This is a genomic window from Okeania sp. SIO2C9 (assembly GCF_010672455.1).
Classification (GTDB): domain Bacteria; phylum Cyanobacteriota; class Cyanobacteriia; order Cyanobacteriales; family Microcoleaceae; genus Okeania.
In genome coordinates this window covers 1-57,671 of the sequence record NZ_JAAHGO010000030.1, presented here as the reverse complement: position 1 = coordinate 57,671, position 57,671 = coordinate 1, and the positions used below count along the sequence as shown (strand labels likewise).

Here is a 57,671-nt window from a genome sequence, read left to right as displayed (position 1 = left end):
GTTACGCTCCACTTCGTTCCACTAAGGCACCCTACTGGACTGACATTGACTTGATTAAGTTCAGTCAGGAATTACTTCTAAATTCTCAATTGCGCTTAGTACAATATTAGCTCAAATATTCATCCAAAACCTGATGAAAGTGACGGATGCGAGATTCTTGATAGTTACCCAGAGTAATACCAGGTTTGGCGGATGCCTTCAAACCTTTTTGCAGCAGGAGTAAGTTGGAAGCATCTTGATCTAGTACTGGCCCTGATTGTCTCAATTCTGGTGCATCACTCCAGTTTTCCTCAGATGTCAGCCAATGAATTTTAGCTGCTGGTGGCTTAATTTCCGATGTACAAGGTTGCAAGATTAGCACTTCCATAATACAACAATCAGGGTCGTTACCATAAGGTCTAAACCGAAACTCGAACGGTTGAGTGACACTAGTAAAGGTTATAAAGTTAGGGAAAATTAAGTAAGAAATTAGATCCAGCATCTCTGTATCAGAAACAGCAGAGCAGTCTAGCTCTAAATTCTGGTTGAAGTATTGCCGAGTTGCTTCTGCTGCATAAGCACGGGGCTTCATTTCCTTAGATATCTGTAATTTTTCTGGATCAATTCCGATAAATTCTATTAGACCTATAGCAGCAGCTTGTGGGTCTTGTAGCTTACCTAGATGGGGACTTGGCACCCCAAACGGTATAATTGCCCGATTATGACTACCATAAATGTCAGTTTGGGCGTTAATATCTCCAGTAAATTTGATAATTTGTGGATGTGTTGCATTTAGATGATAAACTTCTAAAAAAGCCTCTAGTGCCACTTTCCAGTTAGCAGGCATCACTTTGGCAACGTGAGCTGCTGTAAACCTTTCTTGTAAAGCAAACTGTTGAAAATGTTCGGGTAGATTTTCTAAGTAACTCTCCAGAGACTCACAGTCTGGGTCAAAATTAATAAAGACAAAACCCTGCCATGTTGCCACCTTAATTTCAGGCAACCGGAAAGCTTCATTTTCTACTTGTTCAAAATCCCAACGACAAGGAATATGAGCTAGAGTACCATCCAATTTCCATGTCCAACCATGAAAGGGACATTGTAGAGCTAAAGTATTTCCCTCGTTAACACATAATTGGGTTCCACGGTGCAAACAAGAGTTGTAGAATGCTTGAATTTTATCAGTCTTACTCCTAACAACAATTACCGACAGGTCAGCTACATCATACACCACATAATCGCCCACATTGGGGATATTTTCTTCTCGACAAGCCCACTGCCAGACTTTTTTCCACAATTTTTCTACCTCTAAGTTATGATATTCAGGAGAAAAAAATATTTCTCTGGGAATATCGGCAGTTCCCAGATTTTTGATTGATTCTTGTTTGAGTACAGGCGGCACAGGTCGGGTATCAGTTTGCAATATTTCCTGCACTGTTTCCATCTCGTCTCTACTGAAATTTTTCCTCATCTTTTGCACCTTTTTATTGACTAGGTAAATTGCAGATATATCTTATATCATGTCCGGTTAAACTGAAATTATCTTTACTTTCCTCCAATATTTCCTTCTGACTCCTGAGTTCCCCTCCTGGGAGGGGGAGGGGCGAGGGGCAGGGCTAATTCATTGTCGTAGCGAGAATATTTACAACCCTATATTTTTGGTTAACTAATTCTAGTTAAGATGTACGAAATTTCAAAATTTCAAAGGATACAATTTTTCTCTGTTGACGATGAATTGACTTTACTCCCCTACTCCCCCACTCCCCCACTCCCCTACTTATTTTTTCTCTCGTGACAATGAATTAGCCCTGGGGGTTAGGGGTGGGTTGAATCCTGACTCCTCACAACAGTTATTTATAAGTATTCAACCGAAAATGATATAACTTAAGTAGTCTCTGGAATTGGAAATTTTTCCCCTCTTAAATAAGCATCAAAATACTTCTTAAAATACAAAATACTTGTCACATTTGGTTCATCACTTTCATCAGGAGCAAACTCATAAATTGGCAATGTTTCTCTCACCAACTTCACTAAATTAGGATGAAGTTCTTCAAAAGATTCTACCCTAGAAATAGTAGTTTCAAATCTTAATCGAGCTGGATGACCATAACCTAATTTCATCCAAGGCATCCACGGACAATCTCTCGCCCACTCAGAAGGAGGTATTTCTGTTACCCCTGGTCGAGCCACACTAGAGGTAAAATATTCTACTCCTTTAAATTTTTCTCCAGGGCAATAATCTCGATATTTACTTTCTTTTGCCAAAGGATGAGGATATTCTAAAGGAATTTCTATAACTTTTTTCACATATCCAGAATTCTGAGGAATTACAATTTTTTTTGGTGAGACAAAACCCTGTACCATCCGGTTAGCAATATGTATGACAGGAACTTCTTTTACTCCTTCTCTAGGTCGCCAATAGTGTAATACTTCTTGAGTAGATGAGTCGCAAAATAAACATATTTCCCGATTAATTCTATGTCCGGCTTCCCCATATTCTGGATGTGGTTTAAGAAATACTTTTGTGGCATTCATCCCAATAATAGAAAACAACTTTTCTTGAGGTTTTCCAGGTGATTCTATCCACCAAACTTCTCCACCCCAATTATAGTAAAGTTGTTTACCATGATTCTCTCTATAAAAATTTAAATTATCAAATTCATAGTCATGAAAATATTCACCCATTATTAACTCCAGCTTTCTATAATTTATTTTTGTATTAATTGATAATTACGTAAGCATTTCCTACGGAATGCTCGGCAAACAGCTGTCAGCTATCAGCTATCAGCTATGAGTTATGAACTTACTATTATACCGAAGGAGGAATTAGTCTCCAAAGAGAATTAAAATTTATGTTTGCGTAGCATTCCGCAGGAAATAAAAAGGTCATTAGCTAACTTGAGTAAGTTATTAGGTTCAAAAGCTGTTTGCGTAGCATTCCGCAGGAATAGCTGAATGCTTACATAATTGCTGATTGACTATTTAGTAATTAAAATTAGCTCTGAATTATAATTTTCTCTTTCACATATAAAGTATGTCTAAAAAGTTAGACAAAAAAACAAAAAAATCAAGCTGATAACTGATAACTGACTGCTAATTGCTATATTATTATAGACAAAAAATTATATCAGCAAACGAATGGTCAATCTCACCAAAAAACTCCTTGAAGCAAAAGACTGGGTGAAAGTGCGTGCTAGTACCGACGCTCAACAATCTTTTCTGACTTGGCAGGGTTCGGTTTATGCCTTTATTCCTGGGGAACCAAAACAGCATTTGTTCCAAATAGTAGGGATGAGTGTGGCCAGATGCATTCCGAGGCCGGAGGGAGGTTGGGATTTTACTTCTAGGGAACTAACATTTTATCTTGACCCCGAAACAGGGGAAAAGTTGGATACTTGGAAAAATCCCTGGACGGATGAAGTTTTGCCTGTAGTTCATGTGGCCAATAATCCAGTGCAGGGGTTATTTAAAAGACCAATGCCTGCATTAGTTGATGAGGAGTTGACTACTTATAAGTTTGACCTATTTTCTAGTTATCCCAACCCCCTCGCCGACGATCCAAAGTTTGCTGAATATAGTCCTCAACCTCTTTATCAAGCTAGCGAATTGTTTAAGTTGACAGTACCCACGGCAGATTTACAAAATCCTGACACAACTTCTGTATCTAAGGTAATGTTGGCATGGGATAGAATAGGTCCTTGGGTGCCATGGATGAAAATGGGCGATCGCTCTGGTAATCTAATTTATAGTGCTTGGGGTGGGAAGGTGGCTGGTGTTGCAGAATTACCCCAGTTAATTCAGGATGAAATGAATACTCGCGTTCCGTTGTTTAAAAATGCAGCTAAATCTCTTTTAGATAAGGATGACGTGACTTCTTGGATTTATTTTAGGCAAAATTTTGATGCTTATTTGAAAGGAGAAAAATTTCCCATTCCGGTAGAAGAAGTTGAGTAGAATTATTTATTTGTATAATTAATAGATATCTTCAGAGAAGAGGGAGTAGGTCGTAGGGACGTTGCATGCAACGTCCGTACAGAGTAGGGAGTAATAATTGATAATTTCTGTGCGATAATTGATTTTATTTTTTATTATTGGAGAAGTCTAATAATTACAGGAAATTTCATCAGGACAAGATGCACCTATGGCGGGCAAGATGCCCGCACTACAAATATTTCCTTGTTAGGACTTGTGTTTGAATAAGAGGATTGAATAAAAAAAAATTTCTTTTTTTCTTTGATGCGTAGAGTTTTTAAACCTTAATTATTTGGTAAATTCTTCTTTCTTAACTATCTAAAATAATAGTATAGCAAGGAAGGAGTTGCTGAGGACTTATGTTGATAATGAACCCTAAGACAGGGAAATGTTTTTCTGACTGTTGCCTGTTGCCTTTTGCCTGTTGCCTATTCCCCATTCCCCATTCCCTGTTACCTATTCCCTGCTATAGAATAAATAGAAGTGTTTAGATAAAAAAACAAATGTCATCTAACATTCTGGTAGTTGAAGATGAGGCAAAACTAGCTCAATTTATCGAGCTAGAACTTAAATATGAAGGTTATCAAGTAACGGTGGCTAATGATGGGTTCGCTGGCATAACAATGGCACGAGAAATTAAGCCTGATTTGATAATTCTTGACTGGATGTTACCTGGTTTATCGGGGTTAGAATTATGTCGTCGTTTGCGAACTACTGGCGATAAAGTACCAATTATTCTATTAACAGCTAAGGATGATGTGAGCGATCGCGTAGCTGGTTTAGATGCAGGGGCGGATGATTATGTATTAAAGCCTTTTAGTGTGGAAGAATTATTAGCTAGAGTTAGGGCACATCTCAGACGTACTCAAGAACCTAATCCCGATTTATTAATGTTTGAAGACCTGAGTTTAAATAGAAGTACGAGGGAAGTTTATCGGGATAATAGAGCAATTGAATTAACAGCAAAAGAATTTGATTTATTGGAATATTTAATGGCTCATCCTCGACAAGTTTTGACAAGAGATAGAATATTAGAAACTGTTTGGGGTTACGATTTTATGGGCGATTCAAATATTATTGAAGTTTATATTCGTTACTTACGTTTGAAGTTAGAATCTAATGAAGAAAAAAGGTTAATTCAAACTGTCCGAGGAGTCGGTTATGTATTGCGGGAATAATTTATAAATAAGGAAAAATATTATCTGGATAAATGTTTTTCCCACTATTAATTATTAATGGTTAAACTATTCCTTACTATATTCGTGCATTTCTTTTCTCGCCTTTTCTGTTATAGCTTCCTCTAACCACTGACTTCTATTAGGGAGCGATCGCACATACTGATCAATATCCTGTGGAACTCTTACAGATAAAGGTTTGTCAGCTTTTGGCTTTTCACCTTCACCTAATACGGTCATTATTTGGCCTTTTTTATTTCTGACTAACTTGGACATAATTTTTTGCTGATGATTTTTCCATCTATTATACTATTATACTATGTATACATCGGTCATAATTTTTTATTCTTCTATTCTGACGTATACATCAGTAATATTGATCAACAAAAGCTATATACAGACGTATACATCTGCTAATATTCAAACATGAAAAATAAAAAGTAAGCATCCCTGGAAGTTAACTAGGGACTTAGTACAAAAAAACTTGGGCTTTGAAGTCATAGCTTCAGCCCAAGTAACAAACAAAATATACACTCTAATCTTAGCAAATGTCAGAGCCGAATAATAGTGATAAAAACAACACATCTAGCCATTGGGCAGTTTCAGAAGAAGATTGTGAAAATATGGCAGAAAGAAATCAATGGAAATTATTAGAAACTAGGAAAGACGATAGTAAATCTATTCTTGATACAGAATGTATTTTTGAGGGAGAAACATCATTTGCAGACCACACAGAGAAAGACAATGACTGAAAATATTGAACAATTATTAGACGATCAAGCAACTCTAATTATTTACATGGTAAAACAAGGCGAGCAATGGGTTCGACATTCAGGAGGGTTAATTGAAAAAGATGAAACTACCCGTCTTATTCGTGCTAGTTATGATTGGCAACCAGTAGAAAAAAGACAGTATGAGCAAGAAATTGGTCGGCGACTCTATTCTACTGGTTCTGGTGCTACTCTTCGTTCTTCTAGGGCAATTCCTACAGAATGGATAGTTTCTCATGTAGAACGTTATGAACCAGACTTGCAAAATATGCCATTATTCCGTGAGGTTATTATTGCATATTGTGAGAAAAAACCAATGACTCTTGAGGAATATAAATCTTTAGTTTATGAACGAGAAGGTCAAGTTTCAGTTGAATCTTTTGGCGGTAATGAACACCGTTATCAAGAGTGGTTGAAATCAAATGGAACTTGATAAAATTTATAGACTAAATAATACAGCAGATTCCACATTATTGAGGTACACTCATAGCGGGTAATATCATGTTCCCCCTCCGGGGGAGCTACGCTAACGGTAGAATAGTTATAATTAGGCTCGTAGTAGGGCTTTAGCCCTAATAGTAAGTATTGTAAGGGCTAAAGCCCAACTACAAACAAAAATTTTATTATAAGTAATTATCCGAACATGATATAAGATGCTCTGAGAAGATTTAATTGTTAATATCTGTACTTCATATACTTGAAATCTGCTGTATTAGTTAACTATCAGAAATTTTCCTCACTTCCTCAACAGTTAAACTAAGAATTTGTGCGACTTGTTCCACACTCATTCCCGTTGCTAATAATTGAGGAATAGCATTTCTTCGTGCTTGGCGTTCCTGTTCTGCACGTTGGTCTGCTTGTTCAGCCCGTTGGCGTTCTTGTTCTGCTTGATTGGCAAAGCGATCGCTACGCGCTTTTTCTACTTCTGCTCTTTCTGCTCCTGTTAACAATAAATTACCTTCAGAGTCCCACCACCGTAACCATGATAGAGTTTGATTTTGATAGTAACCTTCCCATTTTCCCAATTCTATCCCCAGGGGTCTAATAAAGTAGTGACCCCGCTCATTCGGAGACATCTGGCGATAAGACTTATCCTCTAAATGATACATTTCTAAACTGCCAGTTTTGATGACATATATTCCGTAGTAATCTATTTTAATAATCTGCTCGTATACCCAAAATTTTCCTGGTTTTGTTGTTTCACCATCTTCGGAAACTGACAAAAGTGTTTTGTCTAATTCTTCTGTTCCGTCTCTACTGGCAAATTCTAGAGCAATTAAAGGTGCTATATATTCTAGCCACAGACAATAGAAACAACGAATTTCACCGTTTAATAGTGGTGGTACATTGGGAATTTGACATCCTCCCCGGCCTAAAGGCGCGGGGATTCCTACTGAGCCGTAGCTCTTCGGCGGGTTGACGCTTCACAGGGTGCTGCTTCCTTGGCGGTAGTCTGATGCTTCCCTCCACGTCCGTTTAGAGTTTCCGAGTGCCCCCCGGCAACTAATAACAGTTTAGCATATATCCAATTCACTTGCAAATGAAATAAAAAGTCGCCCTACAAGGGCGAGGCTTTAAACCCAATTTTTCGGTAAAACCAATCTGGTGCTTCTGCTCCTCTTTCGGGGGGTTCTGTTTCTCGCCAATAGATACCACTATCTTGCCCGATCACATAATTTCCATCTGGGTGTCGTTGTTGTAAAATTGGTGCGATGGAATCAGTTAAAAGGATGCTTTGGGGATGTTCCTGGAAATTTTTCACAAAGGTGTCGTCTTCATCTGGTAATTGAGTATGATCGGGAAAAGGTGGTGGTAGGTCTATTTTTATTTTTGTCTCTGCCATTAAAAATTCTACCTTTGGTGATTATGATTACCTGAGTTTTATCACAACTATAAACTATATTAGTTCAAGTAGAAAACAAGTCAGGTTGATGAATAACATACCATAACTTGATGGAAAAAAATAAACCAGACTTATCCCTTCAGCCTTTATTCCTGCATTTCTTTTCCAGCCTTTTCTGTTATTGCTTCCTCTAACCACTGACTTCTATAGCGATCGCAAATACTCATCAATATCCTGTGTAACTTTTACAGATAAAGGCTTTTCAGCTTTTGGCTTTTCACCTTCACCCAATACGGTCATTACTTGGCCTTTTTGATTTCTGACTAATTCTGTTTTTCGGGCTGAAGCCCTACTACGAACTATATCGTGATAATATAGAAACATGAAAAATAAAGGGTAAGCTTCAGTTCTCTGTTTTTCGGGCTGAAGCCCTACTACGAACTATATCGTGATAATATAGAAACATGAAAAATAAAGGGTAAGCTTCAGTTCTCTGTTTTTCGGGCTGAAGCCCTACTACGAACGAATAAGTGAAATGTACGAATATCGTAAACTTACAGCTCAACAGAAAGCGGAAATAGTTCGGCAAAGATTGGCTAATGGTTATCCTCCTCATTCACCTCCTCATCATTTGACCAATTATGAATTTTATTTATTAACAGCAACTTGTTTTGAACATAAGTGCCGTTTAAATTCTGAACCTCGCCGTCAACAAATTTTAAATTTACTTTGGGAAAATTTTATCGATATTGATATTACAATTTTAGCTTGGGTAGTTTTACCAAATCATTATCATTTATTAGTTAAAAATGTTGACTTTAAAAAAGTAACTAAAACTCTGAGATTAATTCATGGTAAATTAGCTCGTCAGTGGAATTTAGAAGATAACTTGACTGGCAAAGTTTGGCATTCTTATTCTGACCGAGGAATTCGTTCGGAAAATCATTATTATGCAACAATAAATTATATTCACTATAATCCTGTCAAACATGGTTATGTCAACTCTCCTTATGATTGGCAGGAAAGTAGCGTTCATTGGTATTTAAAATATGAGGGAAGAGATTGGTTAAGAAGTTGTTGGGTAGAGTATCCATTGAGAGATTATGGGAAAGGATGGGATAGTATTTAGCTCGTAGTTGAGTTCGTAGTAGGGCTTTATCCCCCTCTATTTTTCAGAGAGAAACAAAATTTAAAAAGTCGAGCATTGTGTTCGTAGTAGGGCTTTAGCCCCCTCTATTTTTCGGAGAGAAACAAAATTTAAAAAGTCGAAAATTGAGTTCGTAGTAGGGCTTTAGCCCCTCTATTTTTCGGAGAGAAACAAAATTTAAAAAGTCGAAAATTGAGTTCGTAGTAGGGCTTTAGCCCCCTCTATTTTTCGGAGTAAAACAAAATTGTAAAAGTCGAGCATTGAGTTCGTAGTAGGGCTTTAGCCCCCTCTATTTTTCGGAGAGAAACAAAATTTAAAAGTCGAGCATTGTGTTCGTAGTAGGGCTTTAGCCCCCTCTATTTTTCGGAGAGAAACAAAATTTAAAAAGTCGAAAATTGAGTTCGTAGTAGGGCTTTAGCCCCCTCTATTTTTTGGCTTGAAGCACTACTACAAGCTTAATTTTTTGGCACATTTAAAGATATAAATTGCCTTCTTTTGTTTCTGTTTTTCCTCTATTTTTGCTAGATTTTTCACTTCTTAATTACACTAGGATGAACGGGAAGATTTTCGCAAGTTCTCTCATATTTATCCAACCCACTATTCATATAGCGCTGCCACTCCTCTGCTGTTAAATTCCGACTGAGGCGGCGACAAGCTTCTGTCATTAAATCTTCTGTCATTATCTGATGGAGGCGGGCAGTTTTGTCAGCACTTGCTGAAGCAATGGTTTTGCCGTCGGAGCTAAATGCTACTGCCCATACCGTGTCCTCGTGGTTGAGAGTAGCTAATTCTTTGCCAGTAGAAGCATCCCAGAGGCGGGCGGTTTTGTCAAAACTTCCTGTAGCAATGGTTTTACCGTCGGAGCTAAATGCTACTGCTCTTACCTCACCCTCGTGGTTGAGAGTAACTAATTCTTTGCCAGTCTCAGCATTCCAGAGGCGGGCGGTTTTGTCAGCACTAGCAGTAGCAATGGTTTTACCGTCGGAGCTAAATGCTACTGCTCTTACCTCACCCTCGTGGTTGAGAGTAGCTAATTCTTTGCCAGTAGAAGCATCCCAGAGGCGGGCGGTTTTGTCAAAACTTCCTGTAGCAATGGTTTTACCGTCGGAGCTAAATGCTACTGCTCTTACCTCACCCTCGTGGTTGAGAGTAACTAATTCTTTGCCAGTCTCAGCATTCCAGAGGCGGGCGGTTTTGTCCCAACTAGCAGTAGCAATGGTTTTACCGTCGGAGCTAAATGCTACTTCCGATACCCTGCCCTCGTGGTTGAGAGTAGCTAATTCATTGCCAGTAGAAGCATCCCAGAGGCGGGCGGTTTTGTCATCACTTGCAGTAGCAATGGTTTTACCGTCGGAGCTAAATGCTACTGCATTTACCAAACCCTCGTGGTTGAGAGTAGCTAATTCATTGCCAGTATCAGCATCCCAGAGGCGGGCGGTTTTGTCCCAACTAGCAGTAGCAATGGTTTTACCGTCGGAGCTAAATGCTACTTCCGATACCCTGCCCTCGTGGTTGAGAGTAGCTAATTTATTGCCAGTATCAGCATCCCAGAGGCGGGCGGTTTTGTCAGAACTTCCTGTAGCAATGGTTTTAGCGTCGGAGCTAAATGCTACTTCCCATACCTTGCCCTCGTGGTTGAGAGTAGCTAATTTATTGCCAGTATCAGCATCCCAGAGGCGGGCGGTTTTGTCAAAACTAGCAGTAGCAATGGTTTTACCGTCGGAGCTAAAAGCTACTGCTATTACCAAACCCTCGTGGTTGAGAGTAGCTAATTCATTGCCAGTAGAAGCATCCCAGAGGCGGGAGGTTTTGTCATGACTTGCAGTAGCCATGGTTTTACCGTCGGAGCTAAAAGCTACTGCTATTACCGCACCCTCGTGGTTGAGAGTAGCTAATACATTGCCAGTAGTAGCATCCCAGAGGCGGGCGGTATAGTCACCACTTGCAGTAGCAATGGTTTTACCATCGGAGCTAAATGCTACTGCAAATACCCAGTCCTCGTGGTTGAGAGTAGCTAATTCTTTGCCAGTAGAAGCATCCCAGAGGCGGGCGGTTTTGTCAAAACTAGCAGTAGCAATGGTTTTACCGTCGGAGCTAAAAGCTACTGCTATTACCAAACCCTCGTGGTTGAGAGTAGCTAATTCTTTGCCAGTCTCAGCATCCCAGAGGCGGGCGGTATTGTCATCACTTGCAGTAGCAATGGTTTTACCGTCGGAGCTAAATGCTACTGCTATTACCGCACCCTCGTGGTTAAGAGTAGCTAATTCATTGCCAGTCTCAGCATCCCAGAGGCGGGCGGTATTGTCCCAACTAGCAGTAGCAATGATTTTACCGTCGGAGCTAAATGCTACTGCATTTACCCTGGACTTGTGGTTGAGAGTAGCTAATTCTTTGCCAGTCTCAGCATCCCAGAGGCGGGCGGTATTGTCAGAACTTCCTGTAGCAATGGTTTTACCGTCGGAGCTAAATGCTACTGCATTTACCCTGGACTTGTGGTTGAGAGTAGCTAATTCTTTGCCAGTATCGGCATCCCAGAGGCGGGCGGTATTGTCCCAACTAGCAGTAGCCATGGTTTTACCGTCGGAGCTAAATGCTACTGCATTTACCCTGGACTTGTGGTTGAGAGTATGCAGATGATCTGGTAGTTTCGTTAGTCCATTGCGGATAGCTCCATCTGCCTCATTCTGAGGAATATCTAAAAATTGACCGTCTAAAAATGTCTTGAAAACTTTCCTCCATCCGGACTCTCGCCATTGCTTAAATTTTTGAACTTTTTCCATGGACTGAAGTCCTAACAAAACACTTGTATCATAAAGGTTATTATTTCTGATAATCTCTGCTTTTCCTGCCATCTTACTCGTCAATGATACTTCACTATTATGTTTAGCTATCCTTTGTTGTATCCAACTATAGGCAAATAACCCACTCATAAACAGCAAAGAAACACCCAAAATTTGATTCCGTCTTTGAGCTAACCTCCTAGCTTTTTGCTCTTGTTCAAATTCCCTTTTTTTCCGTTCTTTCTCTTCAACTTCCCAACGCTTTCTCAACTCCTGACTTGCTCTCACAAATTCATAAGCAAATCCATTTAACAAACCCATATTCCCATATTTTGTCACATATTCTTCTGCTTTTATTAACTGTCCTTCTCGCCATAACCAATCATCTTGTTTATCGTGTTTTTTCCACTCAGCAGCATCTGCTTCTATTTTCCTCTCCAACGGCAAAGCTTCTTGATATTCTTCTACCCAATTTCTCAGCTTTTCCCAACTTCTAATTAATTCTTCGTGAATAACATCTAATAATGTTCCTTTTTCTGACTTATCTTTGGTAATTAGTCGATTATTTTGGTCTGCCAATTTATCACTTACTTCTAACAACAGCTCTAAACTATGTTGTTCATTGGGCAAATATTCTAATATTACTCGCCTCCGAGTATCTGTTATTTTTCCTGAATTTATTTGTTGTTCTCCAGGCTGTACTAATTCTAAAAATATCCTCTTAGCAACCGATTTTTCCTCTTTACTCAAACTCTCAAATACTTGATTAGCTCGTTTAGTCAAAGTTCCTTTTATTCCACCCAACTTTCTATAAGTTGTCAGAGTTAAATATTTACTTTTCTCTTCTCCTTGATTCGCAGATTTCCACAGTACATCCAGAGTATATTGCAAGAGAGGTAAACTACCTGGATTACGCAAAAAATCTTGTGTCATTTGAGCAACTAATCCTGGTTCTACTCCCATCCCTACTAATTCGGCTGGTTTTTTTATTGCCTCTTCTATTTCATCTTTTTCCAGAGGCGTTACTAATAGTTGATGTTCTTTAATTTGAGTTGCTAATCCTGGATATTTTGAACATTGGTCGAGAAAGTCTGCCCGCATTCCTAAGATTAAACAAAGTTTCTTTTGAATTGTTTCATTTGCTAAAACTGATAAGAAGCAATTAAAGAATTCTTGTCGTTTTTCGTGAGTTTCACACAGAGTAAAAGATTCTTCAAATTGGTCGATTACTATGATGACTCTTTCTGCTTCTACTGACTGAATAAATTCGATTAATTTTTCTGTTAAGTTCTCTGGTTTTTCTGCTTCTATATGATCGGGATTCTTTAATTTATGAGGTACAGTTTTAGATCCCCCCCAGCCCCCCTTTTTAAGGGGGGAGTTTTCAATTTCTCCCTTTGTCAGGGGGGACTCTTCAATTTCCCCGACCCTCTCCTGTTTCAGGGTTGAGTCTTCAAAGTCCCCGACCCTTTCCTGGTTATATCGCTGAGGTACAGTTTTAGATCCCCCCCAGCCCCCCTTTTTAAGGGGGGAGCTTTGAATTTCTCCATTTTTCAGGGGAGAGCTTTGAATTTCTCCCTTTGTTAGGGGGGAGTCTTCAATTTCCCCGACCCTCTCCTGTTTCCGGGTTGAGTCTTCAAAGTCCTCTGCTGTCGCCTTTTCTAAGGGGGAAGCCTTCAAAGTCCCCCTTTCTAAGGGGGATTTAGGGGGATCGTAAATGTTTGCTATAATTGCATTTTCCAGATTTTCTAGAGGTGTTGCAGTGGGAGTAAATGGTTTAATATATTGCCATCTATCGCTGCCCGATATTTTCTGCCCCCGCTTCAATTGATATAATAAACCTGCTCTTAATAAGGATGATTTTCCACTACCGGATGCTCCTAATACAGCGATAAAATTATTTGTTCTGACTCGGTCTATTAATTCATCTGTTAATCTAGTTCTGCCATGAAAAAATACTGCATCTTTTTCCTGTTCTGTAAAATAAGATAAAGCACGATAAGGAGGAGTATTTTTCCAACTTTCATCTAAGGGTTCAGTCTCAGTATTAGTAGTTAGAATTATTGCATCTCCTGAATTATGAAATACAGGAGCTTGAGCAGTATCAACCATATTCTTTTTGATAGAATCTGCCAATATATAGTTAGTTACCCAACCATCTACAGAATTTTCTGGATTTAAACCTTTGAGTAATCTTGCTGTAAAAACACCTTGTTCTCCATCTATTTGTTCTACACTTGTTTCAAAGGAACGAGCAGCAGTAATAAAACAGCGACTTACTTTTTTTCCTGTACCAGGGTCTGCTTCTTGAAAGTTTAAAAATTCTCCACTAAAACAACAGTCTAACCAAACTATTTGTGTTGGGACTGGACTATTTTTTAATAATTCTTTTAACCAATTTAAAGAAATACCATATTTCTCATTTTTAAGTTGAGCATCACTGGTGACTAAAAATCCTTCTTGAATTCCTCCTGTTTCTTTCAAATAACCATGTCCGGCAAAGAAGAGTAAAGCTACATCTGGAATTTCATTTTTGGATGGAGGATTAAATAAGTTAATAATCTTTTTTTCCAGGTCATTAATTTTGACAAGACCCTTGGGAAGAAATCTAGGTTTACCTTCTTGGTTGTAAGTTTTAGGTAAACGTTGTACATGAAATTTGCCGTATTTTTCTAACATTTCGGCTATGGCTTCTGCGTCTTTTACGGGTGCTTTGAGGTTTAAGTCTCCCAGTTTCTTTTTTTTGAGAAATGGATAAGAATTAATTCCTACTACTAATGCTTCTCTATTCATAATGATTGATTATTTGGTAAAGTTTTCAACAAATTAATCTGGATAATTCTGAGGATTTTCTATCAATAATCCTTCCCTTAAAACAGCTACATTTAGTTCATTATCTGCTGAAACAAAAGTAATAGCAGGTCATTTCAGTTATCAGTTATCAGTTATTATTAAGCAGGGAAACAAAATAAATCACACATTTTAGAAGGTAAAAACCTTGCTTTATAGCCATTGTTTGTATAAATTATCTTGTGTAGATGCTTAACGGGACTTAGACAAAGGAGAATTTTTTTATGCTATAATTATTATAGCCCTATCTTAAAGATTTTAATCTTCCATGAGTATTGTAATCCCCAATGAGATTATCCAAGCAACGGGAAAAAGCGAAAAAATATTGCAACTAGAAATAGCAATTATCATGTTTAGAGACTATCAAATTAGCAGTGCAAAAGCGGCTAATTTTGCTAATTTATCATTAATTGAATTTCGTCAAGAACTAGCCCAAAGAAATATTTGTGTCAATTATGATAGTTCAGATTTTCAACAAGAATTACAAACATTAAAAACCTTGGGTGAATTGTGATCATTGTTAGTAATACATCACCCATTACCAGTTTGTCAGCCATTGGCTATCTTAACCTACTCCATGATATTTATGGCACAATTATTATTCCGGTAGCTGTTTATGAAGAAATGACAGGATTAGGTTATAATGTACCAGGTACGATTGAAGTTCAAACTTTACCTTGGATAGAAAAACGTGAGTTAAAGAATCGGTTATTATTGGAAAGGTTAGAGAATGAATTACATCGAGGAGAATCAGAAACAATAGCTTTAGCAGTTTCTTTAGATGCTGAACGAGTAATCATAGATGAAAACCCAGGTCGAAAAAAAGCTATTAGTTTAGGGTTGAATGTGATTGGTGTTTTAGGTATCTTGTTAATTGCTAAACAAAGAAGACTAATTACTAATATTCAGCCATTAATGGATGATTTAATTACTGAAGCAGGTTTTCGTATTAATCAGAGATTGTATCTATATGTATTAAAGTTGGCACAAGAATCTAATCAAGACTAATAACTAAATTCATCTAAAACTACAGAAAAAATAAACGACAAATCAAGGAAGCACAAAATGAACGATTCAGCGAACAAATTCTTATTATCTATGTTATTAGCAATCAAAGAGTTAGATAGTCCCCTAAATGCAGAGGAAAACGAGAATCTTTATATTGCTGGTCAACAATTATCCCTTGACCCTACAGCTTGGGAAACAGATATTGAACCAACCCTAATGGAAATAATTAACAATAACCCATCCCTCAATACAGTCTTTCAAAATATTAACTCCAAGCTAGAAAAAATTGATGAGATTCCTCAAAATTTAATCCCTAATACCGAAGAAATAACAGCACTTATTCCTACCGAGGAAAATCAACCCCTAGAGCGTCCTATTCCTGATATTGATATGTCAGATTTTCAAAGCAATGAAATTACCAATGCAGCCATCCAAATTATCTCATCACCAGAGCCATCAGAAACAGTAAAAAAAATTAGTAAGTTTGATAAATTATTGAATTTAATTAGTCAGAAGTATTCAGACAATAAATAATTTTTGTAGTTGGGATGGGGCAGGTTTATCTAATGTCATTACGAGGCGAAAATGAAACAAATTAACCTTTCGAGGAAAGTATATTTTCAATAGACGTAATCTCCAAATTAATTTTTTTAGAAAAGATTACCAAGAGAGGTCATTTCTGTTATCAGTACCTCTGGCTGTTTGCGCAGCATGACCTAGGAAACCCAGAGGCTTGAAATACGGAAACTTACTTTTTTCATCCCCTTAAAAGGGGAGGCTTTAGACCTTGTTTTTTGGTAATAACTAAGTAAACCAAAATAATTACTTTCTCAACCCCCCTCGCAATGAAATTATAAGTAACCTAACCTACAACTATATTAATAACTAAAAATATGACCGATATTATTAATCCCACCATTGACTTATTTCTCTACGACCTGAGAAACGGTCTCGGTGATGATGAAAAAGACATAGAACAAAAACGCCAATATTTTTATCAGAAATTCCACCCAACTGTTCAGGAAAAATTAAAACAAGACGGACAAGACAACGACCAAGATATAGAAGTAGAATATGTTCCCCTGCTCAAATCTAATTATGCTCCTTTAGATCCTAATAGTTCTGGAGAAGATGGTTATTACTATCCAGTAAGATTAGGAGATAGTTATGGACTATTATTAGAAGTTGCTGCACCCGAAAAAAAAACACCAGAATATTTTGGCGAATTAAGAACAAAAGTTGAACAAAAATTAGGAGAAAATACAGCCACATTAGGTCAGACTTGGATGCTATCCACCTACCTACCCAATTCCTCAGAAACAACCCCAGAAGAAATAGAAGAAATAGCCAAAAAATGTTGCAAAGCAATTTTTCCCAACGGACAAGAAATAGAATTTAAGGGCAAAGGTGAATTTATTGGAGCAAAAATTTTTGAATATTCTGACAATAGGTTAAAACAACAAACTGTAAAATTAACAGACAAAAAAATTACTGCTATTGTTCAAAATCAACATATTATTATTGCTATCTATCCAGACCAAGAAACATTCTACAAATTAAGTAAATTTTATCGAGACTGGATAGGGTTATTTTATTATCACCATAAAATTATTTGGGCTTACGGCCAAACTCGGACTTTAAGTAATCTAATTAAAAATACATTTAGTCAAATTCAGACAAAAATTGAATCTATAGAAGCAAATATTACTGCAGGAAAGAAGCAAGTTAATAAGTTGGAAGAAATTAGTGATGTTCTGAGTCAATTCCAAGTTGCCATCTATAAATATACGCAGAATCTAAACAATTTAAAATTTCAACAAGGCACAATAGAAATAAATTTAAGTAATTACGATAAAAGATTACAAACTCTCTATAAAAAAGCCATAGAAAAAGTCACTATAAATAAAACCACAATCGACTTTTTTGAAGAATTTAGTCAATTAGTCAACGAAAAATATCTTTTGCAAATTACAAGAGATTTACAAAATTTTGACCAGGGATTGAAATTATTAGAAGGTAATATTAACCCTATCCGCAGCCAAGTAGAAATAGAAAAAGCTAAGAACGATCGGAACTTTCAAGAATTAATTACTGTGGTAGGTACAGGAGCAGCTGTTTTTAATTATATCGAGAAAGATGTCAGTGTCAAACAACAATGTGAATTAATTCTCTCTAAGAATTTCTGTGAAAATACAAATACATTGATAGTCAAATTAATCATAATTGTAGCTGCCAGTATATTTGTTTTGTTTTTCAGAAAATATATATTAAAGCGATCGTAAATTAATTTGACCAAAAAATAATAAGGTTTTAAGCCTCCTCTTTCAAGGGGATGAAAAAGCGGTCGAGAGATGGCGAGGTTTCCTCGCCATATCTAATCGACCAAGAGAAAATAAAGTTCAATATTTCAAGGCTCTGACTTTAACTAGAGGTACTGATAACTGTTAACGCAGTTCCTCCGGAGGAGGCTAACTGATAACTGAAATGACCTGAACCCATGATTACTACTACAGAAGTTCCAGTAGTATGGAAAATTTATTACTTCAACAATTTTTGATGTAAAGACGTCTACTTATTTATTCTCTTATTCTTTACTTCTTCTCAGCAAATACTCATTTAAAAGTGTTTTAAATAAAAATATATAACTAGATAAATTTTCACAAGATATAAATCATACTTTGTGAAAATTTCCTTAATGTGTGTCATCTTCAGCTTAATTATTTGGTAGATATAATGAATTGGGAAAAATTTGAACAAGATTTATCTATGACCAAAAAATAAGGTCTGAAGCCTCCCCTTTCAAGGGGATGAAAAAGCGGTCGAGAGATGGCGAGGTTTCCTCGCCATATCTAATCGACCAAGAGAAAATAAAGTTCAATATTTCAAGCCTCTGACTTTAACTAGAGGTACTGATAACTGATAACTGATAACTGAAATGACCGATACAACTACAAATGAACAATTGACTGCTAACTATAATATTGAAAATGCAGTTTTAGAACGTTATCAAGCAGGGGCTCAACAAGTACAACCAGCTCTATGTTGTCCGACTGAATATGAGGAAAATTATCTAGATATTTTACCTCAAGAAATTATTCAAAAAGATTATGGTTGTGGCGACCCTACTCTTTATATTAAATCTGGAGAAACAGTTGTAGATTTAGGTTCGGGTGCTGGAAAAAATTGCTATATTATTGCTCAAAAGGTTGGTGCCGAAGGGCAAGTAATAGGAGTAGATTTTAATGATGATATGTTAGGATTAGCTCGAAAATATCAAGATGAAATAGCTACTAAAATTGGATTCAAAAATACCAAATTTGTCAAAGGAAAAATTCAAGATTTAGCCCTTGACTTAGATATAGTTGAACAGTGGCTTACCGCAAATCCAATTACTTCTATTGATGCTCTAGCAGCTTTTGAATCAGAATGTAATGCACTCCGCAAAGAACAACCTTTAATTCCAGATAATAGTGTTGATGTAGTAATTTCTAATTGTGTGTTGAATTTAGTTCGTCCCCAAGATAAAGAAAAACTATTTAGTGAAATTTATAGAGTCTTAAAGCGAGGTGGTAGAGCAGTTATTTCTGATATTGTCTGCGATGAAGACCCAACTCCAGATATTATTAATGACCCGGAATTATGGAGTGGTTGTATTGCTGGAGCATTTCGAGAAGATGTTTTTCTAAAAATGTTTGAAAAAGCTGGTTTTTACGGAGTTGAAATTCTCAAACGTCAAGAAAAACCATGGCAAGTAATAGATGGAATTGAATTTAATTCTGTGACAGTTCGTGCTTTTAAAGGAAAAGAAGGAGAATGTTTAGAAAGGAATCAGGCTGTAATCTACAAAGGTCCTTGGAAAAAGGTAGTTGATGATGATGGTCATACTTTGTACAGAGGTCAAAGAATGGCTGTTTGTGATAAAACTTTCAAAATTTATACAGACAAAAATAGTCCTTATCATCAGGATTTTTTGCCTGTTGAGCCTTATACAGATATTCCATTAAATTTAGCAAAACAATTTAATTGCCGACGCTCTAAAGATAGGCATCCTAAGGAAACTAAAGGTTTAGATTATCGAATTACAAGTATTAATGATAATACTGACTGTTGCAGTCCTTCAGATTGTGGTTGAATTAAATCAAAAATAATCTTAAATTACAGACTGGGATAATTCTAATATCATGTCTGGTTTAATACTTATAAATCATTGAGTAGCAGAGCAGGGATAGATTTGCCGTTGAAGTGAGAAAGAAGATGATTTTTTTATCACTAATTAAAGGGATATTCTATTAATGATCTGACTTTAAATACAGTAGAAACGAGAGACTAATTTCTACTGTATTTTTTTGTATAACAGAAGGAAGAAGCAAAAATCTGGCGTTGTGTGAGTTTTCAGCTTTTAGGGGAAGTGGTAGATATGTAGCGGTCATAAAAATTGTTCAATTTTAAAATACTTAATTTTTGATTTTTTTTAAATTTTTATAGTTTAGGCATACCACCGGGTAAAAGAAATATTTATGGCGAGCGATCGCTCTCTAAAAATCATTGTTTAATTTGGCAGAATTGAGGTTCTCATAATATAAAGTCGATCGATATAGATGCCAAATTAGTTCTGTACATATTTTTGGTCAGTTTATAATCAAGTTTCTCTATCAATCAGACATAAAATAGTAGAAAAATAAATAGGTACAACAAGTTATATTGGGGTGCATCTCATATTTGCAAAAATACTTTTTTCCTATATATTCCCTGTTGCCTGTGGCCAGATGAGCTGTTGCCTAAAAGCGATAAATTTTTGGCTTTATTCAAGCACCCTTATATTGAACGCTTTAATCATACTCTTCGTCAGTGAATTTCCCATCTTGTTAGGAAGACTTTATCCTTTAAAAAAAAATTGGAAAATCATTTAATATCTATATGAAATTTAATACATTATACAAATTACCAAAAATAATGCTATAGTTTAGATGCGACTTCAGTTATTAAGTGATAATAATGCTTCAGTAATGTTTGCATGCGATTATCGGTATTAAACCAAAATATCTTATTTCTTTTTACCGAAAAATTGTGGTTTAAAGCCTCCCCTTTTAAGGGGATAATAAAAAAAAATTTTCATTATTAGTCAATCCTCTTCCTTTCAAGGAGAGGTAATTATTCATTATTCATTATTCATTATTAATTGTTGAACCTACTCCCTACTCTCAAGGATATTTAACAATAATGCGTGAAAAATGGTATTATTCTGATGCAATGGTCGCCCCAATTTTAGAATATTGCTACATATTTACCGAGAAATTGTGGGTATGCGCCTCCAAAATATTTCTTATGTCAAGCCTCCTGATTGCAGAGGTACTGATAACTGATAACTGTTAACTGATAACTGAAATTACCACGTTGGGAATAGTTCTAATCTTCTTGATATTTAACCACTTTCGGACTACCAAAACTTTTGATACATAGCAGTCGAAAGAAAGGTTAAGGCTTATCAAAAGCTTAAAATTCAGACAAAGTAATATTTTTCCTTTTTCCTTCTTCCTTATTCCCTCTTCCTTCTTACTTCTTCTAATCAGTTATGATAAGATGTCATAGCTATAATCCTAGCTCTACAAATCTGCAATTTCATAGATTTTGAGGCTGTTTGAGCTATTACCAATTACCCATTACCCAATGAATGAATAAAATGCCTAATTCAAATTTTCAACCTTTAGATAATTATTCAGTTGAGTCAGAAGAAAATAAAAATGACCAAATGGAAGTCATAGAATCTTATAATCCTGAAACTAGGGTAATGCTGGAGCGGTTTATTTTAGTATTAATAGCAATTGGATTAATTGTAGGAGCAATCTTATCGGTTGGAGTTGTTTATATTCTTGATAAAACTGGATTTACAACTCCCCCTAGTCAACAACCAATAGATTTAGGAAATTAAAAAGCGACTGCTCTATCTCAATTATTATCTATCTAGATGGCAAACATATTAGTGAGTAGATAAAAACTACCTGAGTAGTCATTTTTTTTGTACTTACCTATGTGATAAAATCTAATCACCTAATAATATTTAAGGATTTAATTATGACAGATTCTCAACAAGTCCCTGTAGATGAAAAATTTGTGCCTTTTCTTCAGAAAGTTCAAACTCAGGCAGGATTACCAGATATTTACGATGCCAGAGATATTAGTGTTATTGTCTTTCGTACAATGCGCGATTTAATGACAACAGAAGCATCTAATCAGGTAGCTTCAGATTTAAGTTCCAGTAGTGAAAAACCAGACCCAGATGAAATAGCAGAACTCTGGAAAGATAATAATCCACTTGTTGCTTTTCTGAGTAAAATTCGACCACCACTTACATTTGATGGTGATACTTTTATTTTCCGAGTTAATCAAGAATCAGGTGTTCCTAAAGGAATAGCACCGGAAACTGTAATTAAAGCTGTTTTTTCTGCGACAAAGGAAGAACTTTCTCCAGAAAGAATTCAAGAAATAGCTAATTTTATGCCAGATAAAGTTAAGGTTATGTGGAACGAAGCTTAGGAGATTAATATTTTTTCCACTCTTTAAAATCACTAGGTTTGTTAGTGCAGCATTTTTTAGGAAAGGAGGAATAAAGAAGGAATAGAAAAGATTTTTTTTGATTTTCAGCACTGCTATAGCTATCCTAGATAGAATATGAACATTAGCTATATATCAAGAGAATTAAGCCTCAGTATTTAGAGCACTAAAATTTGTTCAAAATCTATTTAGGGCAGCTATATATAATAATCTTCAGGTCGCAAAGATTTGCTGATAATTTTAATTAACTTCTTTCTAGCTTTCATCCTTATTCCTGATTTTTAATCATAGTAAATACAAGGATTAAATTTAATCTTATACTCGATCAAAACAAAATCCTGCTAATCACAACAACTATACTTTCCATAAAATAATTTTTGAGATTTTGACTCAGTTAGCCTCCTACGGAGGAACTGTGTTAACAGTTGTATAATGCGGGTCTCAGACCTGCCATAAAGGCGCACTACTAATTTCTTTAAATAAGCGTAGAGGTCTTATACCAATTTGAAAAAAGAATGCTACAAAAAAAAAGCTGAAAATCATGCTTAAAAATAACTTCTCCAATCCGATCAACTACTTATTTCAATATTTACAATATAGCGTTTCTCAAATTAGTTAGATACAGTTGTTTTTCTTTTTTTTCTATCCCCTGTTTCTCGAATTACTACTGCCTACTGCCTACTCCCTACTCCCGCGCAACAAAAGAATTTTGTACCTCACCAATATGAGAATTGCTATATCTGCGAGTGAGAAAATTTTAGACTTAAGGCCAAAAATATAGATTAAGCGGTTGTTTTGCTGGCGCACAACTCCGTTAACGCTGCGCGACATATTTGCGGAGCATGACCTAGGAAAAAGCGGAGCTTCCCCAAGGGTAGGATGGCTTTGATAGCGCACAACTACGTTAACGCGTCTGCGTCCCGTAGGGAATGGTCTCCTCGCCATATCCAATCGACCAAGAGGGACGCAACTACATTTTTTGAATTTAGTATTAAAACAAATGTTAAAAATCTGGATAGAACAATTACATTTTTATTTTTTATCTATCCCAGATTGAATATTAAAAAACTTACTCTCACTCTCCAAAAATTTGGCGGATAACATTGTATAAAATTTAGGATTATGAGGACAGTAATACAAAATTAAAAAAAGGTGCTAATATTCAAAAATAAACCATTAATAATTATCTATTTTGAAAGGAAGAAGATTTACTAAAATAATTTTTTTATTTTATATTGTAGAGCGACAGCTCATGGCAAAGTCAAAGGGAAGTTTTAAACCTTGAATTATTGACAAAATTACCTGCCAAACTATTCAATAATTTGCTTTGATGCCGACTCCTAACTCTCTAACTTCAAGCATAGATACTTATAGATACTCGCCTATTTCTTAATTATTTCTCAGGTTAGACTCAGTTTATCTAGATTTAATTATAAATGTCTGTAATTAATAATTAAATTCAAAAATCTATAAATTGAATTTTATCAAACATCACTATTTTATGACATTTGCTATTACTGTTATACTTGAGTGTAGGAATAACTAATGATTGTTTTCCTAACTCTAAACCAACTATTGAATCAAATACTAATACAAGTGGAGCGATCGCCCAAAACTCTGACCCTAGAAAAAATCTCTGTACTGTTCAACAATTAATAATGAATAATGAATAATGAATAATTACCTCTCTATGAATTGAAGAGGATTGACAAATTCATGAAAATTTTTCTTCACAGGAGTCGATTGGATATGGCTCCGAGACCTCGCCATCCCATCCTAGGTCATGCTGCGCAAACGACCGCTTATTATCCCCTATCCAAGGGGAGGCGCATACCCACAATTTTTCGGTAAAAATTCTTAAACAAACATCTACAAAAAAATAGAATAGCTATCTATGGCACTGACCTCATAACCTACTTTAGTCAAAGTTAATTAGTGCGAGGAAGCAGTAAATACAATTGTTGATGAAAAACTTTATTTAAACTATAGTAAATGAGTACAAAATTTATAAAAAAAATAGAGACGTAGCTATTTTACAAAAGTGGTAATTAATCATTAAAATTAATATCATTACATCAAAATATAATGATGAAAAAATTCAGGAAAATGTAAATATAAAATTCACTTCAATCAATACTTACCTGTTAAAAACAATATATCACAAATTTTTCAAATCCTTATTATTAAATAATAACAATGATTCAGACAGCTTTTACACCTTTCAAAACCAAACTTGATACAACCTTAACTAAGAAAAAAATTACTGTTTTACAAATTAATCTTGGCAAACGTTGTAATCTTGCCTGTACCCATTGTCATGTCGAAGCGAGTCCGAAACGAACAGAAGAACTTTCCCCAGAAATCTGTGAACAATTAATTGAACTAATTAATAGATTTCCTCAAATTCAAACAGTTGACTTGACTGGCGGTGCACCGGAAATGAATTATGGTTTTAAACAATTAGTTAAAGCTGCTAGAACAAATAAAAAAGAAGTGATTGTTCGTTCTAATCTAACAATTTATTTTGTTAAAGGATTTGCAGATATTCCAGAATATTGTGCTGAAAATCAACTGAGAATTGTGGCATCATTGCCTTGTTATTTAGAAGATAATGTCGATAAAATGCGCGGTTATGGCGTTTATAGTGAATCAATTCAGGCATTGCAATGGTTAAACAAATTAGGATATGGAACAGATCAACATCTTATCTTAGATTTAGTTTATAATCCTCCCGTTCCCAATAAAAATAAATTTACCCTTCCTCCTAATCAAAAAAATCTAGAGGAAGATTATCAAAAATATTTAAAAGAAAATTTTAACATCAACTTTAACCAACTTTTTACAATTACCAATTTACCCATAGGTAGAACTAAGCTATATCTGCAAAATAGAAAAATATATCAGCCTTATCTAGATTTTTTGGAGTCAAATTTTAATTCTGAGACTGTAGAAAATTTAATGTGTCGAAATGAATTATCAATTGATTATTTAGGTAATGTCTACGACTGTGACTTTAATCAGATGGAAAATATCCCAGCTAAAACTAACAAAATTGAAAACATTACAGTAGCTAAGTTATTAGAAACTAATAGTTTAGACATAATTGAACAAGTGCAGACAGCAAATTATTGTTACGGTTGTACAGCAGGTTGTGGCTCTAGTTGCAGTGGGTCATTAATATAATTTAGAGCAAGTAAAAAATATAGTTTAAATTAATTCCCAAGCTACTACTAAAGGATTAATTTAGAGATGTTTAATTTCCTGAATTCCCAAATCTATGATAATATCTAAATTAGCAATACTATATATTACTAACTAATATACAAAGCCAGCAAATTATCACAAAAAAATGCTCGAAACATCACTAAACTTATCCCCTACTTCTATGGCAGCAAGCTTTCAGGCACTTTCTGACCCATTACGAATTAAAATATTAGAACTTTTGCGTACACAAGAACTATGTGTGTGTGATATATGCGATCGCCTTCAAGTTTCTCAGTCCAAACTATCTTTTCATCTCAAAAATCTCAAAGAAGCTGCTTTAGTTAAAAGTCGCCAGGATGGTCGTTGGATATATTACAGTCTTAATTTATCTCAACTTGAAAGTTTAGAAAAGTACCTATCAGAATATCAAAAAATTAGCCCCTTACCAGCTCACCTTTGTCTCAATAATGATTAACTGAAATGCCTGATTATTTCAGTTATCAGTTATCAGTTAGCCTCCTATGGTCGGAACTGCGTTAACAATTAGCCTCCTCCGGAGGAGCTACGCTTTTTTCTATAGTCATGCTCCGCAAACATGTCGCGCAGCATTAACGGAGTTGTGCGCTAGCAAAACAGTACCTCTGCAATAAGGATGCTTGACATCAGAAATATTCTCTTTTTTTTTCCTGAAAATGGGATACTTTAGACCACAATTTTTGGCGTTGAGTCGTGGTAATGATTTTGAGATTAACTTTGGGCGCAAAACATAAGTTTTTCAATTTTACCTTCAGCTAATAGACATCTCCAAGAATAAAAAATCAAATCAATTATCCCAATAGATACATCAATTATTTCCCCTCCTGGGAGGGGCGTTGGGGTGGGTTCCCTACTGCCTACTGCCTACTGCCTACTCCCTACTCCCTATGGGTGGAGGAGATGTCTAATTAGGGTTTGCTGAAAAAGTCTTTTTGCTCTTTGTAGGAGACAGGAGACAGGAGTTAGGAGGAATGGGAATTATAGAGGAGGTAGTCAGAAGAATCGTCCCAAGATTGTTATGCCATAATCATTCCGAAATACTTGCTTTTTGAGCTTGAGCGACCGAAAAGCTTGCACTTTTTAAAGGCCAAAAAAAGCTGAAACCACTATCAGTCAATGCTTTGATATTTAATCAGCAAACCCTAATTTTTCAGTAAAATTTGGCAGCTAATCTGAAAATCATGGTAATACTAATATCATCTCCACTTAATTAAAAATCCAAAAAATTCTATCTTCTCCTCATTTTGTCTTCTCTTTTTTCCTTATTTCCCATGATTCATACTAAGTATCATACATGAAAAAAAAATTGATGATTTTGTTCTAATTCCTCCTTTCATCAACAATCTTAAGTAAATCAAATTTAGTATTACAAATATCTAAGCTGATATAATATGACTCCAGTTATAATAAAAATAAACATTATAGATAATACATATAAAATAATACCCTCTAAATTAATCCTCAACAAATAGGTGCTTTAACTAATCTCATAATTTAACTAACATCATATCTTATCTTAATCAGCAGTCGTAAAAATATTTAATCCACTCTATAGCACTATAGTTTATAAAATAGATATCTAGACTATATTTTATTATTCCAAATAATGACTAACCAACAAATAGAACGAAACATTAGACTGTTGCTCGAAACTCGCGAATGTCCAAACTGTTACCTAGAAGGAGCCAGACTCGGAGGTGTAAATCTAGGAGGAGCTAATCTTGGAGAAGCAAAATTACCAGTAGCTAACCTAGCAGGAGCAAAGTTAGGAGGAGCTAATCTCGGAGGAGCTAACCTTGGAGGAGCTTACTTAGGAGGAGCTTATCTTGGAGGGGCTAACTTAGGAGGAGCTTACTTGGAAGGTGCAAATTTAGAAGGAGCTTATCTAGCAGGAGCTAACTTAGGAGGAGCTTATTTGGAAGGTGCAAATTTAGCAGGGGCAAATCTAGAAGGAGCAAATTTAGGAGGAGCAAACCTCGAAGGAGCTAGTATAGAAGGGGCGCTCCTCAGCGGTGCAATTATGCCAGATGGCGGAAGACATGAGTAAGTGCAATTAGGTGAAGTTGAGTAATTCCCATGCTTTTTTCTGTTTAAGTTGACCAAGAGTGTGGAGAATACTTGCTTCATCCTAATTAGATTCAGGATGAATGGCCATTAAAATTATGCGTCCTATATATTTTGTTAAGTGGATGGATAAAAAAGTCCATTCTTACCGAATACCAATACCAGCAATTTTAGCTTCTGGTGCAGCAATTCTGAGTTTATTATTTTTCAGGTACTTAGGAGGATTGCAGCTACTAGAGCTATTTGTATTTGATGGGATGGTCCGTATGGGGCCTGATAACATCTCTGACCCCAGACTATTAATAGTAGAGCTTACTGAAGAAGATATACAGTATTTGGGACAGTGGCCAATATCTGACAAAAATTTAGCAGATGTTTTAGCTTCCCTACAAAAGCATCAACCCAAAGCAATAGGTATAGATATATACCGAGATGTCCCTAAATATCCCGGTTATGCAGAATTAGTAGAACAACTACAGAAACCAAATGTTTTTGGTATTACTTTTATTGGCAATAAAAATGTCAGTACAATATTGCCACCTCCTAGTATCCCAAAGGAAAGAATTGGCTTTAATAATATTCCTTTTGACCCAGATGGTGTAGTTCGTCGCTATTCATTCTTTATTAGTAATGATCAAGAAACAATGGTGGCGTTTGCCTTACATTTAGCTCTTGCTTATCTCCAAGAATATGAAATATTTCCTCAGATAACTGAAAATAATGAATATCAATTAGGTGACGCATTATTTAAAAAATTACAACCTAACTCGGGAGGATATCAACACATCGATGCTCAGGGATATCCAATTTTAATTAATTATCGTAATTCTCAATCTATAGCTCCAAAAATTACGATCAAAGATGTTTTATTAGGTGATTTTGACCCCGAATTAGTTAAAAATAAAATTGTTTTGATTGGTAATACGGCTGCTAGTAGCAACGACTTTTCTTTTACTCCTTACAGTTTTGCTCAGTTAAACTTGTTAAAGTCAAAGATGTCAGGGGTAGAGATTCATGCCCAAGCTACCAGTCAAATTATTAGTGCAGTTCTTAACGATCAAAAGCTATTTTGGTACTGGGATGAATCAACGGAAATACTATGGATTTTCAGTTGGTCAATAGTCAGTGGTGGTATTGCTTGGCATATCAGACGACCTTTAATTTTGCTGCTAATTATTTTTTTAGCTTTAGGAGTTTTAATAGCTATTAGTTATGGCATTTTTATCAAAATGGGATGGATACCTGTAGCAGCACCAATATTAGGAATATTTATGACAAGTGGGGTAGTAATAGTCTACAAAATTCAGGAATCATGGCAACAACAAAATATGGTGATGAAGTTATTAGGTCAACAAACTTCTCCAGAGATTGCTCAAGCTCTTTGGCAGGAACGTTCATATCTGATTAATAGTGGAATTTTACCTCCAAAAACAGTTACAGCAACAATTTTATTTACTGACCTAAAAAACTTTAGCACTATCTCCGAAAAAAAAACTTCAGAAGCTTTAATTAATTGGTTGAATGAATATCTGAGTGCCATGACAGATATTGTCATAAATCATCACGGAATAGTCAACAAATTTACTGGAGATGGAGTTATAGCAGTGTTTGGAATACCAGTACCTCGTACCAGTGTTGAAGAGATTGCTATAGATGCGCAAAATGCAGTTAATTGTGCTTTAGCAATGGGTCAACATCTATCACAATTAAATCAAAAATGGCAAGAACAAAATTCTCCAGAATTAAAAATGCGTGTAGGAATTTATACCGGAACTGTAACAGTTGGTAGTTTAGGTGGAAAAAATCGCTTAGAATATGGAGTAATTGGCGATAGTGTCAATATTGCTTCTCGCTTAGAAAGTTTTGATAAAGAACGTCATCCAGGAATTTGTCGAGTTTTGATTGCTCAGGAAACTTTGGAATATTTAGATAAAAGATTTTCAGTAGAACCCTGGGGCGATTTAAATTTAAAAGGGAAAAAAATACCAGTAAATGTATACTTAGTTACTGGGAAAAACTATTTTTAAATTCACCATAAACAACAAATAATTTGAAACTTTGACTCCTGATCAATTTTGCTATTTTTCTACAACCACAAAAAATATTAAACTATTTTTCCACACTCTAGTGCAGGATGATGGAAATAACTAATCTTTAATTATACCATTTATCAAAAACTTTTCTACATTTTCTTTAGCTGGGGAGTAAGGGAGTAGGGGCACCTGCGAAGTATGCGCAAGCTAACGGCCGTTTGCTTCGCATAACTATGGTTAACACTCGTACAGGACGTTGCATGCAACATCCTTACAGATAAGTAAACATAAGAATAATTAACATTAACTTGACTCAAATTAGTAAAAAGGTGATTCGGCCTGTGTTAATTACTTAATAACTGAACTTTACCTAAGTATAGCGAGTATAGCATTAATGCATGGGAATTCGTATAACCACTTAAAATCAGCTTAAAAAGCTGATTGTACAAGCTTTCTTACCTTCTTCTTCCTGCCTTATTCCTTCTTCCACTAACTAGTTACACAATTCATAAATGGATAACCTATAATAGTAATAAGTAATTAAAACAGTTACCCAAAAAAGGAATTTAGAATATGTATCTACAAAGTTTACGTTTTTCTATTACTCTCAAAACTATGATTTTGACATTATTTTTAGGATTGTTTACTACTTCTTTTCCCCATAGTACATCGGCAAAATCTACTAATTCTCTTAGTTCAACTAATGGTAAAGCAAATACTACTCTAGGTATTTCTCAAAATACCTTAGCAAATTCTGCTACTCCTAGAGTACAAGGTGGTTCAACAGGTACTTATGGTGGAGGATCGCGAGGTGCAAATAATTGTATAGATGAAGGTCAAAAACCTCTAACTCCTCTAATTCCCAAGATAAATCAAAAACAAGAATTAACCCTAGTAACCTTAGCCTCACATCCAACAATTTATATGTATGTGCCAGAAAATACAGCTATAGCTGGAGAATTTATATTGAAAGATTCTAGTCAAAAAATAGTTTATGAAAAGCTACTACCAGTGTCAAATAGTCAGGGCATTATACGTATTAAAATTCCCAACAATCAACCAGAATTAAAAGTAGGTGAAAATTATAACTGGACATTCTCTTTGAGCTGCGAAGGAAGTGGTCATGGAACTGTTGTCCAAAGCTCAATTAAAAGAGTTAATCCCAACCCAAATTTGACACAAGAACTACAGCAAACATCAGAGAGCGACCGCTGGTTAATTTATTCTGACACAGGTATATGGCACGAAAAACTGGATGCCTTAGCAGAAAAAATTAGTTTGAATCCGAACGATAACAAACTTAAATCAGAATGGCAAAATCTGCTTAATTCAGTAGGTTTAAATGATGTAGCTACAGAGCCATTAACTTCAACTAATTAGCAAGTTAATTTGAAGACTCGAATTAGTCATATCACCTACACTACTTAACAAATAAGGTATGGATAAAAATAACTATTTTAGAATGACTAGAAAAATGTAGCAATCCTGTTTCAGTTGCGGGTAAAAATATCTTTTGATTTAGAGAACACCGGAGCTGGGAATAGAGGTAAAAGTTTCAGAGTTTTTATATATCCTTAGATTTTTTACAAATGATTTCTAATTGCTATATCTGTTAGAAAAGTAGGCATAACATCTAAACTTGAATTAAATCCTCTTTCTCGGAGTCATTCAATTTTAAATGTTTACCAAACATCTCTATTGATCAAGCAGCTCAGTTAAAAATGAGTATTAGATATATCTCAGAAACCCTCAAAAAAATTATCCCAAAATACCCCATAGTCAGAATCAATGTTAAATGAAAATTAGATAAAAATCTGATAAGACTACGATGAAAATAAAGGTTTGTACCTCTATATACGAGTATCATATACATTAATACTAAGATTATTGTAAATGTCGTATATACTAATAGATGAATCACCTAGAACAAGAAACAGAAAAAAAGCAAAAATCAAACAAACTACTCAAACCACTCTTAATCGTTTTTGTAGTTGCAACTCTCCTAGTTATTGCTCATAAATTTAACGCTCAACAACTCTTGATAAATTCCCTAGATTGGATCAAAACTATTGGCCCTTGGGGTCCCATAGCTTTTATCATTATTTATATCCTGGCCACAGTTTTCTTTCTTCCAGGCTCACTACTTACTCTAGGTGCAGGTCTATTATTTGGCCCTATTTTTGGTTCCATCTACGTTTCCATCAGTTCAACTATAGGTGCAACTTGTGCCTTCCTAGTTGGTCGTTATCTAGCACGAGGTTGGGTTTCTAAACAGATAGAAGGAAATGAAAACTTTAAGGCCATTGATGAAGCAGTAGCTGACGAAGGATGGAAAATTGTTGGACTAACTCGCTTATCTCCTATTTTTCCTTTTAACCTACTAAACTATGCTTTTGGCGTAACTCAAGTATCTTTACGAGACTATTTTTTCGCTTCTTGGATTGGGATGATGCCAGGAACAGTAATGTATGTATATCTTGGTTCCCTAGCTGGCAGTTTGGCAACTTTGGGCACAGAAGGAGGGACGCGTACCACAGCAGAATGGATTCTTTATGGAATAGGTCTAATAGCTACAGTTGCTGTAACCGTTTATGTGACAAAAATTGCTAGAAAAGCTCTACAAAAGAAAATTTCCTAATTTTTTGCTCCATAGTGCAAGCAAGAAAAACTCACCTTATACTGACATTTAGGAAATTAAGACAGGAAAAATTTGATGGCCGTTAAGAAAAATACAAAATACAAAAAATTTCTAGCGCCATTGGTCAGCAACTTTTTAATTTACCTAAATAACACGGGAGCATGAAAGCCATCGTCTTTTAAGCGATGGATGAAAAGCGAGGAGTCGGATTTTAATCCGATGTATTTTATTTGACCGAAAAGCCACGTTGAAGGCCCCCGTGTTTGAACCGAGGGGATGAAAACAAGGTAGTCGTTTGGACTAGACAACTAAAGTTTTCCTCTGTTACTATGAGCAACAATAAGTTTTCGTTCCGCCCGTTTCAAATGTACTCTTGTCAGCAAGTTTTAGTTGCTCAAAATTCTGAATTAATTGCTATCTTAACATTCTTATGTGAACAGTCTCACAAGCTAACTAACATGGGAATATATTATGGTCGGCAATTATTTTTTAAGTCTCACAAAACTCTGGGCAAGTATGACTTGGAAAAGCTTTACAAAAAGAACTATCATTACAAAGTTTTATATTCGCTCTTCAGCACAACAAATATTGAGAACTATAGCTGAATCATTTAGGTCTTCAGGATGGTCTCATTATTGCCTATAATGAAGAAAAAATATCAGAAAGACCAAGGATTCCTAACTACAGAAAAAAAGGGGGAATAGCTACAGTAAATTACCCCAAGCAAGCATTAAAACTTAAAGATAATCTTCTTAGAGTACCACGCTTAGAATACCTGTAATATAGAATCCGGGTAATTAGTTATCGTATTACTGAGGAGTAATGAGTAATGAGTAAGGAGTAAGGAGTAAGGAGTAAGAAAGGAAATGAAAATGCATAAATTTTTAAATTCGTATTCATGCTTAACATATTTTAGTTGAGAAAGTAATTTGGCGATTACTGTATAACCTGATTTTATATGATGGGGTGATTGAATAATGAACATATACTATATAACCGGATTCTATATAAACGCTGGTTTGGAGTAGATAGCTTTTTAATTCCAATGCCTAGTATAAGAGCATTTTCTACTCTCAAAGAACTGAGAATATTACCGATAAATAGATGTTTTACCCAAGAATTTATCTATGCAAAAGAAGTAGTAGTTAAACCTCAATTAAATCAAGAAAATGTATTAGGAATAGACCATGGTATAAATAATTGGTTGACCTGTGTATCAAATGTAGGTACAAGCGCGGGTTGTAGATGGGAAACAGATAAAATCAATGAATCGTTGGTACAACAAACAAGTATCAACTATTAAAGAAGATCAACCGACTGAATTTTGGTCAAATAAACTAGCTGCAATTACAGAAAAGCGTAACCACCAAATCCGATTTGGGTATAAATAAAGCAGCCAAAATAGTCATTAATCATTGCGCACAAAAATTCTATTGGTACAATTGTATTTGGTTGGAATAAAGGTCAGAAAAATCAAATAGAATTAGGAAAAAAAAGTAATTCTGAGTTTGTACCAATTCCTACAGCGAGACTCAAAGAAAGAATAGCTCAGTTGTGCGATGAATATGGAATAATATTTATAGAAACCGAAGAAAGTTATACTTGTAGGGGCGAATGGCCATTCGCCCCTACATTTTTAGATGGTGACAATCTACCTAATTATGGTGAGAAACTCGGTGCTGGTGCTCGGACTCAGGTTCCGAGCAAGGAAGCACCGACCCTACGGGCCAATGATTGGAAACCGTCAGGAAAAAGAATAAAGCGATGCAGCGCCGCCAAAGGGGGTTTCCCTCATGAGCGACTGCATCAAGACAGCGTGGTTTGTATAGAAGTAGTAATAATTGGTTAATTAATGCAGACTGTAATGGAGCTGCAAATATCATCACAAAAGTAAGCAGAAAGCTAAGTAGGGGCGATTCGCGTTTGCGGAGCATTCCGTAGGAAATCGCCCCTACTTAAGCCAACTGTGTAGGGGCACCGCGGAAATTGTCCCCAAAGAGTATATCTTTGGTCAGCGCTCGAAGAAACGGAGCAACACCGATAAATCCGTGTTGCGTAGTATCTGCTTAGAATCCCCGTGACTTGAGTCCGGGGAGCAGTCAATATAATTGTTACTATATACCACTAAAAACATGAGTGCTGACCACTTTTTTCATTGTAATTAGTTGAATTATAAATGGCTATAATTTATGACTCTCAAAGCTATTTTGTTCGATTTTAATGGTGTAATTATTAATGATGAATTTCTCCATGAAAAATTAATAGAACAAGTATTAATTGATGAAAATTTGCTACTTAGACCAGGGGAGTACAACCAATTCTGTTTAGGAAGAAGCGATCGTGCTTGTTTAGAAGGAATACTTACAGAAAGAGGTAGATATATTAATGAGGGGTACTTAGACCAGTTAATTAAACGTAAAGCTATAGCTTATCAACAACAATTAGAAAGTCTTGAAGAGTTACCAATTTATTCAGATACGATAGATTTTATTTCTCAGGTCGCTCAAGCTAATCTCAAAATGGCTGTAGTTAGTGGCGCTCTTCGATCCGAAGTAGAATTAGTCTTAAATAAAACTAATTTAATTGATTTTTTTAAGACAATTATTGCTGGAGATGATGTAAAAGCTAGTAAGCCAAAACCCGATGCTTATTTGTTGGCTGTAAATATTCTAAATCAACAATATCCAGACATGGATCTACAGCCTTCAGAATGTTTAGCAATAGAGGATACTTTTGCCGGAATTGAAGCAGCTAAACTCGCAGGAATTTCTGTAGTTGGTGTCGCTCATACTTATCCTTTTCATATGCTCCAGCGTTTGGCCAACTGGTGTGTAGATTATCTATCAGACCTTGAATTGGACAGAATACAAAAAGTTTATCAACAAATTAATTCTTAGATATTTGTATATTAGACATCTGCGAATAAAGAATAGACTTTTTGCAGAAGTAGGGAACAGCCAACAGGGAACAGCGGTGCGACCCCGTGACTACCTTAGTTTTGGCTCCTCTGGAAGAGGCTCGCGACAAGTGGTCAGACCCCGCGGGGTGCGACAGACGCAAGCGGTCGGACGGGGGCGAGGTCTCCTTGCCATGGGAATGCCGACCAACAGAGGCAATAGGGAATAAAATTTCTGAAAAAAAACACAAAAAATGATCTATATGTGTAATTTCCACTCCTATGTCTATTAGATATTTGTATATAAGAATACTGTTTTTTATACGAAAGAAAGTATAATTTAAATCGCTAAAAATATGTAAATCAACTTGCAATAGATTAGGTGATTAATGTAGTAGAACTGACGAGTTCAAGAATGCGCGAATTTAGAATGCGCGAATTTAGAATTACCTCTTCTTTTCAAGGAGAGGATTGGGTTAAAAGGAATTTTTTTCTTCACAGGAGTCGATTGGATATGCCTCCGAGACCTCGCCATCCCTAGACCGCTTTTTTCTCCATGAATGGAGAGGCTTTATACCTTAATTTTTTGGTAAATATTTTTTTGTTTGTTCCCTATCCGGCCTCCCCATCTTCTCTACTTCCTACTCTCTAAAACCATCAATATATGTACTTAATCAACTAAGAAACTGCTGTAACTTTAATTTTTGTTCCGATAAAATAGCCATGAAACCTTTTGAGTCCCATCAAAAAGAAGTAAAGAACAACATCGGTTTGTAAAGATATTGGTAATAATTGTAACTTATTGTGTTTAACTGCTTCTGATATTAGTAAATTTCAGTTACTATTAACTAAATATAAAATAATAGTTAAGAAAGCATAAGATTGGGAATATATGTGCTCTAGGCTACGTCCTGGTTACTAACTAGCCTGTACCAATCTGCCAAAAAGATGATTATTTATACTTATATGGAGATTCTATGACTCCCACAATGTTGCGTCAGGTTTGGTCTTTAATCGAAAACTCCCAAGCTACAACCTTAATATCCCTAGATGATGCTACCCTAGTTCAGTGGTTAATCAAACAGTTGAAAACTAGAAATTCCCTAAATGGCAGGGAAGCAGATTTAATTAACGAATATATCCAGTCTCGGTTGTCTTTAATTAGAGATTTAGCTGAAGAACGTTTGGGCAGCGAACCTTCACCATCAGTATAATAAATGTTGTACATAAATATAGATATAGATATAGCTAAAAAAGAATTGCTTAGGACATAGACTAATGACGAATCTTAGACTAGAGAGCTGATTTGTAAACTTAACTAAAACCCTTATTTAATCTAACTCTCAGGGATTTAGGATTATTGGACTATAACTCCCAAAAGCCTTGTCTTGTAAGGAATTTAGCCTCTTAATATTGACTTGATAAATCAGCTCAGAAAGTATTTTTTCAACTGTTCCCTATTCCCTATTCCTTGCTCCCTGTTATAGAAAAAAATGTCGAAAATATTTATTTGAAGTCCTTCAGAAGCGATCGCCAAGTTAAACGTTATGGTAGTTTTGAATAGGTTATTTTTCCCAGATCAAAAAAATCATAATTAACTATGAAAAAGTGCTTATCTCTGCTAATAGCAACTGTGTTGATGGTACTACCATTAACAGCCTGTGAAGAAGAAAGTCAACAAGCCACCAGTCGTCTGGATATAGTAAAAGAGCGTGGTAAATTAAACTGTGGGGTAGAAGGAGCTATACCAGGATTTAGCTTTGTAGACCAAAATGGCAATTACTCGGGAATAGATGTGGATATCTGCAAGGCAGTAGCAGCAGCTTTATTTAATGATCCAAATGCTGTAGAATATCGTAACCTAGATTCAACTGAGCGTTTCACAGCTCTTAATGGTGGAGAAGTAGATATGCTTTCTCGAAACACTACTTGGACAGTAAGTCGGGATACCACCGTAGGTCTAGAGTTTGCCCCCACAACATTTTATGATGGTCAAGGGATGATGGTCCGTGCTGATAGTGGGATTACATCTTTAGAGGGTTTGCAAGGCAAATCAATTTGTGTTGAAGCAGGTACAACAACAGAACTAAACTTAACAGATAATCTCCGTAAACGAAACATCGAAGCTGAGACATTAACATTTCAACAAGCAGACCCAGCTTATGCTGCTTATGCAGAAGGACGTTGTGATGGGATGACTTCCGATAAATCTCAGTTATTGGGTCGTCGTAGTACTTTACCTAATCCAGATACTCATACTATCCTAGCTGTTACTATGTCCAAGGAACCTTTAGGTCCTGTGACGAAAAATAATGATTCAGCTTGGTTTGACGTGGTTAAGTGGGTAACTTACGCTTTAATTGAAGCAGAAGAGTTAGGTATTACCCAAGCAAATGTAGATGACCTAAAGCAAAATTCTGAGGACCCTACAATCAAACGCTTTTTAGGAGTAGAGGGAGACCTGGGCGAAGGTTTGGGTTTGAGTAATGATTTTGCTTATAGAGTAATTAAGCAAGTAGGCAACTATGGTGAAGTTTATGACCGTAACTTAGGAACACAATCTCAATTTAAGTTACCTCGCGGTCAAAATAATTTATGGACAAATGGTGGGTTACTTTATTCTCCGCCATTCCGTTAAAAATTAACAGCTTTATAGATTTGGGAATTAATCTACACCTTTTCCCAAATCTTTATAGTAGAAGAAAGAAGAAAGAAGAAAGAAGGAAGAAGGAAGAAGGAAAAAGGAAGAAGGAATTTAGGGATTTTCCACAGAAAGTCTTGAGCAAATAATTAATATTTAAAGCTGATCTAGGAATATGCCACGGGATATATTCCTAGGAGGAAAAAAAAGAAAAAAAAACGACAAAAAGACTTTTTTCGCCAACTAGCTTGCAGTATTGAACGCTCAAAAAAAAACTGAAATTCTGAGTATAAATTAATTAGCAATCGCTCCAAGAAATCATATAGCAGAAGGAAGAAGGAACAAGGAATAAGGAAGAAGGAATTTAGGGATTTTCCACAGAAAGTCTTGAGCAAATAATTAATATTTAAAGTTTATCTAGGAATATGCCACGGGATGTCCTCCTAGGATAGAAAAAAAAGAAAAAAAACTGACAAAAAGACTTTTTCACGAAATTCCCTTGCAGTATTGAACGCTCAAAAAAAAACTGAAATACTGAAATACTGTATAAATTAATTAGCGATCGCTCCAAGAAATCATATAGCAGAAGGAAGAAGGAACAAGGAAGAAGGAAGAAGGAATTTAGGGATTTTCCACAGAAAGTCTTGAGCAAATAATTAATATTTAAAGTTTATCTAGGAATATGCCACGGGATGTCCTCCTAGGATAGAAAAAAAAGAAAAAAAACCGACAAAAAGACTTTTTCAGGAAATTCCCTTGCAGTATTGAACGCTCAAAAAAAACTGAAATTCTGTATAAATTAATTAGCGATCACTCCAATACATTCGATACATTCAATAATTAATAATTATAGTCATTTAACTTTAGATTGAGACAAAGCTTTCTTGCTCTGAGGAAGTTTCAGACGAAAGAACGTCTCATTTTTAAGTTCAACAACTATAATAATTAATAATTACCTCTCAAAAGAAAACGGAATTGATTGACTAAAAGGAAAATTTTTTCTTCACAGGAGTCGATTGGATATGGCGAGGAGACCTCGCCATCCCATCCTACGGAATGCTCCGCAAACGACCGCTTTTTTCTCCTTTATCCTTAGGACTTACGCATCTACGCTATATATAGCGCTCAAAACTATTGGCCAATAGTTACTGGACTCTATAAATAGTGCCTTTGCGAAGGAAGGACTTTGCTTTGTCTGAGTTTTAAGCTTTTGATATGTCTTAACTTTTCCTTCGACTGCTATATATAGCATCCAGATAATTAGCGATCGTACTCCGACAAAAAGACTTTTTTAGCAAACTCGCTTGCAGTATTGAAAACCCAAAAAAAGCTGAAATTCTGTATAAATTAATTAGCGATCGCTCCAAGACATCATATAGCAGAAGGAAAAATGAACAAGGAAAAATGAAGAAGGAATTTAGGGATTTTCTACAGAAAGTCTTGAGCAAATAATTAATATTTAAAGTTTATCTAGGAATATGCCACGGGATATATTCCTAGGAGGAAAAAAAAGAAAAAAAAACGACAAAAAGACTTTTTTCGCCAACTAGCTTGCAGTATTGAACGCTCAAAAAAAAACTGAAATACTGAAATACTGTATAGATTAATTAGCGATCGCTCCAAGAAATCATATAGCAGAAGGAAGAAGGAACAAGGAAGAAGGAAGAAGGAATTTAGGGATTTTCCACAGAAAGTCTTGAGCAAATAATTAATATTTAAAGTTTATCTAGGAATATGCCACGGGATATATTCCTAGGATAGAAAAAAAAGAAAAAAAACCGACAAAAAGACTTTTTCAGGAAATTCCCTTGCAGTATTGAACGCTCAAAAAAAACTGAAATTCTGTATAAATTAATTAGTGATCGCTCCAATATATCCGATACATTCAATAATTAATAATTATAGTCATTTAACTTTAGATTGAGACAAAGCTTTCTTGCTCTGAGGAAGTTTCAGACGAAAGAACGTCTCATTTTTAAGTTAAACAACTATAATAATTAATAATTACCTCTCAAAAGAAAACGGAATTGATTGACTAAAAGGAAAATTTTTTCTTTTTTCTCCTTTATCCTTAGGACTTACGCATATACGCTATATATAGCGCTCAAAACTATTGGCCAATAGTTATTGGACTCTATAAATAGTGCCTTTGCGTAAGTCCTGTATCCTTTAAAGGAGAGGCTTTAAACCTTAATTATTCGGTAAATGAAAAGTTCTTAGCAGGAGAGTGAAAAGAAATTATGCAAAAATGGGTATATTTGCTATTGACAATTTTGCTATTTTCCACATACTTGACAGGTTGTGAAAATTCCCAATCTGAACCAACCCCACCAGGAAAAAGTCGTTTAGATGTTGTAAAAAATCGTGGCAAACTACATTGTGGTGTAGAAGGCAACATGGGAGGATTTAGCTTTGTAGACCAAAATGGCAACTATTCCGGAATAGATGTGGATATTTGCAAGGCAGTAGCAGCAGCTTTATTTAACGATCCAAATGCTGTAGAATATCGCAACCTAGATTCAACTGAGCGTTTCACAGCTCTCAATGGTGGAGAAGTAGATATGCTTTCTCGTAACACAGCTTGGACAGTAAGTCGAGATACCACCGTTGGTCTAGAATTTGCCCCCACAACATTTTATGATGCTCAAAGCATAATGGTCCGTGCTAATAGTGGGATTAATTCTTTAGAGGACTTGCAAGACAAATCAATTTGTGTCGAAGCAGGCACAACAACAGAACTAAATTTAACAGACAATCTCCGTCAAAGAAATATTCAAGCTGAGACATTAACATTTCAACAAGCAGATCCAGCTTATGCCGCTTATGCAGAAGGACGTTGTGATGGGATGACTTCCGATAAATCTCAGTTGTTGAGTCGTCGTCAAACTTTCCCTAATCCCGAACAACATATTATTTTAAATACTACCCTTTCAAAAGAACCTTTGAGTCCTGTAACAGTAAATAATGATTCAGCTTGGTTTGATGTAATTAAATGGGTAATTTATGCTTTGATAGAAGCTGAAGAATTAGGTATTACTCAAGCAAATGTAGACGAGAATAAAAATTCTGATGACCCAACAATAAGACGTTTTTTAGGAGTAGAAGGAAATCTTGGTGAAGGTCTAGGTTTAAGTAATGATTTTGCCTATCGTGTAATTAAACAAGTAGGAAACTATGGTGAAGTTTATGACCGAAACTTAGGTAAAAATTCTCCATTTAAACTACCTCGCGGTCAAAATAATTTGTGGACTAATGGCGGTCTACTTTATTCACCACCCTTTCGCTGAAAATTTTAAATTTTAAACAATAATACCATTTTCAAAAAATATTGCTACATTGGCTATTCAAGGTATTAGGTGTTAGGTGTTAGGTGCTAGGTGGTAGGTGGTAGGTATAAGAAATAAACAGTGAAGATTTTTCAATTCCGTTAAGCATCTATATTTTACTGTAACAATCTTTCTTGAATTTGGTATAAAAATGATTGACCAGGAAAATCAAAAAATTCCGCTATGGCGAGATGAAAGATTTTGGCGTATTGCCTTACAAGTCATCGCTATAGTCATTTTTATTACGGTTGTAGCTATAATGATTAGCAATCTTAACCGTAATTTAGTACAACAAGGTACAAAATTTGGATTTAGTTTCCTAAGTAACGAAGCTGGATTTAGTATTAGTGAAAGTCTCATTCCCTACAAAGCAAAAGATCCCTATACTCAAGTATTATTAGCAGGTTTTATTAATTCCCTACGAGTAATGATTTTGGGAATTTTCTTCACAACAATAGTCGGAATATTAGCAGGAATTACTAGCTTTTCCGAAAACTGGTTACTGCGAAATTTGAATCGAGTTTATGTAGAAGTTGTCAGAAATACCCCTCTACTATTACAGTTATTTTTCTGGTATTTTGCAGTTTTTTTCACTCTTCCCAAACCAGAAGAAAAATTAGAATTACCAGGACCAATATTTATGAGCAAACGAGGAATATCTATTCCTTGGCCGGAAAATACTCAGAATGTTTGGTTATGGTTAATAGTATTAGTTGTGGGAGCGATCGCTACTATATTTATTTGGCAGTGGCGAAATAAGTTAATGACGGAAAAAGCTACTTCTGGTCAACCTCAACTTATAGCTATAATTAGTATTGGAATTATTGGATTATTAATTATTATATTTGCTCTTGGTTGGCAAGCACCTATAGCAACAGAAACAGGTGGAACAGAAGGGGGATTAAATTTAACATTAGAACTGTCTGCTTTACTAGTAGGATTAGTATTTTATACAGGTGCATTTATTGCTGAAATTGTTCGTTCCGGCATTCAAGCAGTACCAAAAGGACAATGGGAAGCAGCCAGGTCTTTAGGATTAAAATCAAGTTTAGTAATGAGATTGGTGATTTTTCCCCAAGCATTAAGGGTAATGATTCCACCATTAAATAGCCAATATATGAACTTAGCAAAAAACTCTAGTTTAGCAATAGCTATTGGTTATCCAGATTTATATTCCGTTGCTAATACTACTTATAATCAAACAGGTCGTCCAGTAGAAGTATTTATCCTCATTATGGCAGTTTATCTTTTGATAAATTTGATAATTTCATTGTCTATGAATTTCTTAAATAAAAGCGTTCAACTCAAAGAAAGATAACAAAACAATGAATAATGAATAATGAATAATGAATAATGAATAATGAATAATGAATAATAAATAATTATTAATTAGGGTTTGCTGAATAAAGTCTTTTGCTAGGGGTAGAAGTCAGGAGTCAGAAATCAGGAAAAATAGGAATTATAAATGTAGGTAGTCGGAAAAGTTTTCCCTTAATTTTTCTGCCATAATCGTCCCGAAACAATAGCTTTATGCAGCTTTTTCCACCGAAAAACTCATACTTTTTTAGACAAAAAAATGCTACAACCAATATCAGTCAATGCTTTGATATTACCGAAATATTTTAGTTTAAAGCCTCCCCTTTTAAGGGGATAATAAATAAAAATTTTCCTTTTAGTCAATCCTCTTCTTTTCAAGTAGAGGTAATTCTAAATTCTAAATTCTAAATTCTAAATTCTTGAAATCAGCAAGCCCTAATTAATAATTACTGAATAATTAATAATTATTAATTAAATAATTTTGGTTTAAAGCCTCCCCTTGATCGGGGAAAAAAGCGGTCGATATTCTGAGTTCCCCGAAGGGTGGGATGGATGGGTTTCCTAACCATATCCAATCGATCAAGAGAATAAATAATATTTCCTTATTTTCAATTCCGTAACGGTTTTAACCAGAGGTAATTATCAATTATCCATTATCCATTAATGAACTCTCCTTACGTCACAAAAATAATGGCAATGCACCACTACCGAAAAATCCTCCCATCTCCCTAACTCCTCCACTCCCCTTGAGGGTTTTGGACTGAAAACCAGGCAGTTTTTTCAACCCTAAAAAGGCTTTAGCCAATATCAGTCAATGCTTTGATATTCGATAATTCAGCAATTAACAATTAACAATTAATAATTAATAATTACCTCTTCTTAAAACGGATAGGATTGACTAAAATGATTTTTTTTATTTTATCCCCTATCCAAGGGTAAGCTTCAAGGCGTGAATTGTTGAATTAATAATTAGGGCTTGCTGAAAAAGTCTTTTGGTGAGGGCAGAATCCAGAATTCATAATTCAGGAGGAATGGAAATTATAGAACAGGTCGTCAAAATATCATCCCTTGATTTTCTGCCCCTATCTTGTCCAAAATCCTAACTTTTTGACCATAAAGAGCTGACTCCCAGGTACTTTTTCATAACCTAAAAAGGCTAAAACCAATATCAGTCAAAGCTTTCATATTTAATCAGCAAGCCCTAATTATTAACTATCAACTCTTAATTATTAATTATTAATTATTAATTATTAATTATTCAGCAAACCCTAATTATATGAAAACAATTAATACTCATAAATCATCAGCACCCCCATTTCAGGAAAATAATCCTATAGAATGGCTCAGACAAAATTTTTTTAGTACCTGGTACAACACCTTATTAACTATTATCTTACTCAGCATTATTACCAAGGGAATAACAGGTTTTATTTCTTGGGCAATAACTCAAGCAGAATGGGAAGTCATCAAAGTTAATTTGCCATTATTAATGGTAGGTAGATATCCTAAAGACCAATATTGGCGCATCTGGTTAATAGTTAGCATAATTTCTAGCTTATCGGGTTTTTCTTGGGGAATTATTGCCAGAAACTCAGCCACATTATTTTCCCAACCAGTATTAATTTTTCTAGCTGTTATACCTGCCATATTGTTATTAATTCCAGTAACAACCCCATTCAAACTCTTACTAATAGGAATAGTTATTTTAGTTATTAATACTGCTTGGGCAGGAAAAAAATTAGGCATAAAAATTACAAATATAGGTAAATACATATCTTTGCCTTGGTTTATAGCCTTTCTCTTAACTATCTGGTTAATCGGAGGAGGATTAGGTTTAAAATCTGTACCTACAAACGACTGGGGAGGTTTAATGTTAACTATATTAATGGCTATAGTTAGCATTTTTCTATCTTTCCCTCTAGGAATTTTATTAGCTTTAGGCAGACAAAGTAAATTACCAGTAATCAAAATCTTTTCTATTGGTTATATAGAAATTATCCGAGGATTACCTTTAATATCAATCTTATTTATGGGGCAAATAATGATTCCCCTATTTCTGCCAGATGGAATGCGACCAGATAGAATTTTACGAGCAATATTAGGATTAACTTTATTTAGTTCAGCTTATCTAGCAGAAAATATTAGAGGTGGTTTACAATCCATACCTAGAGGTCAAACAGAAGCAGCAAAAGCATTAGGTTTTAATACTCCATTGGCATTAGGATTAATTGTGTTACCTCAAGCATTAAAAGTTGCTATTCCCTCAATTGTAGGTCAGTTTATTAGTCTATTTCAGGATACAACTTTATTATCAATTGTCGGATTATCAGAATTGTTACGCATGAGTCGTTCAATCTTAGCTCAACCACAATTTTTAGGAGATTATGCAGAAGTTTATTTATTTAACGGCATACTTTTTTGGATTATTTGTTATGCCATGTCAATTGGTAGTCGGCAGTTAGAAAAAAAATTGAATACCGATAATTAGGATTTGCTCAAAAAGTCTTTTAGTAGGGGTAGGAGAAAGGAGACAGGAGATAGGAGATAGGAGATAGGAGATAGGAGAAATGGGAATGAGTGAGGAGGTAGGAGTAAGAATTATCCCTAGATTTTTCTGCCCCACTCTTGCACAAAATTCTAACTTTTTGACCTTGAGCAACTGAAAAACTGGCACTTTTTTTCAACCTAAAACAGCTAAAATCTTTATTTGTAAATACTTTTAGATTAGACCGGTAATATAAAATCCAGTTATACAGTTATCGCACTTTCTACTTCCATTCAATTCAGACATAAAATGCCAGAATATACCCAGATAATTCCAACTTTCATCCTTTCATCCTTTCATCCTTTCTTCCTGCTGACTTCTGACTCCTCTCATCATACAATAACTAATTATCCGGATACCATATAAGCCCTAACTAACAACAATCAAAGTAGTCAAAAGTTATGCATCGAGTCCGTAATTAACCCCTCTCCATTTCCTACTCAAAAGCTATGTCAAAAGCTTGTTCAATAATTGATAATCGATCATAAATAATTAATAATTACAACTGATAACTGAAATGACCAGCAGTATATTAGTTAAAAATCTTGGTTATAGATAAATAATTTAAATAGTCAAATAGATATCTCCAAAAATACAAAATAAAATCAATGATTATCCATAAATTATAAATTATGTATTCTTATTCCCTATTCACTATTCCCTGTTCCTTGTTCCCTCTTTTCTGGAGATGTCTAATATAAAATTCAACAAATTAAAGATATGATAGCAATAGACAGATAGGGTGAGGACTTATGCTGATAATCCTCTTTAGACAGAGAAATATTTTTTAATCTGTTCCCTATTCCCTATTCCCTATTCCCTATTCCCTGCTAAAGATATGATAGCAATAGACAGATAGGGTGAGGACTTATGCTGATAATCCTCTTTAGACAGAGAAATATTTTTTAATCTGTTCCCTATTCCCTATTCCCTATTCCTTGCTATAGCTGAAAATGACAGAAACAAAAACCAAACAAACTGAAGCACAAATAAATTCTGATTTAGCAATAGTTGCTAGAGATGTTCAAAAGTGGTACAGCAATAATTTTCACGTCCTCCGTGGAGTAAGTCTCACAGTTAAACGTGGAGAAGTAGTAGTAATTATGGGGCCAAGTGGCTCAGGTAAATCCACCTTTATCCGTACTTTTAATGCTTTAGAAGAATATCAAAAAGGTAGCATTATTATTGATGACATCAGTTTATCCCACGACTTGAAAAATATTGAAGCTATTAGGCAAGAAGTGGGAATGGTATTTCAGCAGTTTAATTTATTTCCCCATCTCACAGTTTTGCAAAATGTTACCTTAGCGCCAATATGGGTGCGCCGATGGCCAAAAGTCAAAGCAGAAGAAGTGGCAATGCAACTTTTGGAAAGAGTTGGTATTTTGGAGCAAGCCAAAAAATTTCCCGGTCAACTTTCTGGCGGTCAGCAGCAAAGGGTGGCGATCGCTCGTGCTTTAGCTATGCAGCCAAAAATTATGTTGTTTGACGAACCTACTTCTGCATTAGACCCAGAGATGGTGCGAGAAGTTTTGGATGTAATGCGAAATTTGGCAGATTCGGGAATGACTATGGTGGTTGTGACTCACGAAGTAGGATTTGCCAGGGAGGTGGCAGACCGGATCGTATTAATGGCTGATGGGTTATTGGTAGAGGAGGCGACCCCAGAAGAATTTTTTCAAAGCCCGAAGGAAGAACGCACGCGCCAATTTTTGTCACAGATTTTGTAGGTTTCAAAAAGCTGGAATTGAGAAAATATGCCTTTTAGCACTCTCCCTTTCAGAAATGCAGAAGAAATCGAATGGATTTAATCATCAATTTCATTTTCTGAAGCTCAAAAAAATATTAGGGTTGTGTCTTGGAAAAAATCGTGATAATCTGAGAATAGAATTATATAGTTGGTTGTGCTCGTCCCTAAGCATGACTTTTTATTCAACCAAGAAACTTAGAGTAAAAACTAAATATCAATCAATTGCGCTGTCAAACTCAGATAACGCCAGATTTTCCTTTTCCCTTCTTCGTTCCCGGTTCATTTTCTGAAGCTCAATAATTTATGCTTGTATCTCAGAAAAAATCGTGATAAACTGAGAATAGAATTATATATTGGGCTGTGTTCGCCCCCAAAAATGACTTTTTATTCAACCAAGAACTTAGAGTAAAAACCAAATATCAATTAATTGCGCTGTCAAACTCAGATAACGCCAGATTTTTCTTCATTTTCTGAAGCTCAATAATTTATGCTTGTATCTCAGAAAAAATCGTGATAATCTGAGAATAGAATTATATATTGGGCTGTGTTCGCCCCCAAAAATGATTTTTTATTCAACTTAAAAATCAGAGCAAAAAGCAAATATCAATGAATTGAGCTGTAAAACTCAGACAAAGCAATATTTTTCCCTTTTCCTTCTTCCCTTAATGCTGAAACAAGAATCAACACAAATAAGAATAGTATTAGTAGAGCCAGCCGGACCACTAAATGTTGGTTCTGTAGCCCGGATTATGAAAAATATGGGTTTCCATCACCTAGTCTTAGTTAATCCTCAATGCGACCCCCATGGACTAGAAGCCCGCAAAATGGCAGTTCATGCAGCAGAAATCTTAGAAAAAGCCACCATAGTTCAAACATTACCTGGAGCCCTAAAAGGATGTCAAAGAGCGATCGCCACAACATCCCTAGACCGTTCATTACCCACCCAACTAGAAAACCCCCGACATACCCTACCTTGGCTATTAGGACATCCAGCAGCCTTAATATTTGGCAGAGAAGACAGAGGCTTAACTAATGTAGAATTAAACTATGCCCAAAGATTTGTCCGTATTCCATCGGATGATATCTATCCTTCACTAAATCTGGCTCAAGCAGTAGCTATCTGCTGTTATGAGCTATATCATTTGCAAACTACAGCACTGAGCGACCAACAAAATCAGGATAGTCCACCCACCCCTGCTCCTAACTTAGAAGCTTCAATAGATTTAATAGAGGCATATTATCTGGATCTAGAAACCCTGCTACTGAAAATAGGTTATCTTTATCCCCATACAGCATCTAGCAGGATGGAAAAAATTCGTCGTCTATTCAACCGCGCCTATCCCTCTACTGAGGAAGTGGCAATGTTACGCGGAATGATTAGGCAAACGAATTGGGCACTTTCTCAGCATTGCGAAAATGATAGTTAATCTATTCTTCCTGGGTATTCTTTTAATATTTGACATCCTCCCGACGCTGACCTGCACCTGCAGCGCGGGATTCCCATCCATCATTCAAACAGACGCTCGCTGACCAAATGACTCAGGGCGGGTTGACACCTCACTGGAAAATGCTGGCAAAACCAGTAATCACGCTTCCTCCGTGTCCGTTTATCGTCTCCGAGTGCCCCTCGGCGACTTGATTGAACAGTTACAGTAGTCTTAACCTTGGTTTTTAGTTAAGCAATATTTGTAAGTTAACAGATTATCTGTAAAACCGCAAGATTGATTGGCATTCATCCCGACGCTCCCCTGCGGGAGAGCGCGGGTCTTCTGCCAACATTTTGATAAATGGCTGAATAGAAATATCTGAGTCCAAGTTATAGAAGCTTGTAAAAATCTTCTGGATTTATCTGTAATATCATGTCCGGATAATTAGTGATGAAAAAACTTTCTCCTGTTCTTCCCTGTTTTTCCCTGCTGATATAGAATCCGATTATATAGTATATGTTGATAATTCTATATTACTTCAAGCCTTTAATCTCCCCTACTCCCCTACTCACAACTATACAATAACTATTCAACCGGATTCGATATGACTCCTGACTCCTCTCTCATTATTTATAACTATTCAACCGGACATAATATAAAGTGTTTTTTTGTCTAGAATACGTAAAAATAGTTACTACTTGCGCTAAAGTAATAGATATTTACCTAAATCGTAGGTGATGAAGCAAAATTAATATTTGATTAAGTTAGTATTCTAGTACGTAAGCATTTCCTACGGAATGCTGCGCAAACAGCTATTTGCTGTATGCTCTCAGCAAAAGAAGGGGGTTTAAATAAATATAGACTTTAAAGCCAGTTTCTGTAGTAAGTATAAATTCTGACTCAATTAGTAAAGCTTTTATCTAATAACTAAAAGCAATAGCTGAAGTTCGCAGTTCCGACCAAGGAGGCTGGCTGAAGTTCGCAGTTCCGACCATAGGAGGCTAGCTGACGGCTGAATGCTTACTCTAGTACTAACCCATCTAACTCAATATTAATAATGTCACAACCTGTGAGAAATAAAATAATTATCTGTATTTTCTCTTGGTATTAAGTTTTTTTTGATAGATATGTTGCTTATATGACTTCTGAACTTTTGTGAAATGGAATAAATAAATATACCTCTTGCAAAACTGAAAGTCCAATAAATTTTCATGCAGAAATAGTCAATTTTTCTTGATTTTGATTCATTTCTGTTCCATAAACAAAATTATAGTTGTAAATTAAGGTGTTTGGAGTGGTTCAGAGATTTCCTAGTCCATCAATTCTTTCAGTAGTATCATCCCCTACTAGGCCAGATTCTCAATCGAAGCAATCTAGTAGTAGACAGCAAAATCATCCCGTGCAACCGCAGCTACCCCTCAAAAGAAAGCGTAATGTAGCTAAATTTCCTCTGCCACCCTCTGAGGAACCTTATCTAAGGCCAGTCCCCCAAAAAAAGAAAGTTGTTGCACCTAGAACCTTAAAAACAGAAATTCCTAGATTTCAATCTCACAGAGCTAAACGTAGTCGAAGAGACGAATTGGCGAGATTAAGATCCATCGCAGAACAACAACCCAAAACATCTACTCGACCCCAAAAACGGCTAGAAAAAGCCCAATCTTTTATTTCTCAGCCACCACTGCAAAAAAAGCCCCCACTCAGTCGTAAACGCTCTGTGTCTTCTTCAGTAGTGTTGTACGTAACTCGGATGTTAATTTTGGGTATGGGAATAGCGGTAATTAGTGGAACATTGCTATCAATGTTGAAACCTGGAAATAGTTCTAGTGTCCTTTCTCAAGCAGCAGATGTAGAACCAAATCAAGAATGGAAATCTCCCTCCATTGTACCTTTAGCAGTACAACAAACTAGAGAAATTACAGCTTTGAAAACAGAGCTAGATACAGTCATCGCAGAATATCCAAAACTCACCCCAGGAATATTCCTGATTGATGTTGATACTGGTGCTTATCTAGATATTAATGGAAATGTCGCTATTGCAGCAGCTAGTACCATTAAGGTGCCAATATTAGTAGCTTTTTTTCAAGCTGTGGATCAAGGCCGCATCAAACTAGATGATATGTTGACAATGGAGGAATCTCATATAGCTGAGGGTTCGGGAGATATGCAGTTTCGCAGACCTGGTACTAAATATACAGCTTTGCAAACAGCGACAAAGATGATCGTGATTAGCGATAATACTGCAACCAATATGTTAATTGAAGCACTTGGTGGGTCTGAAGTTTTGAATCAGTTGTTTCAGAGTTGGGGTTTGAAGAATACTACTATTAATGACTCCTTACCAGACCTATCTGGCACTAATACAACAACTCCCAAGGATTTGATAAATTTAATTTCACAGGTAAATCAAGGTGGGTTGGTATCTCTAAAGTCTCGCGATCGCCTGTTTAGAATTATGGAGAGGACTAAAAATGATTCATTGTTACCTCGGGGTATAGGTAGAGGTACTATTATTGCTCACAAAACAGGTAACCTGAAGTCTGTATTGGCAGATGTGGGTATGATTGATTTGCTCAATGGCAAGCGCTATCTATTGGCTGTATTGGTGAAACGCCCAGATGACGAACAAACTGCCGTAGACTTGATTCGCGATGTATCCAAAAAAACTTATCAATATCTTGAATCTTCAGAGCAATAGTTGTTTGTTATTTGACATCCTCCCCGGCCTAAAGGCGCGGGGATTCCTACTGAGCCGTAGCTCTTTGGTGGGTTGACGTTTCTTTGGCTGCTGCTACTTTGGCAGTAGTCTTACACTTGCCTCCACGTCCGTTTCTCGTCTCCGAATGCCCAAGGAGCGACTAATATATTTATCGCTGCGTTTTCGTCTCTATCGTGTTTGCTGCCACAGTTTAGACACTCCCATTCTCGCACCTTAAGGTCTAACTTTCCACCTTTGAATCCACAGCTAGAGCAAGTTTGAGATGTGGGTTCCCAACGACTAATTACTTTAAAATAACGACCATATTTTTCTGCTTTTCCTTCTAGAAATGTTCTGAAAGTTCTCCAACCTAAATCAGATATAGCTCTGGATAATTTGCGGTTTTTAACCATACCAGAAACGTTTAAATCTTCTAAAACAACTGTTTGGTTTTCACAAATTATTTTAGTAGATAATTTATGTAGAAAATCTGTCCTTGTATCTTTCAGTTTTGCATGGAACTTAGCAACTCTAATCCTTGCTTTTTCATACCTTTTAGAGCCTTTAGTTTTATGAGATAATGACTTACTTAACTTTCTTAATTTCTTAATTCGTTTCTTCAGTGGCTTAGGAGCATCAACCTTTGTACCATCGCTAAATGTAGCAAAAGTTTTAATACCTAAATCTATGCCTACTGAATTATCAGTTTTAGGTAATACTTCTGGTTGTATTTCTACTACAAAACTCAAGAAATATCTATGAGCGGAATCTTTGATTACTGTTACTGATGATGGAGCAGCAGGTAAATCTCACAGGCGAAACAATTTTCAGCCTTCCAATCTTAGCTAAATAGACTTTATGTTGACAAACTTTAAATCCTCCCTTTGTAAACCTAGCAGTTTGCTTTGACTTTCTACTTTTAAATTTAGGAGGTCTAATAGGTCTACCTTTTCTCTGACCTTTAGTTGATTTGAAAAAATTTTGATAAGCCTGATTTAAATCATTTAAAGATTGCTGCAATGGTATAGCAGAAACTTCTGATAACCATTCTCTGTCTTCAGTGTTTTTCGATTGAGTGATCAACTGTTTTTGTAGCTCGGAGTTAGTGGGTTTCTTCTCTCCTAATTGATACTTTTCTTGACAACAAGCTAGACTATCATTCCAAACTACACGGACACAACCAAATAGCTTGGCTAATCGGTATTTTTGTCCCGGTGTTGGATAGATACGATACTTAAATCTAGCTTTCATAACCTGACTTTTAAACTAACAACATGATAACATATTTACTGAAGAAAAACCAATTTAAAAGTCGCCCTAGAAGGGCAAGGCTTTAGACCCAATTTTTCGGTAAGTAAGATATTACAAATAAGTCTTCTAGGTGTTCTACAAATTGCTATATTTCGCTAACTTAGGGTTTGCTGAATAAGTCTTTTGGTATGGGGTAGGAGTCAGTCCTCAGGAAGACCGAGCCAGGAGGAATGGGGAATTTAGAGGAGAGAGTCGGATATTTTATCCCTTGATTTTTCTGCAATTATTCTGCCTTTTATCCTAACTTTTTAGTCGCTCAAGCTTAAAAAGTTGCACTTTTTTCGCTGTAAAAAAGCTAAAACCTTTACCTGTCAGTGCTTTTAGATTTAATCAGCAAGACCTAACTAGTGTTATAGCATTATTGAGGGAAAATTAGTATAAAAAGAAGGTATAAAACTGTGAATACAGGTTCGGATGTTTTAACTATTCTCTTGCATCGTGCGTTTTCCCTTTCAACTAAAGTATCTTTTTCTAAGTATAGAACACAGTACCATATACCTTAGTCAAGGCTAACTTGACATTGATTAACTCTTTTTAAGAGCAGTCTAAAATTCTTGACCAAGCAAAATTAAAATGCTAAACTACGGATATAATAATCAGACTAAAGTTTAAATATATCATAAAAAATAGGTCTTAATATACATTAATGTCCAAAAGATAAGTAGTTAAAGTTAATCAGAACTTACGCAAATTGACTTTAAAACCACCATCTGTAGGGGCAAATGGTATTAGCCTTCGCTATATATAGAGTCTCTGCGTAAGTCCTGTTAATTAGTAATTGAAAAAACTCAAGGAGTGTTATGGAAAAATGGAAAATATGATGGAACATAGGAAGTTAGATCCAGGCTTAGTGAATGTCCTGAATAAAATGCCTTCATCACACAAACAGCCAGTGGAAGTGTTTGTTCGTACAACGGAAGTACCAAATCAAAAAGAGGCGAGTTTCTTAAAAGAACTAGGGGTCAGAGGGCTAAATCATCAGCGGTGTACCTTTACAGCCAAGCTTTCAGCAGAAGCAGTTACAGAATTATCTCATCAGCCTTGGATACATAATCTTAAGTTAGCAAGAAAAATGCGTTCGGCTTGAGTTGATATAAATATTCAATATTACCATTTTCTATTTAAAACTTTGGCGATCGCTTATTTTCCGGAACAAAAGATATAGCGACCGCTGTTTTTATAGCTTAATAGAGTTGTCCTTATATATATCTAACGTTCTCTGTAATTAATTGAGAATTGCTAAAGTAAAGAGGTATGCGATCAAAATCAAAGAAAAATGACTCAGAATGCTTATAGATTCTACCTTAAGATCCAACAAGTTGAAAAAGTCTGCCTATTTGAACTTGCCTGGGGTAGAGGGCAACAATTAAGTGTCACTCTTCCTTATCCTGAGAACCTTACCATATTTTATCAAGATTGGCAAACAAAATATCTAAGTTTTTATCATAGAGCTTTACGAGGAAGGGTAGTAAGTACAGGAACAATAATCAGACAAGTTGATTGGGAACAAAAATTGGTCCAAGCAGAAGCAAAACTTCTGTGTGAATTTCATCGTTGGCTACGACACGAAGAACTGTTTGAAATTAGAGCAATTATTGCTCAAGCAGCCAAACAAAAAACAGAAAATTTCCTACCATCACAGCACAACACTCATGTACCTACTATTGACATATTTTTAACTTGTAACTCCCAAGAATTATGTCGTTTACCCTGGGAAGTATGGGAAATTACAGAATTTGCTGCATCCAGTAAAATTAGAATAGTCCGCCAACCTATCAATATCCATGATACACCAGTCAATTATCAATCCAAACCCTGTCGAGGTAAAGCCAGGGTATTAGCAATACTGGGAGATGATACAGGTTTAAATTTCCAGGTAGACAGAGAAGCAGTAAAATCACTATCCCCAATAGCAGAAGTAGAGTTTGTGGGTTGGCAACCTCACGAGCGTCAAGCAGAGCTAAAAGACAAAATTGTCAAAGCAATAAAAGACGAACGTGGGTGGGATATCTTATTTTTCGCAGGACACAGTAATGAAAATCTAAATACAGGAGGGGAACTAGCGATCGCTCCAGGCACATCTCTATCCATGATCGAAATTGCTCAATCCTTAACTATAGCCAAACAGAGAGGTTTACAATTTGCAATCTTCAACTCCTGTAGTGGTTTAAGCATCGCTAACACCCTGATCGACTTGGGTTTAAGTCAAGTTGCCGTCATGCGAGAACCTATTCATAACCAAGTCGCCCAAGAATTTTTAGTGCGCTTTCTACAAAGTCTAGCCGAATACAAAGATGTTCACGAATCATTATTATCAGCTTGTCAATTTTTAAAGCTAGAGAAAAATCTCACCTATCCTAGTACATATTTAATACCATCTTTGTTTTGCCACCCGGATGCCGCACTATTTTGTCTTCAAGCATCTAGAATTAAAGACAAATGCAAACGGTGGTTTCCTAGCAGAAAAGAAGCGATGGCGCTCAGTGCATTAATTTTATGCAGTTGGCAATTATCAACTCAAAGCTTTTTAATTGAAAAGCGAGTATTAGCGCAAGCCATGTATCGGCAATTTACCAACCAACCCGATAGCAAAAATTCGCCTCCCGTGCTATTAGTTGAAATCGACGAAGAGTCCATCAAAAAAGCCAAAATATCCGATCCTAGACCTATGGATCGTAGCTATATAGCCAAAATCATTACTCAACTTACAGCTATCAACGCCAAAATCATCGGTGTTGACTATCTATTCGACCGCCATCAACCAGGAAACGACCGAAAATTAGCCCGTACTCTGCGCTCATCCATAGAAAAACAAAACACCTGGTTTATTTTAGCGACATCTCGTAACCAAGCTGGTGGTTGGTTTGAACCCTTGCCGGAGTTAGCATCCCCAAATTGGCAACTACAGGGAGATACTTTTATTGTCGGTTATGACAGTTATGTTACCCATTTTACACTGCTGCCAAGGCAATATTCTAGAAAGAAACCATTGCCCTTTGCTTATTGGTTAGCAATTGCTCACTGGTTAAACTTTGAACAATCTGGGGAGTTGCTTCAACCTCAGATTAATTCCTCAGATAATTGGGTATCTCAAGTCAAAAATCATATTAATCAGACCACAGGTGAATATGAATTTTTGGATTTATTTTCCAATTCATCTCGCTTACAACCTTTAACAAAATTTTCCTATAAATTAGGGCAAATGTGGATGCATCCAATTATAGATTTTTCTGTTCCCCCAGAAGCAGTTTTTCAACGTTTACCTGCTTGGCAACTTTTGGATAGTAATGATTCCCCACTATTACCACTAACTATACTAAATAAACGTCCATCAATAGTGATTATTGCTGCTGGATATAAAGATGCAGGATTAGTTCCAGGAGGAGACAATTTTCCTTTACCCGCTGCTGTTGGTTTCTGGCGTTCTCAACATCCTGCAAACCCAAGTACAGTATTTACTGGAGGGGAAATTCATGCTTATATGGTTCATCATTTGCTCAATCAAAGATTAGTTATACCTATTCCTAATTTATGGTTAATTTTATTAGCTGCTTTATTAGGAAAAGGAACAGTATTAGTATTAGGAAATAGTACTAAAACTCAAAAACAAGAAATTATTTTTTTATGGTTTTTATTGACTCTAATTTATGCACTAGCTAGCCTACAAATTTATATTTCAGCAGCAATTTTATTGCCTTGGTTGTTACCAACTCTAACATTTTGGATTTATATATTTTTATATTTGATTAATCGTAAGTCAATTTATTAAAATTGAATTATTATTGATATTAAATTTATTTATTAGCTATAAAATACATTATATGTTGAATTTTGTAGAAGGTTTACAACAGTTAGAGAAATTGATAAGTGAAGATAAATTAGGCTCTGTTGATGCCGACAAAATTTTTGTTATGGGTGATATTAGTTGGCAGATTTATGAACAGTTATTGGATAACTTGCAAGATAATTATTGTTGGCGTGTTACTTTTTTAGAGGGGTACTTAGAAATTATGTAGCCTAGTCGTCGCCATGAATTTATTAAGAGCAATATTGGTCGATTATTAGAAGCTTATTTTGAGGAAAGTTGCATCCGTTTTTATGGTTGAGGTTCCACTACTTTTCGGTCTCAGGCAACAGTTAGGGGTATTGAGCCAGATGAATGTTACTGTCTTTTTAGTAATAAAGATATTCCCGATTTAGCTATTGAAGTTGTAATTACCAGTGGTGGTATTAATGCTTTAGAAGTTTATCAAGGTTTAGGAGTTTCTGAAGTGTGGTTTTGGCAAAATGAAAGTTTTTCTATCCATTACTTAAATAATGGAAAATATGAGCAGGCAATTAGGAGTAATTTATTACTTTTGTTAGATATAGAATTGTTAGCAAGTTATGTTGAATATGATGAAACTTTTGATGTTGTTTTAGAGTTTAGGCAACAAATTAGTGAAAGTTTTTCAGTTTAATTATAACTTGAGTAATTTTAATTATTTGAGGGTATAATACCAGTTTGAAAGGAGAAAAAAATGGTTCGTTTAATATGTTTAGCATTGTTTGTTTTTTTATACTCTTGTTTGCCTTTATCGGGAACAGTTTCAAGTTCTAATGAGCTATCGGAAACAGTTTCAAATTCTCATGAGTCAGATGTTTTATTTTCAACTGGTTTATGGCCAGGGGAAGGTCTCCCACGTTTTAAATCAAAAGTTAATCTCCAACCATTGCAGAAACCTAACTCAAACTCTCAACCTGTAACAGGACTGGAAATAAAAGAGGGAACTATCTTCAATTTCACCGAAACTCAATACCAAACGATCGCGTCAGACTCTGTCACCATCGAACAAACCCAGAAATTGATAGTAACTAACTATGGAAATATTAAATACCTTTCCAAAGATGCTTATTATTCATCGGGAAAGCAGACCAACCTCACTCTTGAAAAAGGAAACCAAATTAATGTATTACAAAACCGAGCCGAGGGTGAGATGTTCTTTGAATACCAAGGTAATATTTATGCAGGAGGGTGCCAACCATGTTACGGTGCATCCTATAAAACGGCCTGGTGGGTAAAGGTCAGTCTATTATCAAAGAGTGGTTGGGTACTAATTAATGAAAACACAGTGGAATTTTTAGAACGTCAATTCTAATTTCACCTCTCGAAGTCTCCACTAAAAAGTATGGGAGTCTTTGCCTTGAGAGTGAAAGTTTGTACTTCTTGTGAATACCCGAAAAAAGTATAGAACCCATTTGAGATCTATATAATTTGAGATCTATATAATTATGGTAGCCAAGTCTTTTCGCGCATCAATGAGTGAGGAAAAATCTGGGCGTTGCTGAAATGTAATGATAAATGTTGTAGAATTCAAAACATGATATGTCCAAAATGTAACTCCACCCACACCAGGAAAAATGGCCAAAGACGTGGCCAACAGTGTTTCCAATGTCGAATATGTGGTCGTCAATTCGTTGAATCCCCTAAGAGTCAACCCTATTCACCACGGATGAAAGAACTTCGTCTTCTGCTGCACTATCTAAAATTTCAAACTCTTCCTACATAAGCATAGATCATTACTAATCAGCAACGCCAAAATCTGAAAAGGAGTGTTGAATTTTTTGTATTATTTCTCCCCACATCTTCCCTCCTGTCTCCTGTCTCCTGTCTCCTGTCTCCTGTCTCCTGTCTCCTGTCTCCTGTCTCCTGTCTCCTGTCTCCTGTCTCCT

General features: G+C 35.7%; 46 protein-coding genes and 3 pseudogenes. 37 read left to right on the top strand and 12 right to left on the bottom strand.

Going from position 1 to position 57,671, the window contains the following annotated elements; translation table 11 throughout:
* Positions 1–106: 106 nt before the first annotated feature.
* Both F6K23_RS22135 and F6K23_RS22130 read right to left on the bottom strand, forming a co-directional pair.
* On the bottom strand, positions 107–1,423 hold the full coding sequence (locus F6K23_RS22135) for an aromatic ring-hydroxylating dioxygenase subunit alpha (protein ID WP_293159852.1): 1,317 nt from the start codon (positions 1,421–1,423) through the stop codon (positions 107–109).
* A gap of 440 nt (positions 1,424–1,863) precedes the next feature.
* Positions 1,864–2,664 carry a DUF1838 family protein gene (locus tag F6K23_RS22130; protein ID WP_293159850.1) on the bottom strand — a complete coding sequence of 267 codons (801 nt, stop codon included), beginning with the start codon at positions 2,662–2,664 and terminating at the stop codon, positions 1,864–1,866.
* Between the two features lie 453 nt (positions 2,665–3,117).
* Between F6K23_RS22130 and F6K23_RS22125 the strand changes: the two genes are divergently transcribed.
* Both F6K23_RS22125 and F6K23_RS22120 read left to right on the top strand, forming a co-directional pair.
* On the top strand, positions 3,118–3,933 hold the full coding sequence (locus F6K23_RS22125; RefSeq protein ID WP_293159848.1) for a DUF1838 domain-containing protein: 816 nt from the start codon (positions 3,118–3,120) through the stop codon (positions 3,931–3,933).
* Between the two features lie 521 nt (positions 3,934–4,454).
* Positions 4,455–5,129, top strand: a complete 675-nt coding sequence (locus F6K23_RS22120) for a response regulator transcription factor (protein ID WP_124143623.1) — start codon at positions 4,455–4,457, stop codon at positions 5,127–5,129.
* 66 nt (positions 5,130–5,195) lie between these two features.
* Here the strand turns inward: F6K23_RS22120 and F6K23_RS22115 are convergent, their stop codons facing one another.
* Positions 5,196–5,402 carry a hypothetical protein gene (locus tag F6K23_RS22115; protein ID WP_293159845.1) on the bottom strand — a complete coding sequence of 69 codons (207 nt, stop codon included), beginning with the start codon at positions 5,400–5,402 and terminating at the stop codon, positions 5,196–5,198.
* 272 nt (positions 5,403–5,674) lie between these two features.
* Between F6K23_RS22115 and F6K23_RS22110 the strand changes: the two genes are divergently transcribed.
* Together F6K23_RS22110 and F6K23_RS22105 are read left to right on the top strand one after the other, a co-directional pair.
* Positions 5,675–5,878 carry a hypothetical protein gene (locus tag F6K23_RS22110; RefSeq protein ID WP_293159844.1) on the top strand — a complete coding sequence of 68 codons (204 nt, stop codon included), beginning with the start codon at positions 5,675–5,677 and terminating at the stop codon, positions 5,876–5,878.
* Positions 5,871–6,329, top strand: a complete 459-nt coding sequence (locus tag F6K23_RS22105; RefSeq protein ID WP_293159842.1) for a hypothetical protein — start codon at positions 5,871–5,873, stop codon at positions 6,327–6,329. The genes F6K23_RS22110 and F6K23_RS22105 overlap by 8 nt, the downstream gene beginning before the upstream one ends.
* 283 nt (positions 6,330–6,612) lie before the next feature.
* Here F6K23_RS22105 and F6K23_RS22100 read toward each other — a convergent pair.
* The 4 genes and pseudogenes from F6K23_RS22100 to F6K23_RS22085 form a co-directional block, all read right to left on the bottom strand.
* Positions 6,613–7,290, bottom strand: a pseudogene (locus F6K23_RS22100) (Uma2 family endonuclease); the annotation flags it as partial.
* Positions 7,287–7,430, bottom strand: coding sequence for a hypothetical protein (locus F6K23_RS22095; RefSeq protein WP_293088335.1), 144 nt, complete (start codon positions 7,428–7,430; stop codon positions 7,287–7,289). The gene F6K23_RS22095 and the pseudogene F6K23_RS22100, both read right to left, overlap by 4 nt.
* 57 nt (positions 7,431–7,487) lie before the next feature.
* A pseudogene (locus F6K23_RS22090) lies at positions 7,488–7,739 on the bottom strand (Uma2 family endonuclease); the annotation flags it as partial.
* A gap of 204 nt (positions 7,740–7,943) precedes the next feature.
* Positions 7,944–8,123 carry a hypothetical protein gene (locus F6K23_RS22085; RefSeq protein ID WP_293159840.1) on the bottom strand — a complete coding sequence of 60 codons (180 nt, stop codon included), beginning with the start codon at positions 8,121–8,123 and terminating at the stop codon, positions 7,944–7,946.
* A gap of 151 nt (positions 8,124–8,274) precedes the next feature.
* Here F6K23_RS22085 and F6K23_RS22080 point away from each other — a divergent pair, with 151 nt between their 5' ends.
* Positions 8,275–8,868, top strand: coding sequence for a transposase (locus tag F6K23_RS22080; protein ID WP_293159838.1), 594 nt, complete (start codon positions 8,275–8,277; stop codon positions 8,866–8,868).
* Positions 8,869–9,416: 548 nt separating this feature from the next.
* On the opposite strand, the gene F6K23_RS22075 is transcribed toward F6K23_RS22080, so the two are convergent.
* Complete coding sequence (locus F6K23_RS22075; RefSeq protein ID WP_293159836.1) at positions 9,417–14,459, bottom strand: PQQ-binding-like beta-propeller repeat protein; 5,043 nt, start codon at positions 14,457–14,459, stop codon at positions 9,417–9,419.
* A gap of 325 nt (positions 14,460–14,784) precedes the next feature.
* On the opposite strand from F6K23_RS22075, the gene F6K23_RS22070 reads away from it, so the two are divergent.
* The 23 genes and pseudogenes from F6K23_RS22070 to F6K23_RS21960 all read left to right on the top strand — a co-directional run bounded on the left by F6K23_RS22070 (position 14,785) and on the right by F6K23_RS21960 (position 42,232).
* Positions 14,785–15,030, top strand: a complete 246-nt coding sequence (locus F6K23_RS22070) for a UPF0175 family protein (protein ID WP_293159834.1) — start codon at positions 14,785–14,787, stop codon at positions 15,028–15,030.
* The gene (locus tag F6K23_RS22065) at positions 15,027–15,524 is read left to right on the top strand and encodes a DUF3368 domain-containing protein (RefSeq protein ID WP_293159833.1); all 498 of its coding nucleotides are present in this window, start codon (positions 15,027–15,029) and stop codon (positions 15,522–15,524) included. The genes F6K23_RS22070 and F6K23_RS22065 overlap by 4 nt, the downstream gene beginning before the upstream one ends.
* A gap of 57 nt (positions 15,525–15,581) precedes the next feature.
* A complete protein-coding gene (locus F6K23_RS22060) occupies positions 15,582–16,058 on the top strand; it encodes a hypothetical protein (RefSeq protein WP_293159831.1) in 477 nt (158 codons plus the stop codon).
* 359 nt (positions 16,059–16,417) lie between these two features.
* Entirely contained in the window at positions 16,418–17,806 is a 1,389-nt protein-coding gene (locus F6K23_RS22055) for a hypothetical protein (protein ID WP_293159829.1), read from the top strand.
* Between the two features lie 653 nt (positions 17,807–18,459).
* A complete protein-coding gene (locus F6K23_RS22050; RefSeq protein WP_293159827.1) occupies positions 18,460–19,656 on the top strand; it encodes a methyltransferase domain-containing protein in 1,197 nt (398 codons plus the stop codon).
* Between the two features lie 684 nt (positions 19,657–20,340).
* Positions 20,341–20,445, top strand: a pseudogene (locus F6K23_RS22045) (IS1 family transposase); the annotation flags it as partial.
* Positions 20,446–21,204: 759 nt separating this feature from the next.
* Positions 21,205–21,453 (top strand): hypothetical protein, encoded by a 249-nt coding sequence (locus F6K23_RS22040; RefSeq protein WP_293159826.1) that lies wholly within the window; start codon positions 21,205–21,207, stop codon positions 21,451–21,453.
* A gap of 143 nt (positions 21,454–21,596) precedes the next feature.
* Positions 21,597–22,058, top strand: a complete 462-nt coding sequence (locus tag F6K23_RS22035; RefSeq protein ID WP_293159824.1) for a DUF2267 domain-containing protein — start codon at positions 21,597–21,599, stop codon at positions 22,056–22,058.
* Positions 22,059–23,584: 1,526 nt separating this feature from the next.
* Entirely contained in the window at positions 23,585–23,749 is a 165-nt protein-coding gene (locus F6K23_RS22030) for a hypothetical protein (RefSeq protein ID WP_293159822.1), read from the top strand.
* 523 nt (positions 23,750–24,272) lie between these two features.
* Entirely contained in the window at positions 24,273–25,259 is a 987-nt protein-coding gene (gene arsS, locus F6K23_RS22025) for an arsenosugar biosynthesis radical SAM (seleno)protein ArsS (RefSeq protein ID WP_293159820.1), read from the top strand.
* 166 nt (positions 25,260–25,425) lie between these two features.
* Positions 25,426–25,755, top strand: a complete 330-nt coding sequence (locus F6K23_RS22020) for a helix-turn-helix transcriptional regulator (protein ID WP_293159818.1) — start codon at positions 25,426–25,428, stop codon at positions 25,753–25,755.
* 1,167 nt (positions 25,756–26,922) lie between these two features.
* Positions 26,923–27,363: a pentapeptide repeat-containing protein gene (locus F6K23_RS22015; protein WP_293159816.1), complete on the top strand. Its 441-nt coding sequence runs from the start codon at positions 26,923–26,925 to the stop codon at positions 27,361–27,363.
* Positions 27,364–27,463: 100 nt separating this feature from the next.
* Entirely contained in the window at positions 27,464–29,407 is a 1,944-nt protein-coding gene (locus F6K23_RS22010; RefSeq protein ID WP_293159814.1) for an adenylate/guanylate cyclase domain-containing protein, read from the top strand.
* A gap of 579 nt (positions 29,408–29,986) precedes the next feature.
* Complete coding sequence (locus F6K23_RS22005) at positions 29,987–30,793, top strand: DUF928 domain-containing protein (protein ID WP_293159813.1); 807 nt, start codon at positions 29,987–29,989, stop codon at positions 30,791–30,793.
* Between the two features lie 532 nt (positions 30,794–31,325).
* Positions 31,326–32,051 (top strand): TVP38/TMEM64 family protein, encoded by a 726-nt coding sequence (locus tag F6K23_RS22000; protein WP_293159812.1) that lies wholly within the window; start codon positions 31,326–31,328, stop codon positions 32,049–32,051.
* 1,045 nt (positions 32,052–33,096) lie between these two features.
* The gene (locus F6K23_RS21995) at positions 33,097–33,354 is read left to right on the top strand and encodes a hypothetical protein (protein WP_293159810.1); all 258 of its coding nucleotides are present in this window, start codon (positions 33,097–33,099) and stop codon (positions 33,352–33,354) included.
* A 249-nt stretch (positions 33,355–33,603) separates the two neighbouring features.
* A complete protein-coding gene (locus F6K23_RS21990) occupies positions 33,604–33,900 on the top strand; it encodes a hypothetical protein (protein WP_293159808.1) in 297 nt (98 codons plus the stop codon).
* Positions 33,901–34,240: 340 nt separating this feature from the next.
* Complete coding sequence (locus tag F6K23_RS21985) at positions 34,241–34,948, top strand: HAD family phosphatase (RefSeq protein ID WP_293159806.1); 708 nt, start codon at positions 34,241–34,243, stop codon at positions 34,946–34,948.
* A gap of 976 nt (positions 34,949–35,924) precedes the next feature.
* Entirely contained in the window at positions 35,925–36,161 is a 237-nt protein-coding gene (locus tag F6K23_RS21980) for a hypothetical protein (RefSeq protein WP_293076083.1), read from the top strand.
* A 386-nt stretch (positions 36,162–36,547) separates the two neighbouring features.
* A complete protein-coding gene (locus F6K23_RS21975; RefSeq protein WP_293159804.1) occupies positions 36,548–37,585 on the top strand; it encodes an amino acid ABC transporter substrate-binding protein in 1,038 nt (345 codons plus the stop codon).
* Positions 37,543–37,737, top strand: coding sequence for a hypothetical protein (locus F6K23_RS21970; protein WP_293159909.1), 195 nt, complete (start codon positions 37,543–37,545; stop codon positions 37,735–37,737). Before F6K23_RS21975 ends, F6K23_RS21970 begins: the two co-directional genes overlap by 43 nt.
* A 2,091-nt stretch (positions 37,738–39,828) precedes the next feature.
* Positions 39,829–40,875, top strand: coding sequence for an amino acid ABC transporter substrate-binding protein (locus F6K23_RS21965; RefSeq protein ID WP_293159802.1), 1,047 nt, complete (start codon positions 39,829–39,831; stop codon positions 40,873–40,875).
* A 190-nt stretch (positions 40,876–41,065) separates the two neighbouring features.
* A complete protein-coding gene (locus F6K23_RS21960) occupies positions 41,066–42,232 on the top strand; it encodes an amino acid ABC transporter permease (protein WP_293159800.1) in 1,167 nt (388 codons plus the stop codon).
* Positions 42,233–42,910: 678 nt separating this feature from the next.
* Here the strand turns inward: F6K23_RS21960 and F6K23_RS21955 are convergent.
* A complete protein-coding gene (locus F6K23_RS21955; protein WP_293159798.1) occupies positions 42,911–43,036 on the bottom strand; it encodes a hypothetical protein in 126 nt (41 codons plus the stop codon).
* Between the two features lie 471 nt (positions 43,037–43,507).
* On the opposite strand from F6K23_RS21955, the gene F6K23_RS21950 reads away from it, so the two are divergent.
* The 4 genes from F6K23_RS21950 (at position 43,508) to F6K23_RS21935 (ending at position 50,648) form a co-directional block, all read left to right on the top strand.
* On the top strand, positions 43,508–44,719 hold the full coding sequence (locus F6K23_RS21950) for an amino acid ABC transporter permease (protein WP_293159796.1): 1,212 nt from the start codon (positions 43,508–43,510) through the stop codon (positions 44,717–44,719).
* A 1,010-nt stretch (positions 44,720–45,729) separates the two neighbouring features.
* On the top strand, positions 45,730–46,506 hold the full coding sequence (locus F6K23_RS21945) for an amino acid ABC transporter ATP-binding protein (RefSeq protein WP_293159794.1): 777 nt from the start codon (positions 45,730–45,732) through the stop codon (positions 46,504–46,506).
* Between the two features lie 685 nt (positions 46,507–47,191).
* Positions 47,192–47,953: an RNA methyltransferase gene (locus tag F6K23_RS21940; RefSeq protein ID WP_293159792.1), complete on the top strand. Its 762-nt coding sequence runs from the start codon at positions 47,192–47,194 to the stop codon at positions 47,951–47,953.
* Positions 47,954–49,247: 1,294 nt separating this feature from the next.
* Positions 49,248–50,648, top strand: coding sequence for a serine hydrolase (locus F6K23_RS21935; RefSeq protein ID WP_293159790.1), 1,401 nt, complete (start codon positions 49,248–49,250; stop codon positions 50,646–50,648).
* A 110-nt stretch (positions 50,649–50,758) separates the two neighbouring features.
* Here the strand turns inward: F6K23_RS21935 and F6K23_RS41990 are convergent, their stop codons facing one another.
* Together F6K23_RS41990 and F6K23_RS41985 are read right to left on the bottom strand one after the other, a co-directional pair.
* Positions 50,759–51,397 carry an RNA-guided endonuclease TnpB family protein gene (locus tag F6K23_RS41990; protein WP_367267772.1) on the bottom strand — a complete coding sequence of 213 codons (639 nt, stop codon included), beginning with the start codon at positions 51,395–51,397 and terminating at the stop codon, positions 50,759–50,761.
* A gap of 7 nt (positions 51,398–51,404) precedes the next feature.
* Positions 51,405–51,899, bottom strand: coding sequence for an RNA-guided endonuclease InsQ/TnpB family protein (locus F6K23_RS41985; protein WP_367267771.1), 495 nt, complete (start codon positions 51,897–51,899; stop codon positions 51,405–51,407).
* Positions 51,900–52,776: 877 nt separating this feature from the next.
* On the opposite strand from F6K23_RS41985, the gene F6K23_RS21925 reads away from it, so the two are divergent.
* The 5 genes from F6K23_RS21925 to F6K23_RS21905 all read left to right on the top strand — a co-directional run bounded on the left by F6K23_RS21925 (position 52,777) and on the right by F6K23_RS21905 (position 57,097).
* Positions 52,777–53,046: a hypothetical protein gene (locus tag F6K23_RS21925; RefSeq protein WP_287526674.1), complete on the top strand. Its 270-nt coding sequence runs from the start codon at positions 52,777–52,779 to the stop codon at positions 53,044–53,046.
* Between the two features lie 189 nt (positions 53,047–53,235).
* A complete protein-coding gene (locus F6K23_RS21920; RefSeq protein WP_293159786.1) occupies positions 53,236–55,728 on the top strand; it encodes a CHASE2 domain-containing protein in 2,493 nt (830 codons plus the stop codon).
* Positions 55,729–55,780: 52 nt separating this feature from the next.
* Positions 55,781–55,975 (top strand): hypothetical protein, encoded by a 195-nt coding sequence (locus F6K23_RS21915; protein ID WP_293159784.1) that lies wholly within the window; start codon positions 55,781–55,783, stop codon positions 55,973–55,975.
* A gap of 129 nt (positions 55,976–56,104) precedes the next feature.
* Complete coding sequence (locus F6K23_RS21910) at positions 56,105–56,419, top strand: Uma2 family endonuclease (RefSeq protein WP_367267773.1); 315 nt, start codon at positions 56,105–56,107, stop codon at positions 56,417–56,419.
* Positions 56,420–56,479: 60 nt separating this feature from the next.
* Positions 56,480–57,097: a hypothetical protein gene (locus tag F6K23_RS21905; RefSeq protein ID WP_293159782.1), complete on the top strand. Its 618-nt coding sequence runs from the start codon at positions 56,480–56,482 to the stop codon at positions 57,095–57,097.
* Positions 57,098–57,220: 123 nt separating this feature from the next.
* Here the strand turns inward: F6K23_RS21905 and F6K23_RS21900 are convergent, their stop codons facing one another.
* Entirely contained in the window at positions 57,221–57,436 is a 216-nt protein-coding gene (locus tag F6K23_RS21900; RefSeq protein ID WP_293159780.1) for a hypothetical protein, read from the bottom strand.
* Between the last annotated feature and the right edge of the window lie 235 nt (positions 57,437–57,671).

Bases quoted from the DNA above. Each gene is read 5' to 3' on its own strand.
- F6K23_RS21905 (WP_293159782.1), top strand. From the start codon at position 56,480: ATGGTTCGTTTAATATGTTTAGCATTGTTTGTTTTTTTATACTCTTGT.
- F6K23_RS22110 (WP_293159844.1), top strand. From the start codon at position 5,675: ATGTCAGAGCCGAATAATAGTGATAAAAACAACACATCTAGCCATTGG.
- F6K23_RS21985 (WP_293159806.1), top strand. From the start codon at position 34,241: ATGACTCTCAAAGCTATTTTGTTCGATTTTAATGGTGTAATTATTAAT.
- F6K23_RS21975 (WP_293159804.1), top strand. From the start codon at position 36,548: ATGAAAAAGTGCTTATCTCTGCTAATAGCAACTGTGTTGATGGTACTA.
- F6K23_RS22125 (WP_293159848.1), top strand. From the start codon at position 3,118: ATGGTCAATCTCACCAAAAAACTCCTTGAAGCAAAAGACTGGGTGAAA.
- F6K23_RS21960 (WP_293159800.1), top strand. From the start codon at position 41,066: ATGATTGACCAGGAAAATCAAAAAATTCCGCTATGGCGAGATGAAAGA.
- F6K23_RS22060 (WP_293159831.1), top strand. From the start codon at position 15,582: ATGAACGATTCAGCGAACAAATTCTTATTATCTATGTTATTAGCAATC.
- F6K23_RS21920 (WP_293159786.1), top strand. From the start codon at position 53,236: ATGACTCAGAATGCTTATAGATTCTACCTTAAGATCCAACAAGTTGAA.
- F6K23_RS21950 (WP_293159796.1), top strand. From the start codon at position 43,508: ATGAAAACAATTAATACTCATAAATCATCAGCACCCCCATTTCAGGAA.
- F6K23_RS22000 (WP_293159812.1), top strand. From the start codon at position 31,326: ATGAATCACCTAGAACAAGAAACAGAAAAAAAGCAAAAATCAAACAAA.
- F6K23_RS21980 (WP_293076083.1), top strand. From the start codon at position 35,925: ATGACTCCCACAATGTTGCGTCAGGTTTGGTCTTTAATCGAAAACTCC.
- F6K23_RS22070 (WP_293159834.1), top strand. From the start codon at position 14,785: ATGAGTATTGTAATCCCCAATGAGATTATCCAAGCAACGGGAAAAAGC.
- F6K23_RS22080 (WP_293159838.1), top strand. From the start codon at position 8,275: ATGTACGAATATCGTAAACTTACAGCTCAACAGAAAGCGGAAATAGTT.
- F6K23_RS22020 (WP_293159818.1), top strand. From the start codon at position 25,426: ATGCTCGAAACATCACTAAACTTATCCCCTACTTCTATGGCAGCAAGC.
- F6K23_RS22050 (WP_293159827.1), top strand. From the start codon at position 18,460: ATGACCGATACAACTACAAATGAACAATTGACTGCTAACTATAATATT.
- F6K23_RS22115 (WP_293159845.1), bottom strand. From the start codon at position 5,402: ATGTCCAAGTTAGTCAGAAATAAAAAAGGCCAAATAATGACCGTATTA.
- F6K23_RS22005 (WP_293159813.1), top strand. From the start codon at position 29,987: ATGTATCTACAAAGTTTACGTTTTTCTATTACTCTCAAAACTATGATT.
- F6K23_RS21970 (WP_293159909.1), top strand. From the start codon at position 37,543: ATGGACAAATGGTGGGTTACTTTATTCTCCGCCATTCCGTTAAAAATT.
- arsS (WP_293159820.1), top strand. From the start codon at position 24,273: ATGATTCAGACAGCTTTTACACCTTTCAAAACCAAACTTGATACAACC.
- F6K23_RS21915 (WP_293159784.1), top strand. From the start codon at position 55,781: ATGTTGAATTTTGTAGAAGGTTTACAACAGTTAGAGAAATTGATAAGT.
- F6K23_RS21925 (WP_287526674.1), top strand. From the start codon at position 52,777: ATGATGGAACATAGGAAGTTAGATCCAGGCTTAGTGAATGTCCTGAAT.
- F6K23_RS41985 (WP_367267771.1), bottom strand. From the start codon at position 51,899: ATGAAAGCTAGATTTAAGTATCGTATCTATCCAACACCGGGACAAAAA.
- F6K23_RS22010 (WP_293159814.1), top strand. From the start codon at position 27,464: ATGGCCATTAAAATTATGCGTCCTATATATTTTGTTAAGTGGATGGAT.
- F6K23_RS22075 (WP_293159836.1), bottom strand. From the start codon at position 14,459: ATGAATAGAGAAGCATTAGTAGTAGGAATTAATTCTTATCCATTTCTC.
- F6K23_RS22055 (WP_293159829.1), top strand. From the start codon at position 16,418: ATGACCGATATTATTAATCCCACCATTGACTTATTTCTCTACGACCTG.
- F6K23_RS22035 (WP_293159824.1), top strand. From the start codon at position 21,597: ATGACAGATTCTCAACAAGTCCCTGTAGATGAAAAATTTGTGCCTTTT.
- F6K23_RS22130 (WP_293159850.1), bottom strand. From the start codon at position 2,664: ATGGGTGAATATTTTCATGACTATGAATTTGATAATTTAAATTTTTAT.
- F6K23_RS22015 (WP_293159816.1), top strand. From the start codon at position 26,923: ATGACTAACCAACAAATAGAACGAAACATTAGACTGTTGCTCGAAACT.
- F6K23_RS21965 (WP_293159802.1), top strand. From the start codon at position 39,829: ATGCAAAAATGGGTATATTTGCTATTGACAATTTTGCTATTTTCCACA.
- F6K23_RS21945 (WP_293159794.1), top strand. From the start codon at position 45,730: ATGACAGAAACAAAAACCAAACAAACTGAAGCACAAATAAATTCTGAT.
- F6K23_RS22105 (WP_293159842.1), top strand. From the start codon at position 5,871: ATGACTGAAAATATTGAACAATTATTAGACGATCAAGCAACTCTAATT.
- F6K23_RS22040 (WP_293159826.1), top strand. From the start codon at position 21,205: ATGCCTAATTCAAATTTTCAACCTTTAGATAATTATTCAGTTGAGTCA.
- F6K23_RS21995 (WP_293159810.1), top strand. From the start codon at position 33,097: ATGCCTAGTATAAGAGCATTTTCTACTCTCAAAGAACTGAGAATATTA.
- F6K23_RS21940 (WP_293159792.1), top strand. From the start codon at position 47,192: ATGCTGAAACAAGAATCAACACAAATAAGAATAGTATTAGTAGAGCCA.
- F6K23_RS22135 (WP_293159852.1), bottom strand. From the start codon at position 1,423: ATGGAAACAGTGCAGGAAATATTGCAAACTGATACCCGACCTGTGCCG.
- F6K23_RS22085 (WP_293159840.1), bottom strand. From the start codon at position 8,123: ATGTTTCTATATTATCACGATATAGTTCGTAGTAGGGCTTCAGCCCGA.
- F6K23_RS22120 (WP_124143623.1), top strand. From the start codon at position 4,455: ATGTCATCTAACATTCTGGTAGTTGAAGATGAGGCAAAACTAGCTCAA.